Raw genomic sequence first — 56,552 nt, 5'->3', positions numbered from 1 at the left:
GCAGATGGTCGTCGGCCCGATGAGCGACAAGTGGGGACGCCGTCGCCCGCTGCTCATCGGGATGGTCGTCTACATCCTGGCCACCGCCGTGTGCGCGGTCGCCCCCAACGCCGAGTTCCTGATCGCGGCCCGGCTCGTCCAGGGCCTGGCCGGCGCCGCCGGCATCGTCATCGCCCGGGCCGTGGTCCGCGACATGTACGACGGCGTGGCGATGGCCCGCTTCTTCTCCACCCTGATGCTCATATCCGGCGTCGCGCCGGTCGTCGCCCCGCTCCTCGGCGGGCAGATCCTCCGGGTCACCGACTGGCGCGGCGTCTTCGTCGTGCTCACCGTCATCGGGGTGCTGCTCACCCTCGTTGTCTGGCGCAAGCTGCACGAGACCCTGCCGCCGGAGCGCCGGCACGCGGGCGGCCTCGGCGCCGCGCTGCACACCATGCGCGGGCTCATCACCGACCGGGTCTTCGCCGGGTACCTGCTGGTCTCCGCCTTCGCCTTCGCCGCGCTCTTCGCGTACATCAGCGCCTCCCCGTTCGTGATCCAGGAGATCTACGGCGCCTCGGCGCAGACCTACAGCATGCTCTTCGGCATCAACTCCATCGGACTGGTCCTGCTCGGCCAGATCAACGGAAAGCTGCTGGTCGGACGGGTCTCGCTGGACAAGGTGCTGGCGGTCGGGCTGGGCCTGATCACCCTCGCCGCCGTCGCGCTGCTGCTGATGTCCACCGGCGTCTTCGGGCCCGTCGGCCTGGTGCCGATGGCCGCCGGGCTGTTCGTGCTGATGGCCTCGATGGGCCTGGTCATGCCGAGCACCAACACCCAGGCGCTGCTGCGCACCTCGCACGCGGCGGGCTCCGCCTCCGCCCTGCTGGGCACCTCCACCTTCCTCATGGGCGCGGTGGCCTCGCCGCTGGTCGGCATCGCGGGTGAGGGGACGGCCGTGCCGATGGCCGTCGTCCAGTGTTCCTGTGCACTTCTGGCGGTCGCGTGCTTCCTGGGACTGTGCCGTCCGTGGCAGCGTAGGGAGGAGTCCACGGAGGACGGCACGCACCGCGAAGGGAACCGGCTCTGAACGCACCCGCACCACTGCGCCACGGCACCCCTGCTCAGGCGGGGCTCGATCCGGCCTGGACCCGGCGGCTCGTCGCGGAGATCCGCGCGCTCCCCGAAGGGCCCGCCCCGTGCTGCGCGGGCGTCGTGGCGGTGGCCGGGCGCGGCCCCGTCGTCGCGGTCGAGGAGGCCGCCGGGTGGGCGCTGCGGTACGGGTCGTACGACGTGGACCGGGGGCGCGGGGTGCCGCTGGCCCGCGAGCGGTGGGAGCCGGTGCGGGCCGGCACGGTCTTCGACCTGGCGTCGCTGTCGAAGCTGTTCACGGCCGTCGCGGTGCTTCAGCGGGTGGAGCGCGGGGCGCTCGGGCTGGACGACCCGGTGGCCCGCCACCTGCCGTCCTTCGCCCCTGCCGTAACGATCCGCCACCTGCTCACCCATACCTCCGGGCTGGCGGCCGAGCTGCCGCTGTACGACGGGCCCCGCACCGGGGACGACCGGTTCGGACCGCTGTGGGCCGAGGCCGCCGGTGCCGTACCGGGGCCGTTCCGCTACTCCGACCTCGGCTTCATCACGCTCCAGCTGCTGCTGGAAGCGGTCGAGGGGGCGCCGCTGGACACCCTCGTCCGGGACGGGATCACCGGCCCGCTCGGCATGATCAGCACCTCGTACGGGCCGCTGGCGCCGGCCGGGGTCGCCGCCACCGAGGCCGAGGCGCTGCTCAAGGCCCGGCGGCCCTCCTGTACGGGCGGTGTGGTGCGCGGCGAGGTGCACGACGAGAACGCCTACGCGTTGGGCGGCGTCGCCGGCCAGGCGGGGCTCTTCGCCACGGCCCAGGATCTTGCGGTGCTCTGCCGGGCGCTGCTCACCGGGGGCGGGCCGGTCCTGCGCCCGGAGACCGTGGACCTGATGCTCACCCCGCCCGGCCTGGGCTTCCGCGTCGCGCAGCCCGGCTTCATGGGCGAGCTGGCGGAGCGCGGCGCGGCGGGGCACACCGGCTTCACCGGCACGAGCCTGGTGCTGGACCGGGCCTCGGACACGTTCTTCGTGCTGCTGACGAACGCGGTGCACCCGCGCCGCGGCGGCGAGCCGGTGCCCCGGGCCCGGCTCGCGACGTATCTGGCGCGGGCGTCCGCGGGCTGACCGCCGGGGCGCTCAGGAGTTGCCGTCCCCGCCCTGCTTGTCGGTCCAGCGGGAGTCGTTCTCCCACTCGGCATTCCGCTCCCGGGCCGTCTCCATCGCGTGCGAGGCCTCCTCGCGGCTCGCGTACGGGCCCATGCGGTCGGCGGCCCGGCATTCCGGGCCCTCCTCGACGGTGCCGTGCTTGAGGCAGTAGTACCACTCACCGGGCTTTCCCGCCGTACCCCGCTTGAACAGTGCCATCCCGGCCTCCTCCGCCTGTGGGCGCCTTGCCTGACGCCATCCTGCCCGATGGCTCGCGGATACACTCGCTGGCATGTCTGGCCAGTCTCTTCTTGTCCCGGGGACCATCTCCCCGCAGCGCCCCGTCCCCGCCTCCATCCCGCGTCCCGAGTACGTCGGCAAGCCCGGGCCCACCCCGTACACGGGCCCCGAGGTGCAGGACGCCGACACCATCGAGCGGATGCGTATCGCGGGCCGGATCGCGGCCCAGGCGATGGAGGAGGCGGCCAAGCTCATCGAGCCGGGTGTGACCACCGACGAACTGGATCGCGTCGCGCACGAGTACATGTGCGACCACGGTGCCTACCCCTCCACGCTCGGCTACCGCGGATTCCCCAAGTCGCTGTGCTCCTCCGTCAACGAGGTCATCTGCCACGGGATCCCGGACTCCACCGTCCTGCAGGACGGCGACATCGTGAACCTCGACGTCACCGCCTTCATCCACGGCGTGCACGGTGACAACAACGCCACCTACCTCTGCGGCAACGTCGACGAGGAGTCCAAGCTCCTGGTCGAGCGGACCCGCGAGTCGCTGAACCGCGCCATCAAGGCCGTGAAGCCGGGCCGGCAGATCAACATCATCGGGCGGGTCATCGAGTCCTACGCCAAGCGCTTCGGCTACGGCGTCGTCCGCGACTTCACGGGCCACGGCGTGAACACGTCCTTCCACTCCGGCCTGATCGTGCCGCACTACGACAGCCCGCACCACACCACCGAGATCAAGACCGGCATGACCTTCACGATCGAGCCGATGCTGACGCTGGGCAGCTACGACTACGACATGTGGGAGGACGGCTGGACGGTCGTCACGAAGGACCGCAAGCGCACCGCGCAGTTCGAGCACACCCTCGTCGTCACGGACAGCGGCGCGGAGATCCTCACGCTGCCCTGAACGGAGATCCACAGGCTTCCCCGAACAAGGGGTCTCCGGGCGCGGACACGGGTAGGCTCTTACCGACAGGCTGTCGGGAACTGATTGACTTAGGTAAGCCTAAGTTGTCACAATCGGTTCCCGGCCGCTACCCATCGGTCCTTGGAGGCCCGCCATGGACGCGCACAGCTCCGCCCTGCCCACGCCCTTCTCGACGCTGATCCGCACGGCGTCGCACGAGGCCCACACCGAGGCGGAGAACTCCTCGTTCATGGGCGACATGCTCGGCGGGCGCCTCGGCGTCACGGCGTACCGGCGCTACACGGAGCAGCTGTGGTTCGTCTACCGCGCCCTGGAGCAGAGCGCCGACGCCCTCGCCGACGACCCGGTCGCGGGTCCCTTCATGCGGCCCGAGCTGACCCGCACCCCCGAGCTGGAGCGCGACCTCGCGCACCTGGCCGGGCCCGGCTGGCGTGATGCCGCCCGGCCGCTGCCGGCCACCGAGGCGTACGCGGCCCGGGTCGCCGAGTGCGCCCGCGACTGGCCGGCCGGCTACGTCGCGCACCACTACACCCGCTACCTCGGCGACCTCTCCGGCGGCCAGATCATCCGCGGTACGGCCGAGAAGACCTGGGGCTTCGCGCGCAAGGGCGACGGCGTCCGGTTCTATGTCTTCGAGGGCATCGGCAACCCGGCCGCCTTCAAGCGCGAGTACCGCGAGCTGCTCGACGCGCTGCCCGTCGACGACCTGGAGAAGCAGCGGGTGGTCGACGAGTGCAAGCGGGCGTTCGCGCTGAACACCGCGGTCTTCCGCGAGCTCGGCGAGGAGTTCGGCGGCGACGGCCGCAGCCCGCTGAGCGCCTGAGCCGCGTGCGGCGCCGTTAGCCGAGCTGCCGTACCTCGCGGAGCGCCACCCGCCCGCCGAGGTCGATCCACCCGCCGGCCGCCGGCCGCGTGACGATCTGTGAGCCGCTGCCCTGGCGTACGTCCAGGGCGCGGCCCAGCGCGTACGTGAGCTGAAGCGCCGCGGCGCCGGTCGCCTCGTCCTCCGCGATCCCGTCCCCGCGGCGCGGAAACCCCCGCGCCCGCACCCGCCCCGCCGCCTCGTCGCTCCACGCCCATGCGTACAGCCATCCCTCGCCCGGCGGTGGCGCGGGCAGCGCGTCCACCTCGGCGGCCGAGGCGTACTCCCGGGGCGTCCGCCCCGTGGCCCACTCCGCGTGGCCGCGCACCCAGGTGAGCTCGTCGTCGTACCGCACCGCCACGTCCCCGGCCGGCGGCCGCAGCACGTCCACGGGCTCCCCGAGGTGCCGCAGCAGCCAGGCCGTGCCGACCAGCGGATGGCCCGCGAACGGCAGCCGCAGCGTGGGCGTGTGGATGTCGACGGTGCCGCGCCCGGCGTCGTCGACGAACACCGTCTCGCTGAACCCCAGCTCCCCGGCGAGCGTCTGCCGCGCCGCCCGCCCGGGCACCGCGCCACCGTCCCGCACCACCCCCAGCGGATTCCCGCCCCCGCCGCCCGGCCCGCAGAACACCCGCACCACATGAAGATCGGTCATGGGCCCATTCAAGAGGGGTCCGAGATCATCGGTGCCATCGACCCTTACCTTGACCGGCGCATTGCCAAGCCATTGCCCCCTGCTGGGAGGCCCGTTATGCCCCCGTTCTCCATGAGAGAGGGATCACTGGACAGCCGGGTTGCGTTCAGGTAAGCCTCGGATAAGTTAGGCGCGCCTTAGTTGAACACCGACGCGCGCCGGACCCGTCCCCCTCGTCCGAGCGCCGTCCGAACCTGCCTGGAGCCCGCATGCGAGCACTCCGCTCCGCCACCGTTGCCGCGATCACCGCGGCCGCCGCCCTCACCGCCGCCGGCTGCGCCGCGAAGAGCGACGTCGCGGCATCCGGGAAAGCCGGTGCCGTGCAGGTGACGGCGTCCGACGACGCGTGCAAGGTGTCCCGCACGAAGCTCCCTGCCGGGCACGTCCAACTCGCCGTCGAGAACAAGGGCAGCAAGGTCACCGAGGTGTACGTCTACGCGCCCGGCGACCGCATCGTCACCGAGCGGGAGAACATCGGCCCCGGCACCAGGGCCGCCATCACCGCCGAGGTGAAGGCCGGTTCGTACGAGATCGCCTGCAAGCCCGGCATGAAGGGCGACGGCATCCGGCAGAAGATCACCGTCACCGGCAAGGGCGCCGCCGCGAAGCGGAACCCGAAGCTGGACGCGGCGGTGGCCGACTACCGCAAGTACGCCCAGCAGCAGGCCGACGAGACGCTGCCCAAGGCGGAGGAGTTCGCCGAGGCGGTCAAGAGCGGCGACCTCGCGGCCGCGAAGAAGGCGTACGCGCCGTCCCGCGTCGGCTGGGAGCGCACCGAGCCGGTCGCGGAGTCCTTCGGCGACATCGACCCCAAGGTCGACGTCCGCGAGGACGGCCTGGAGGATGGCCAGAAGTGGACCGGCTGGCACAAGCTGGAGCAGTCCCTGTGGCAGCAGAAGAAGATCTCCGCGGACGACAAGAAGCTGGCCGACCAGCTGATCAAGGACCTCGAGGACTGGCAGCAGCGGGTCGGCAAGGCCGAGATCACCCCCACCAGCATGGCCAACGGCGCCAAGGAACTGCTGGACGAGGTCTACACCGGCAAGGTCACCGGTGAGGAGGAGCGCTACAGCCACACCGACCTGGTCGACTTCCAGGCCAACGTCGAGGGCGCGCAGAAGGCGTACGAGCTGCTGAAGCCGGTCGCGAAGAAGAACGACCCGGCCCTGGTCAAGGAGCTGGACAAGCAGTTCGAGGCGATCGGGAAGCAGCTGGACGAGTACCGCGAGGGCGACGGCTTCGTCGCCTACGACACCGTCTCCAAGGGCGACCGCAAGGACCTGTCCGACGGCGTGAGCGCGCTGGCCGAGCCGCTGTCGAAGCTCGCCGCCGCCGTGGCCGAGTAGGAGGACCCCATGGCAGCACCGGAATCCGAGGAGATCACCCGGAGCACGGAGGAGGCCCGGGACACGGCCCCGCGCACCCCGTCCCGCCGCGCGCTGCTCGGCTGGGGCGGCGCCGGGCTGGCGCTCGGCGCGGTCACCGCCGGCGGTACGGCCGCGGCGCTGAACACCGGCGACGACCCCGCGCCGGCCGCCGGGAACGCCGTCCCCTTCCACGGCGCCCACCAGGCCGGCATCGCCACCGCCGTCCAGGACCGCCTGCACTTCGCCGCGTTCGACGTCACCACCGACGACCGGGAAGCGCTGGTCGACCTGCTGAAGGAGTGGACGGCCGCCGCCGCGAAGATGACGGCGGGGCGGCCGGTCGGCGAGGGCGCGGTCGGCGGCCTCGCCGAGGCGCCGCCGGACGACACCGGCGAGGCGCTGGACCTCAAGCCGTCCCGCCTCACCCTGACCTTCGGCGTCGGCCCGACGCTCTTCGAGAAGAAGGGCAAGGACCGCTTCGGCCTCAAGGACCGGCGGCCCGAGGCACTGATCGACCTGCCGAAGTTTCCCGGCGACAACCTCGAAGCCGCCCGCAGCGACGGCGACCTGTGCGTCCAGGCCTGCGCCGACGACCCGCAGGTCGCGGTGCACGCCATCCGCAACCTCGCGCGCATCGGCTTCGGCAAGGTCGCGGTGCGCTGGTCGCAGCTCGGCTTCGGCAAGACCTCCTCCACGACGCCGGACGCGCACACGCCGCGCAACATGTTCGGCTTCAAGGACGGCACCCGGAACATCGCGGGCACGGACACCGCCGCGCTCGACAAGCACGTCTGGGTGGGGGAGAAGGACGACCACGGAGCCGGGGCCTGGATGGCGGGCGGCTCGTACCTCGTCGCGCGCCGCATCCGCATGCACATCGAGACCTGGGACCGCACCTCGCTCAAGGAGCAGGAGGACGTCTTCGGCCGCAGCAAGGGCGAGGGCGCCGCCGTCGGCAGGCAGCGGGAGTTCGACGCGCCGCACCTGAAGTCGATGCTGCCGACCGCACACGTACGGCTCGCGCACCCCGACTCCAACAGCGGCACCCGCATCCTGCGCCGCGGCTACTCCTTCACCGACGGCACGGACGGCCTGGGCCGGCTGGACGCGGGGCTGTTCTTCCTCGCGTACCAGCGGGACGTACGGGACGGCTTCGTGCCGCTGCAGACGAACCTGGCGCGCCACGACGCGCTCAACGAATACATCCAGCACGTGGGTTCGGCCGTGTTCGCCGTCCCGCCGGGCGTCCGGGACAAGGACGACTGGTGGGGCCGGACGCTCTTCGCCTGACTTCCGTCGCACACGAGAGGGAACCGACGTGTTCGGCAACTATCTGATCGGCCTGCGCGAGGGGCTGGAAGCCAGCCTCGTCGTCTGCATCCTCATCGCCTACCTGGTCAAGACCGACCGCCGCGACGCGCTGAAGCCCATCTGGCTCGGCATCACGGCCGCCGTCGTCCTGGCCCTCGCCTTCGGCTCCGCGCTGCAATTCGGCTCGCAGACCCTGACGTTCGAGGCGCAGGAGGCGCTCGGCGGCTCGCTGTCGATCATCGCGGTCGGCCTGGTGACGTGGATGGTCTTCTGGATGCGGCGCACCGCGCGGCACCTGAAGGCCGAACTGCACGGCAAGCTCGACGCCGCGCTCGCCATGGGCACGGCGGCGCTCGTCCTCACCGCCTTCCTCGCGGTGGGCCGCGAGGGCCTGGAGACCGCGCTGTTCGTCTGGGCGGCGGTGCAGGCGAGTTCGGACGGTACGCCCAAGCCGCTCATCGGCGTCGTGCTCGGCCTGCTCACCGCCGTACTGCTGGGCTGGCTCTTCTACCGCGGCGCGCTGCGGATCAATCTGGCGAAGTTCTTCACCTGGACCGGCGGCATGCTCGTCGTGGTCGCCGCCGGCGTTCTCGCGTACGGCTTCCACGATCTCCAGGAGGCCCGCTTCGTACCGGGCCTGGGCAACAAGGCGTTCGACATCAGCGCGCAGATCCCCGCGGACAGCTGGTACGGGACCCTGCTCAAGGGCGTCTTCAACTTCCAGCCCGACCCCACGGTCGTCCAGGTCGTCGTCTGGTGCCTCTACCTGATCCCCACGCTCGCCCTCTTCCTCGCCCCCGGCAGGGGAGCGCCGCGCGCCGCGAAGGCCGCCGTTCCGGGCGCCCGTGGCGGGGAGGACCGCGAGCCCGGCGCCGTCGAAGGCTGACGCCGGGCGGAGGTCAGCGGCCGATGGGCCAGGCCGCCGACTCGTGCTCGTGCTCGCCCGCGTACGTGGCGCAGGAGTCGGTCAGCGCCTCCAGGAGGGTCAGCGGGTCCGGCAGCGGGCGCTCCGGGCCGCGCAGCCAGGACACCGGCGGCTGGTCCCCGCCGAGCCGGGAGGGCGGCAGCAGGACGTAGCTGCCGCGGCAGTGCCAGCGCAGGCCCGGATGCTCGTCCATCGTCTCCGGGTGGCAGTCCAGCTCGCACGGCCACCACTCGTCCTCGTCGTCCGGGGTGCCGCGGGTGGCGGTGAAGAACAGCATCCGGCCCTGTCCGTACCCGGCGCCGCTCAGCGCGACCGGGCCGACCTCGACGCCCTCGCCCTCCAGCCGCTCCAGGGCGGCCCGGCCGGCGTCCAGGGGCACGTCCAGCACGTCGTGGGCGATGCCGGTGGCGGTGACGAAATTGGCCTGCGGGTGTTTCCGCAGCCACTGCTGGACCTTCTCGCGGTCGGTCGTGGCGACCGTCTGCCAGCCGAAGGAGATGGGGTGCCGGCCCGGGGTGGGACAGCCGATGCGTTCACAGGAACAGCCGTAGCCGGAGGGGTGCGCCGCCGGGGCCAGCGGGAATCCCGCGTCGGCCGCTGCCAGCAGCAGGTCCTCGCGGCCGCCGCCGGCCGCGGATCCCGTGTCCGTATCGACGCCGTCCGTACCGCTCCTCGGCCGGCGCAGCCACTGGGAGAACCTGCTCTTGCGTTCCATCTATCCCCTCACTTCGAGCGGTGGTCTGGGATCAATGCTGCCACCATCCTCCTCCTGGGGTGACCGGAGCGGAGATTCGGGGTGTACGGGACGCGTTGTAAAGGGGGCGCACCCGGCGCTCAAGAGGGGCGCGGACGGATGCCCGCGAGCGCCGTATCGACAAGGCTGTCGGTGAACGCGTACGTCAGTTCGCCGGTCCGCATCAGCCAGCGCTGTGAGAAAGGACTCAGCACCATCTCCGCCGCGATCCGCAGATCCACCCCGGCCGCGATCTCCCCGGCCTCCTGCGCCACCCGCAGCCGCTCGACGTAGGCCCGCACGCCGGGCTCCAGCAGCCGCTCGACGAAGCGCGCCGAGAGCTGCTCGTCGGCCGCGCCGGCGACCGCCAGCGCGCGGTACGGCGCCTGGAAGGCCGGATCCCGGAACTCGTCCACCGTGGCCCGCAGCACGGCCTTCAGGTCCGCCGCGAGGTCCCCGGTGTCCGGCAGCCCGGCCGCGTGCCCCTCGACGTCCGCCTCCGCGGTGAAGGCGTCCAGCAGCACGTCGGCCTTGGACGGCCACCACCGGTAGATCGTCTGCTTGCCGACGCCCGCCCGGCCGGCGATCCCCTCGATCGTGAGCCGCTGGTACCCGACCTCCCCGACCAGCGACAGCGCGGCATCGAAGATCGCCCGCCGCGAGCGCTCACTGCGGCGCGCGGCGTCCGGGGCCTTCCTGTCCACGCCTACTCCTCACCCGGCACGGTGCCGCCCCACGAGGCGTCCCGTGCCGCGCGGTAGACGGCGCCCTGCCGCTTGGTGACCGTACGCCGCCCCAGCCCCTCGGCCGTGCACACGTCCAGCAGCACCTGCCCCTTGCGCAGCTGCGGCTTCCGCACGATCCGGGCCGCGGCGGGCTCCGCCGCCACGCGGGTCGCCGCGACGTACGCGTACTTCTCGTCCTCGTACGGCAGCGACCCGCCCTTCACCTGCCGGTGCAGCGAGGACCGGTTCACCCGGGCCGAGAAGTGACACCAGTCCTCACCAGGAGTGATGGGACACTCCGCGCTGTGCGGGCACGGCGCCACGACCCGCATCCCCGCCGCCACCAGCTGCTCGCGGGCGGCACGGATACGCGCATACCCGTCCGGGGTCCCCGGCTCGATCAATACGGCCGTACGCGCCTTCGCCGCGGCCGCCACGACCGCCTCCCGGTCCCCGGCGGTCAGCTCGCCGAGCACATACGAAACGGTCACCAGCCCGGTGTCCTCCGGCACCGCCAGCCCGGCGCCGATCACCTGGCGCTGCCACCGGGTCTCCAGCCGCCCCTCGGCCAGCTCCCGGCCGAGCGCGAGGGCCGGCTCGGCCCAGTCCCACACGGTCGTCCGCAGCCCCGGCCAGACATCGGCCGCCGCCCAGGCCGCCGCGCCCGTACCGCCGCCGATGTCGAGATGCGAGCCGGGCACCCAGCCGGGCACCCGCGCCCCGAACTCCACCAGCGCGGCCCGTACGGCCTCGAACGTCGCGGGCATCCGGTACGCGGCATACGCGGCGACGTCCGCCCGGTCCCGCAGCACCGGCGCGTCGGTCGGCGTACGCCCCCGGTAATTGGCGATCAGCCGCTCGACGGCCGCCGAGGCCTGCTTCGCAGGCAGCCCGTCGAGAAGCCCACCCAGGGCCCCGCGCAGTTCTTCGTGCATTTGACGAATTCTACGGGGAGGGCAGGCCCGGCCGACCGCCTCCGGCACTCTGCCGGGACCGGGACCCCAGCGGACGGGTACGCCACATCCGACGGGAGGGGGCGGGCCGCAGCGGGTGGGGTACCGGACGTAAAGCGAAGCAGTCCGGTACCCCACCCGCGGAGGTTCGACCCCGCCACCACCGACGACAGAGGCGCCCCGCACCACCGCAAGCCGGTCACGCACCCCCGCCGGAGGCGATCACCACCGCGCAGGCGGCGGCGCAGTCAGCTGATCCGCGAGCCGGGACAGCCGATCACGGAACCGCCGGTGCCGCCGCGGAGCCGGCAGGCTGTTCTCCCCGGCAGCCGCGCTCACCAGATGCTGCACGGTGTCCAGATCCAGATCGGCGGGCACCGCCGCCAACGGCACGGACAGCGCGTCATGCGCCAGCGCCCCCAGCTCCCGGTCGCCCGAGTCCAGCGCCAGCACCGTCGCACCGTTGCGCCGTGCGTCGTGCACCCGCTCCAGCAGCCCGCCCCCCGGCGGATCCGGCGCCACGACCAGCAGCGTCTCGCCCCGCCGCGCCGTCTCCAGCCGCCCGAGCCCCACCGACAGATGCGCCGGGACCCCCAGCGGCACCCGGTGCCGCACCAGCGTCGGGGAGAGCTCCGGCAGCCCGGACCAGGCGGCCTCGTCGTCCAGGTGCGCCGCCAGGTGCCACGGCTCGTACTCCGCGCTGCCGACCAGCAGCAGCCCGCCACCGTGCGGTGCGACGGACGCCCGCAGCGACCCGGCGAAGCGGCGGGTGGCCTGAATCCACTCGGTCCCGGCGAGCACTTCACGCAGCAGCGCGACACGTACGGCATCCATGCCGGCATCCTGCCGCCGTACGCGCCGCGCCACCGGGCCGTTCGAACACCGTCACCCGTACGAGGCATGCCCGCGCGGGACGGGGCAGCAGGCCCCTACGCCTTCTGCCGGACGTCGCCGGCCGCCCCCGCCCCGGGACCCTCCACCGCCGATTCCACCGCCGACTCCTCCGCCGCCAGGTGGTCGCGTGGGGCTTCCGGGTCGAGGAGGCGGTTGAGGCGGGCCGGTATGTCGAAGCCGACCAGGAGGACGACCAGGACCGTGCCCGCGAAGGTGAGCAGCGCCAGTGAGCTGCCCAGGGAGCGGCCCTCGGCCAGGCTCGCGCCCAGTACCGGCGCCACCGCGCCGCCCAGGGCGCCCACGTTGTACGTGAAGCCCAGGCTCGCGGCCCGGCTCTCGGTCGGGAAGTGGCCCCCGATGTAGCGGGGGAGCAGGCCGGAGATGCCGAAGCTGAGCGCCTGGAGGACGAAGAGCAGGGCGCCGAGGACCAGCAGGCTGTCGCGTGCGGCGAAGACCGGGAAGACGAAGACCAGCGAGGCGAGCAGGGTGAACGCGTACGCCTTCTGCGCCCCGATCCAGTCGCCGACGAACCCCGCCAGCCAGCAGCCCGCCATGGTGCCGAAGCCGGCGAAGAAGAGGACGTTGGTGACCTCGCCGGGGGAGTAGTGCAGCTCGGTCTTCAGGTACGTCGGCAGCAGCGCCTGGATGGGCCAGGTGTAGAGGAAGGCGACGAAGACGGTGATGATCAGGGAGAGGTACAGCAGCCACCCGCGGCGCCCGCCGAGCTGGACCGCGAGCCCGCCGAGGGCGAGCGTCGCGAGCACGGCGAGCACCGGTATCGCGCCCGCGCCCACCGGCGTGAAGACGCCGAAGAGGGCGAGGGTGGCGACGAGTGTGAGCACGGTGTTGACCGTGGCGCGGAGCGGTGTGGAGAAGAGGGGGCGGAAGGGGTTGGGCTTCGTCTCCCGCTCGGCGACCGTCGCGCTCCACTCCTCGGCCTCCGGCAGCGCCCGCCGGACCCACAGGGCGATCAGGATCGGGGCCAGGCCGATGTAGAACATCCAGCGCCAGCCGAGGGCCGGCACGACCCACTTGTAGCACTCGGCGGCCAGCACCGAGCCCATGGAGAAGCCGGAGATCAGGAAGCCGCTGGCCCGCCCGCGTACCCGGGACGGCCAGCTCTCCAGCACGTACGTGGCGCTGGCGCTGTACTCGCCGGCCATGCCCATGCCGATCAGCAGCCGGGCCGCGAAGAGGCTGGTGTAGTCCCAGGCGAAGCCGCACGCGAAGGTGCCGAGGGAGTAGAGCAGGATGCTCGCGACCATCGACGCCTTGCGGCCGAAGCGGTCGCCGAGCGCGCCGAGGGCCGCGCCGCCGAGCCAGCGGGTGATGAAGGCGCCGGAGATCAGGCTCGCGCCCTGCACGGTGCTGAGCTCGAACTCGGCGCTGATCTCCGTCAGCACCAGGGTGATCAGTACGAAGTCGAAGCCGTCGAGGACGTAACCGATCCAGGCGGCGAAGAACGCCTTCCAGCGGGCCGGGGTGACCTCCCGGTACCAGGGCAGGGCCGCGCCCTCGGACGCCGGGCGCGCGGGGCGCGCCGGGCCGGTCATCGGACCGGCTCCAGGCCCGCGGCGGTCAGGTGACGGGCGACCTCGGCGACGGCCTCGGGGCCCAGGGGGAGCTGCGGCGCCGCGGTGGCGGGGTGGCCGATGACGCCGAGCAGATGCAGGGCCGCCTTGAAGGAGCCCAGCGCGGAGGAGCTGCGGCCCATCTCCGCCTCGGGTCCGGCGTCGACCATGCCGAAGAGCGCGACCAGCCGCTCCTGCTCGGCCGCTGCCGCCGCCCAGTCGCCCGCGCGGCAGGCGTCGTAGAGGCGGACGTACGCGGCGGGGTCGACGTTGCCGATGCCCGGGACCACTCCGTCGGCGCCGGCGAGCAGCGCCGCGTCCACGGTGAGCTCGGAGCCGGTGAGGACCGCGAAGCCGGGCGCCGGGCCGGTGCGCCGGCCGTCCCGGCCGCCCAGTTCGACGAGGAGCCGGCGCAGCCCGCCCTCGTCGCCGCTGCTGTCCTTGAGCCCGGCCAGCGTGCCGTCCTCGGCCAGCTCCCGGACGAGCGCGGGGGAGAGCTTGCTGTGCACCGCCACCGGGATGTCGTACGCGAAGAGCGGCAGGTCCACGGTGGCCCGGAGCGCACGGAAGTGCCCGGCGATCTCCTTCGGGTGCGTACGGGTGTAGAAGGGCGCGGTGGCCACCAGCGCGTCGGCGCCCAGGCCCACGGCGGTGCGGGCGTGCTCGACGACCCGGGCTGTGGTGGTGTCGATGACGCCGGCCAGCACCGGCACCCGGCCGTCCGCCGCCTTGAGCACGGCTTCCAGCGCCGTGGCCCGCTGCGCGTCGGTGAGGTAGGCGACCTCGCTGGTGGAGCCGAGGGCGAAGAGACCGTGCACGCCGCCGTCGACCAGGTGCTCCACCAGCCGCCCGAGGGAGCCGGTGTCGACCTCGCCGCGCGGGTCCAGGGGGGTGCAGACCGGCGGTACGACGCCGGTCAGCGGGGTGGGCAGTGCCATGACGGGCTCCAGGCGGTGTGGTGCGGGACCGTCGGCCGCAATCCGGTGACGAACGGGAGAACGGCCGGCGAACAACGGGAACGGCAGGTGATCGGACGTTGGACATGGGATGTCCTATGTCTGGGTCACAATAGACCCGCAGCGAAGGGATCGGTCAAGAGGTCGCGGGGCAGGTCACCCGCCCCGCCGCCGGTCCGGGAGCGGGGTCCGGTCGCGGCCCCCGCGGGGAGACGGAGAGGCAGACACATGGCGCGCGGCACGATGTCCGAGGACGTCCAGGCGCAGATCAAGCGGCTCATCCTGCGGCGGAAGCTGGTGCCCGGCGACCCGCTGCCCACCGAGGCCGAGCTGGTCGACCTGCTCGACGTCAGCCGCAACTCCGTCCGCGAGGCGCTCAAGGCGCTGCAGGCCATGCGCATCGTCGAGATCCGGCACGGCTTCGGCACGTACGTCGGGTCGCTCACCCTCGACCCGCTCGTGGAGGGCATCGCCTTCCGGGCCGCGGTCCGCCACCACCAGGGCGAGGCCAGCCTGTACGAGCTGATGGAGGTCCGGGAGGCGCTGGAGGCCGGGCTGGTCGCGTCGGTCGCGCGCAGCCTGCCCGCCGAGGACCTGGCCGTCCTGCGCGGCCTGGTCGACCGGATGGAGAAGGAGGCGGCGGCCGGCCGGGTGGAGAGCGCCACCGACCGCGCCTTCCATCTCGCGCTGTACCGCTCGCTCGGCAACCACCTGCTCAGCGAGGTGCTGGACGCCTTCTGGGACGCGCTGCGCCGGGTCCGCAAGGACCTGGACGACAGCAGCCAGGACCCCGACGTGACCTGGCGTCAGCACCAGGAGATCGTCACCGCGCTGGAGACGGGCGACGGCGACCGTGCGGTCGAGGCGATGCACCGGCACTTCGACGGCATCCGGGAACGCCTGAAGGGCATCGCGTAACGGGCCTGAGCGCGGTGCGCTCCGCAAAGCCCGCCAAGGCCCGACCCCTTGCGTACAGCCGTGGTTCACCCGCAGTTCCCCTCGATGTGGCATCCGCGCGAGGCGGGCGACACGGGCCATGTCGGGTGCCTTGACGCCCCGTTGGGCGCTCCCTATGGTCGCCGCAAGACAAGGGACGTCCTACGTCTGGTCGTTGCATCCGGCCGTTAGGGGCTGCCGTGGCGTACGAGACTTCGCAACCCTTCCGGGCCGGTACCGGCGGTTACGCCAGTTACCGCATCCCGGCCGTGGTCGTGACCGGGGCCGGCACCCTGCTGGCCTTCGCCGAGGGGCGCGTCGCCTCGGCGTCTGACACCGGCCACATCGACCTCGTCCTCAGACGCTCCGTCGACGGCGGCCGCACCTGGGGCCCGCTGACCGTCGTCGCCGACAACGGCACCGGCACCGCGGGCAACCCGGCCCCCGTCGTCCTGCACAGCGGCCCGCACACCGGCCGCACCGTCCTGGTCCACGTACGCAACGCGGGCACCGCCACCGAGAGCGCCATCCGGCGGGGCGAGGTGTCCGCCGCCGACGGCCGCCGGGTGTGGATTCAGCACAGCGACGACGACGGCGCCACCTGGAGCACCCCGCGCGAGATCACCGCACAGACCAAGCGCGCGGACTGGCGGTGGTACGCCACCACACCCGGGCACGCGCTCCAGCTGCGCCACGGCCCGTACGCCGGCCGGCTGGTCGTCCCCGGCAACCACTCCCTCGCCCCCACCGTGCCCGGCGACACCGGGGCCGAGGGCCGCTACGACGGCGGCCACGCCCTGCTCAGCGACGACTCCGGCGAGAACTGGCGGATCGGCTACACCGACTCCAACCCCAACGGCTACATCAACACCAACGAGACCACCGCGGCGGAACTCCCCGACGGCCGCCTCTACTTCAACGCCCGCAACGACTCCGACGCGCCCGGCACCCGCGTCGACGCCTACTCCGCCGACGGCGGCGCACGCCTGGAGAAGCCCTTCCGGTCCCAGGCCGGCCTCGCGGCGCCCGTCGTCGAGGGCAGCGTGCTCCACCTCGGCACCCCGGACGTGCTGCTCTTCTCGGCCCCGGCCGACCGTGAGTCGCGCGCCCTGATGACCGTACGTGCCAGCCGGGACCGGGGCCTGACCTGGTACGACGCACACACCGTCAGCGGCCTGCCGGCCGCCTACTCCGACCTCGTGCGGATCGATCCCGACACCGTCGGACTGCTCTACGAAACCGGCGACTTCAGCGCCTACTCGACGATCACCTTCCGCCGCATCCCCGTGGAGGAGCTGGCATGAGGACGAACGACACGATCCCTTCGGGCGGCACACGCCGCAGATCCGTGCTCGGCGGCGCGGCGGCCGTGGCCGCCGGCTTCGCGCTGGCAGGGTGCGGAGGCGGCACCGACGACGAGAAGGCGGCGCCCAAGGAGCGCAAGAAGGGCCAGCAGATCACCCTCACCTTCTGGTCCTGGGTCCCCGGCATCGACAAGCCCGTCGACCTGTGGAACAGCAAGAACCCCGAGGTCCAGGTGCAGGTCGAGAAGGTCTCGGCGGTCAACGGCGCCCAGTACGCCAAGATGCACGCCGCCATCAAGGCCGGCAACCCGCCCGACCTCGGCCAGATCGAGTTCCCCGTCGTCCCCAGCTTCCTGCTGGACAACGGGCTGCTGGACCTGACGACCGTGGGCGGCGAGCGGTACAAGAAGCAGTTCGTCGGCTGGCAGTGGCAGCAGTCCGTCTTCGGCAAGGGCGTCTACGCCGTACCCCAGGCCTCCGGCCCCATGGGCCTCTTCGTCCGGCAGGACCTCTTCGACAAGTGGGACATCGAGCCGCCCGCCACCTGGGACGAGTACGAGGCCGCCGCCAAGAAGATTCGCAAGAAGGGCGCCTGGATCGAGACGTTCGCGCCCACCAACGGCAACCGGTTCGCCGGATACGCCTGGCAGGCCGGCGCCAAGTGGTACGCCGCCGACGGCGACACCTGGACCGTCGCCCTCGACGACGAGCCCACCCGCAAGGTCGCCGACTACTGGGAGGGCCTGGTCAGGCAGAAGCTGATCAAGACCATCCCGGACCGCCAGAACGCCTGGTACAAGGACATCCAGACCGGCGCCATCCCGGCCTGGCTCGGCGCCAGCTGGGGCGACGCGCTGCTGGTCGGCAACGCGCCGGACACCAAGGGCAAGTGGCGCGCCGTACCGCTGCCGCAGTGGACGAAGGGCGCGGACGCGCAGGCCAACTGGGGCGGCTCGACCACCGCGGTGTTCGCGGGTGCCACCTATCCCAAGGACGCGCTGGACTTCGCCGTCTGGCTCAACACCGACCCCGAGGCCATCGCGCTGCTCATCGAGGGCGGCTACGGATTCCCCAGCGCGAAGACCGGCTACAAGACGACCGACCTGGACGTGCACAAGGAGTTCTTCGGTGGCCAGGCGTACAGCAAGGTCTTCAAGGAGGCCGGCGACCACGTCGACACCAGCTGGCAGTGGGGCCCCGGCGTCGACACCCTCTACCAGCGGCTGGGCGACGCCTTCACCGAGGCGCTGAGCAGCGGCGACTCCTTCCGCTCGGTGCTGAAGAAGGTCCAGGCGCAGACCGTGGGCGACCTCAAGGGCAAGGGCCTGAAGGTGGAGAGCGGCGGGTGAGACGGCCGACCCGTACGGAAGCCCGCAACGCCCGCGCGGCCGCCGGCTTCCTCGTGCCCTTCCTCGCGCTCTTCCTCCTCTGCTTCATCGCGCCCATCCTGTACGCCGTCCGGCAGAGCCTGCACAAGACCGAGCGCACCGGGCCGCTGGGCCTCGGCGGCGCGGAGCGCGAGGTCTTCACCGGGCTGTCCAACTACGCACAGGCGCTCGCCGACGACCGCTTCCTCTCCGGCTTCGGCCGGGTGCTCCTCTTCGGGGCCGTGCAGATTCCGCTGATGATCGTGCTGGCGACCGTCCTCGCGCTGCTCCTGGAGAGTGCGAGCGCCCGCTGGGTGACGTTCTTCCGCAGCGCGTTCTTCCTGCCGTACGGCGTGCCCGGCGTGATCGCCTCGATCCTCTGGGGCTTTCTGTACGTCCCCGGCATCAGTCCGCTGGTGAAGATGGCCGAAGCGGTCGGCTGGGACGTGGACTTCCTCTCCCGCGGCGCCGTCCTGTGGTCCATCGCCAACATCGTCACCTGGCAGTTCACCGGCTACAACATGCTCGTCCTGATCGCCCAGCTCAAGGCCGTGCCCCAGGAGCTGTACGAGGCGGCACGCATCGACGGGGCCAACGCCCGCCAGGTCGCCCTCCACATCAAGATCCCGCTCATCCGCCCCGCACTCGTCCTGACCTGCGTCTTCTCCATCATCGGCACGCTCCAGCTGTTCGCCGAGCCGATGGTGCTGCGGCCACTGGCCTCGTCGATCGACTCCGGCTACACACCCAACCTGCACGCCTACAGCGAGGCGTTCGTCGGCAACAACCAGCACCTCGCCGCCGCCGAGGCGGTCCTGCTCGCGCTGGTCGCCTGCGCCCTGTCGTTCGGCTTCCTGCGGCTGGTCGGGCAGCGGGGGAAGGGGGACGGCCGGTGACCCCCTCGGCGCTCCGCCACCGCATCATCACCTTCGCCCTGCTGACCGTCTTCGCCGTCTACTTCCTCGTACCGGTCTACTGGCTGGTGGTCTCCGCCACGAAGAGCAGCGGCGACCTCTTCGGCAGCTTCGGCTTCTGGTTCGCGAACCCGCGTCCGCTCCAGTACCTCGGCGATGTGCTGACGTACGACAACGGCATCTACGTCCGCTGGTTCGCCAACTCCCTGCTCTACGCGGGCGTCGGCGCGCTCGCCGCGACGCTGCTGTCCGCCGCGGCAGGCTACGCACTCGCGAAGTTCCCCTTCCCGGGCCGGGAGGCGCTCTTCAACGTCATCCTGGCCGGCGTGCTGATCCCCGGCACGGCGCTCGCCCTGCCGCTGTACTTCCTGTTCAGCGGCTTCGGCATGGCCAACACCTACTGGTCCGTGCTGATCCCCAGCGTGGTCAGCCCGTTCGGCGTCTACCTCTGCCGGATCTACGCGGCCGCCGCGGTGCCCGACTCGCTGCTGGAGGCGGCCCGGATCGACGGCGCGGGGGAGTGGCGCATCTTCTCGGGCCTCGGCCTGCGGCTGATGGTCCCCGCGCTCGTCACCGTCTTCCTGTTCCAGTTCGTGCACATCTGGAACAACTACTTCCTGCCGCTGGTGATGCTCTCCGACTCCGACCTCTACCCGATCCAGCTGGGCCTGACGTCCTGGACCGGCTACGCCGACCGGCAGCCCGAGCTGTACCAGTACACCGTCGGCGGCGCCTTCCTCTCCGTCCTGCCGCTGATGGTCCTGATGACGGTGCTGCAGCGGTACTGGCGCACCGGGCTCACCGAGGGCAGCGTCAAGGCGTGACCCACAGAGCCAAGGCGTGATCAGGCGGGGGACCGTGATCATCGGCACGCCGCGCCCCGCTGCCCGGCGCGGACGGGGCGTGCCAGTATCGCTGTCATGACTACTCCTGACGATGCGCAGTCCACGACTCCCGTGAACGTCGCGACCGAGGCCAAGAAGGCGCTCAAGCGGGACCCCTGGGACCTGCCGGACGTGTCCGGGCTCGTGATCGGCGTACTCGGCGGCACCGGGGACCAGGGCCGGGGGCTGGCGTACCGGTTCGCCAGGGCCGGCCAGAAGGTGATCATCGGTTCGCGCGCCGCCGAGCGGGCGCAGGCGGCGGCGGACGAGCTCGGCCACGGTGTGGAGGGCGCGGCCAACGCGGACTGCGCGCGCCGCGCCGACGTGGTGATCGTGGCCGTGCCGTGGGAGGGCCACGCCAAGACCCTCGAATCGCTCCGCGCCGAGCTGGCCGACAAACTCGTCGTCGACTGCGTCAACCCGCTCGGCTTCGACAAGAAGGGCGCCTACGCGCTGAAGCCGGAGGAGGGCAGCGCCGCCGAGCAGGCCGCCGCGCTGCTCCCGGAGTCCCGGGTGACCGCGGCCTTCCACCACCTCTCGGCCGTGCTCCTGCAGGACCCGGAGATCGCCGAGATCGACACGGACGTGATGGTGCTCGGCGAGAAGCGGGCCGACACCGACGTCGTGCAGGCGCTGGCCGGGCGCATCCCCGGCATGCGCGGCGTCTTCGCCGGCCGGCTCCGCAACGCCCACCAGGTCGAGTCCCTGGTCGCCAACCTCATCTCCGCCAACCGCCGCTACAAGGCACACGCGGGACTGCGGCTCACGGACGTGTAAGGGCAGCGGCGGGCCGGGCCCGGTCCGTACTGCGGGGCGGCGGGCCCGGCCTCCGGGCCGGCCGGGTGCCGGGCCGGAGGAGGACGGAGCGGGGCATGGGGGACACTGGAGGGGACCGCAGTACCGCAGTACCCCGACAGGAGCCCCGTCTCATGCCCGCCCTGCCTCCGTCCGGCCCGGCCCGGCGTCTCGCCGTCTTCGCCCTCGTCGTCTGCGTCCTCGCGGTCGTCGCGGCTGTGGTGTCCTTCGTGGCGGGCAACCTCATCGGCGTCGTGTGGGTCCTGGTGGCCGGTATCTCCAGCAACATGGCGTGGTTCTACCTGCGCCGCGCCAAGATGGAGCGCGCGGCGGCGGAGGAGCAGGCCCAGGCACAGGCGGAGACCCAGGCGCAGGGCTAGGCCCCGGGGCGGGCGGGCGCCCGGCCCCCGGGGCGGGCTCGGCGTCAGGCCCCTCGGCGGGGCTCGCCGGGCTGTCGGCGTCAGAAGACCTGCGGCTCGCCTTGCCAGAAGCGGAAGAACTCCTGCCCGAGGTAGGAGTCCAGGTCCGAGACGCCCAGCGCGCCCAGGATCGCGTGCACCGCCTCGAAGAACACCTGGTTCACCCCCGGCACCCACAGCAGTCCGAACACCGCGATCAGCCCGAACGGCGCGAACGGCTCGACCTGCCGCCGCACGCCGTACGGCAGCCACGGCTCGACCACGCCGTACCCGTCCAGCCCCGGTACCGGCACGAAGTTCAGGATCGCGGCCGTCACCTGCAGCAGCGCCAGGAACGCGAGCGCGTACCGGAACGGCTTCGGCACGCCGTCCATCGCGCCCAGCCAGAAGGGCGCGGTCACGACGGCCGCGAACAGGATGTTCGTCAGCGGGCCCGCCGCCGAGATCAGGCTGTGCCGCCAGCGGCCCCGGATCCGGCCGCGCTCGATGAAGACGGCGCCGCCCGGCAGCCCGATGCCGCCCATGATCACGAAGATCACCGGCAGCACGATGCTGAGCAGCGCGTGCGTGTACTTGAGCGGGTTGAGCGTCAGATAGCCCTTGGCGCCGATCGAGATGTCGCCGCTGTGCAGCGCCGTACGGGCGTGCGCGTACTCGTGCAGGCACAGCGAGACGATCCACCCCGAGACCACGAACAGGAACACGGCGAAGCCGGTGTTCGCGGCCAGCCTCCCCGTCCACACGGCCCAGCCCGAGACCGCCATGACGGCGACGAGCGCGAGGAAGACGGGACTGACGCGCTGATCCGCGCGCCGGACTGCGGTGGTCATCGTGCGGTGCTCCTGAGGGGGGGGAGGTGGGGCGGGGGCGGGTTGTACTCGGAAAACGACGAGCGTGATGCCGGTGGTTCCAGGCAGTCTGGTGCCATGCCCGATCCCGAGTCCGCATCCGCTACGAACGTCCCTCCCCCGAACACCGCCGACGATGCACGTCCCGACGATGCGCGTCCCGACGTGGCCGGCGGCCCCGACGTGCGGCGGGTGTTCTACGAGGACTGGGAGATGGAGTGCTGCGGCACCCCCTTCTCCGTGGGCGACCGGGTCAGCTGGGCGCTGAACCCCACGACGGACCCGATGTGGGACTGGACGGTGAACAACCACGGTCCCGGGCCCGACGGCCCGGACTCGGTCACCGGCCTGGTCCGCTCGATCCAGCTGGTGACCGAGGGCTACCGCCGGCCGGCGGGCTCCCATACCTACGAGCCCGTGCCCGACGAGCGCGACCTGCGCCCGGTCCGTAAGTGCCCCAAGTGGTTCGCCGACGGGCGGGGCGGTGAACCGGACGGCCGTCCCGAACACCGCATGGCGGAGAGCGGCGTCCTGGTGGAGCTGGAGGTACCGCCGCCGGGCGGCCGGGACGGACCCGGCGCGCGGCGGCGGTGAGCGGGAAACGCGTACGGACGGGGGACCAGGGGGCTGACAGGGAATGACGGGGGAGCGGACAACGCTGGGGGAGGGGCGAGGCGCCCGGGCCGTGGACGACAATGGGCCGGTGCGCTACGGAATCCTCGGGACGACCCAGGCACGCCGGGACGACGGCACCGACGTCGCCCTCGGCGGCGCCCGCCTGCGCGCACTCCTCGCCGCCCTCGCGCTGACGCCGGGGCGTCCCCGTACGCCCGACACGCTGATCGCGGACGTCTGGGGCCCGGGGCCGGACGGGTACGCGACGCCGGACGGGGCGGCCGGCGGCGGCCTGCCGAGGGACGCGGGCGCGGCGCTTCAGGCGCTCGTCGGGCGGCTGCGACGGGCCCTCGGCCGCGCGGCGGTCGTCTCCGTGACCGGCGGTTACTACCTGGCGGCCGACCCCGACGACGTCGACCTGCACCGTTTCGAGCGGCTGGCGGGCGAGGGCGAGCGCGCGCTCGCGGACGGCGACCCCCGGAAGGCCGCCGCCCTGCTGGACGACGCGCTGACGCTGTGGCGCGGGCCGGCCCTCGCCGATCTCCCGGACGCGGTCGCGGAGGCGGCCGGGGCCGAGCGGCTGCATCTGGACGCGCGGCGGGCCCGGCTCGCCGCCGACCTCGCGCTCTGCCGCGCGGACGAGGCGCTGCCCGCCCTCACCGCGCTCTGCCACCGGCATCCGCTGGACGAGCCGCTGCACGAGCTGCGGCTGCGCGCCCTGCGCGACACCGGCCGCACGGCCGAGGCCCTGGACGCGTACGCCCACCTCAGCGCCGACCTCGCCGACCGCCTCGGCACCGACCCGTCCCCGTCCCTCCGCGCCCTGCACGCGGAACTCCTTACGGCCCACGATGCGGCGGATGTGGGGAGCACTGCGGGTGCGGCGGACGCGGCGGACGTGGCTGCGTGGCCGGGAGCCGGCCCGGGGCCGCTCGGCGAGCCGCGGTCGGCCGGGGCACCCGGGGACCAGCGGTCCGGGCAGGCTCAGGACCGGCGGTCCGGAGAGGCCCAGGAGCAGCGGTCCGGGCAGGTGCAGGCGCGGCGGGCCGGGAATCTGCGGGCGCGGCTGACGTCGTTCGTCGGGCGGCAGCGGGAGCTGCGGGATCTGCGCGACGACCTGACGGCGCATCGCCTCGTGACGCTGCTCGGGCCCGGCGGGGCCGGGAAGACGCGGCTCTCGCAGGAAGGCGCGGAGGCCGCGGCGGCCGGTGCGCCCGAGGCGTGGCCGGACGGCGTGTGGTTCGCGGAACTGGCCCCCGTCCAGGACCCCGGTACCGTGCCGGAAGCCGTACTCACCGCACTCGGCGCCCGCGAGACCGTCGTACGCGGCAGCGCCGCCGAGGGGCTGCGGGCCGCCGCCGACCCGCTCGCCTTCGACCCGCTCGCGCAGCTCGCCGAGCACTGCGCCGGCCGCCGCATGCTGCTCGTGCTGGACAACTGCGAGCACGTCATCGACGCGGCGGCCCTGCTGGCGGAACGGCTGCTGGCCGAGTGCCCGGACGTGAGCGTGCTGGCCACCAGCCGGGAGCCGCTCGCGGTCCCCGGTGAGCTGGTCCGGCCGGTGGAACCGCTGCCCGACCCCGTCGCGCTGCGCCTGCTCGCCGACCGGGGCGCAGCGGCGCGGCCCGGTTTCCGTATCGAGGACGATCCGGAGGCGTGCGCCGAGATCTGCCGCCGGCTGGACGGCCTGCCGCTGGCCATCGAGCTGGCCGCGGCCCGGCTGCGGTCGCTCTCGCCGCGGCAGCTCGCGGACCGCCTGGACGACCGCTTCCGGTTGCTGACCAGCGGCAGCCGTACGGTACTGCCGCGCCAGCAGACGCTCCGGGCGGTCGTCGACTGGTCCTGGGACCTGCTCGACGCCCCGGAACGCGCCGTCCTCCGCCGTCTCTCCGTCTTCTCCGGCGGCGCGGACCTCACCGCGGCGGAGACCGTCTGCGCGGACACGCGGGCAGCCGACTCGACGCCCCCCACCGCCTCGACGTCCGCCACTGCCCCGGCCGGATCGGCCGGACCGGATGTGCCGGCCGATCCGGCCGGTCCGAACACGCCGACCGGGGTGGCCCGCCCCCACGGCACCGCGTCGCCGCTCGTCGTGCCCGGGGACGTGGCGCCGCTGCTCGGCTCGCTTGTCGACAAGTCGCTCGTGGTGGCAGGCCCCTCGGCGGACGGGGAGATGCGGTACCGGCTGCTGGAGACCGTCGGGGAGTACGCCGGGGAGCGGCTGGACGAGGCGGGGGAGCGGGCCGCGGCCGAGCGGCGGCACCTCGTGGCCTACCGGGAGCTGGCCCGTACGGCCGACCCGCTGTTGCGCGGCCCCCAGCAGCGCCACTGGCTGGACCGGCTGGAGCAGGAACACGACAACCTGCGTACCGCCCTGCGCCGCGCCGTCGCCGCCCGCGACGAGCACGAGGTGCTCTGCCTCGTCCTCGCCCTGCAGTGGTTCTGGACGCTGCGCGACCACCGCGCCGACGCCCGCACCTGGTCCATGGCCGCGGCCGAGCTCGGCCCCAACCCCTTCCTGCCGCCGGCCGTGCCCGCCCCGCCGCTGCCGGACCGCCCCATCGACGCCCCGCCGCCGCTGCCGCCCGAACAGCTCCTGGAGGCGCGCCGGGAGGTCCGGCTCGTCGCACTGGCCGGCCGGGACAGCGACATGGACACGCTGCTGGAGCCCGAGCAGCAGGAGGAGCTGCGCGGGGTCGCCGCGGTCTACCGTGGCGGGCTGCCGCAGACCTGCCGGGTGCCGGGCGTGATGTGGTTCTACGCCGTCATGCTGACGGGCCGGTTCGAGGAACTGACCGAGCTGATCGACGAGACCGTGCGCGGCTGCCGGGAGTTCGGCTACGACTGGGAGCTGGCGTTCGTCCTCCAGCTGCGGGCGAAGATCCAGAACGACCGGCCCGGCGGCCTGCCGCAGGCGGCCCGCGACGTCGACGAAGCGCTGGAGATCTTCCAGAGGATCGGCGACGCCTGGGGCGTGGCCGAGGCCCTGGCCGGCCGCGGCGAGTCCCGCGAGAACCACGGGGAGTACGGCCCGGCCGCCGACGACTACCGCGCCGCGATGCGCTACGCCGCCGACCTCGGCGCGCACGGCCAGCTCCCGCTGCTCAAGGTCCGACTGGGCGGTGTGCTCATCGAGGCCGGCGAGGAGGACACGGGAGAACGGCTGCTGCGCGAGGTACTGGAAGAGGGGCAGCACAGCAACCGCGACGCCGTGCCGTTCGCCCGGATCCAGCTGGCCACCTGGCTGGCGACGGCCGGCCGGACCGCCGAGTCCCGGGAGCATCTGCGGCAGGTGCGCGCGGAGTTCGCCGACCGCGCGACGCCGCAGCTTTTCCTCGGTGTGGTCGAGGGATCGCTGGCGGCGCTGGATGCGGACGAGGGGCGGTACGACGGCGTGCTGGAGGCCGTGCGCGGGGCCGTCGCCATGATGGACGACCGGCTGACCCGGGCCATCGCGCCCGACGCCCTGCTGTCCCAGCTGCTCGTCGCGGCGCGGGCGCTGGCCGTCACCGGCGGGCCCGCCGGAGCGGCGGACGGGGCACGGCTGATCGGCTCGTTCGACGCGCTGCGCGCACCCCGGCCGCACGCGCCGCGCATCACCCGGCACTCCCGCACGGCGGCGGAGGAGGCCGTACGCGCCGTGCTCGGCGAGGCGGACTACGCGTCGGCCCGCGCCGAGGGCGCCGCCCTCACCCTCGACGAGGCCCTCTCGCTCATCTGACCCCGGGGATCCGAACCTCCGGTCTCCGAATCTCCGGGGTCCCGGGCCCGAACCCCGGATTCCGACGGGGGCCCGGGCCCCGAACCCCCGGGCCCCGACGAAGCCTGTCTCCGGCCCCGACGAGGCCCTTTCCCCCTCGGGGTCTTCTCCCGTCAGGTCCTCCAGGTCTTCTCCCGTCAGGTCTTCGAGCGGAACTTCCGTACCGCCAGGGGCATCGTGACGGCCGTGATGGCCACGGCCCAGGCCAGGGTGACCAGCGCCGGGTGGGCGACGGGGCCCTGGCCGCCCAGCAGGCCGCGGGCGGCGTCGGCGAGGTTCGAGAGGGGGTTGACCTTCGTGAACCCCTCCAGCCAGCCGGGCATCGACGCGGTGGGCGCGAAGATCGACGAGCCGAACTGGAGCGGCATCAGCACCAGCATCGCCATGCCCTGCACGGCCTGCGGCGTCTTCACCGTCAGCCCCAGCAGAACGAAGATCCACATCAGCGCCGCGCCGAAGACGGTCGACAGCACGATCGCCGCGACGAACTGCAGCACCGAGCCCCTGATCTCCAGGCCGAGCAGGAAGCCCATGCCCAGGAGGATCGCGGTGGCGATCAGCATCCGGCCGATCTCGACGACGATCTTGGCTATGAGGACCGAGGACCGCGCGATGGGCATCGTGCGGAAGCGGTCCATCACGCCCTTGCGGAAGTCCTCGTTGACGCCCGTGCCGACCGCCATGGCGATGTTCATGCCCATCATCGCCATCATGCCGGGGACCAGGTACTGGACGTACTCCTGCTGATTGCCCTTGCCGGCGATCGCGCCGCCGAAGACGTACACGAACAGCAGGATGAAGATGATCGGCATCAGCAGGACGTCGAACATCGACTCGGGGTCCTGCTTGATCTGCAGGGCGTTGCGGCGCACCAGCGCGCCGATGTGGCGGAGATTGGCCCGCAGGCCGATCCGGCCCTCGTCGGCTCCGGGCTTCGCGGCCGGCGCCGTGATCACTGCGGCGCTCATGCCGCGACCTCCTCGTACTGGGCGTCCGCCGGCTCGGCGGCCGCGTCGGCCTCGGACGTCTTCTGACCGGTGATGGCCAGGAAGACCTCGTCCAGGCTGGGCAGATGGGTGTTGATGCCGGCGAGCGCGAAGCCGCGCTCGCCGAGGACGGTGACCACCGCGGTCAGCTGCTCGTCGCTGACGATCGGGACGTTCACCACGCCGTCCTCGTGGTCCGCCGTGGCCCCCGCCATTCCGTCCAGGCCGGCCTGCGCGATCGCGCCGACCATGCGGTCCAGCTCGTCGCGGACCGCCGGGCGGATCTGCAGCGTGCGCCCGCCGACCTTGGCCTTCAGCTCGTCCACCCGGCCCTCGGCGATCACCCGGCCGCGGTCGACGACGGTCAGCTCGTCGGCGAGCTGCTCGGCCTCTTCCATGTACTGCGTGGTCAGCAGCACCGTGGCGCCGTCGCGGACCATGCGGTTGACCTCGTCCCAGACCTCGTTGCGGGTGCGCGGGTCGAGGCCGGTCGTCGGCTCGTCCAGGTACAGCACGGAGGGCTTGCCGATCATCGAAGCGGCCAGGTCGAGGCGGCGCCGCATGCCGCCGGAGTACTTGCCGGCGGCGCGCTTGGCGGCCTCGGTGAGCGAGAACCGCTCCAGCAGCTCGTCGGTGCGCGCCCGGGCGTCCTTGCGGGAGAGGTCGAGCAGCCGCCCGATCATGTAGAGGTTCTCCCGGCCGGAGAGCTTCTCGTCCACGGAGGCGTACTGGCCCGTCAGGCCGATCGTGCGCCGCAGGGCGCGGGGCTGGCGCACGACGTCGTACCCGGCGACCACGGCCGTGCCGGCGTCCGGCACCAGGAGCGTGGAGAGGCAGCGGACGAGGGTGGTCTTGCCCGCGCCGTTCGGCCCGAGCACGCCCATGACCGTGCCTTCCCGCACGTCCAGGTCCACCCCGTCGACGGCCTTCACCTCGCCGAAGTGCTTTACCAGGCCACGTACTTGGACGGCCGGGCGGCCGCCGGCGGAGTGTGTCTTCTGCGTCATGGGTCCACAGTGGCAGGCACCACTGACAACGCTCCGACAGAGAGCCGACAGCCCTGGTCGGCCGATGTCGGTACGCCTACAGATCACCGACACGGGTGCCGGGAGCCCGGCCCGCCCGCTCGGCGACGGGGCGCCGGCAGAGACTGCCGGCGCCCCTGAAACCGTGCGGGCAAGCCCTCAGTGGAAGTGCCGGCAAGCCCTCAGTGGAAGGTGTGCTCCTCCGCCGGGAAGGTGCCGCCCACGACCTCCTCGGCGAACTCCTTCGCCGCGCCGCCCAGCGCCTTCCGCAGCTCCGCGTACTGCTTCACGAAGCGCGGCACCCGGCCCTTGGTCATCCCGGCCATGTCCGTCCAGACCAGGACCTGCGCGTCGCACTCCAGGCCGGCGCCGATGCCGACGGTGGGGATGTGCAGCGAGCGGGTGACCTCGGCGGCCAGCTCGGCCGGTACGGCCTCCAGCACCACCGAGAAGGCCCCCGCGTCCTGCACGGCCTTGGCGTCCCGGAGCAGCTGCTGGGCCGCCTCCTCGCCGCGGCCCTGCACCGGGTACCCGCCGAAGGCGTTGACCGACTGCGGGGTGAGCCCGATGTGGGCCATCACCGGGATGCCGGCGTCGACCAGCAGCTTGATCTGCTCGGCCGAGCGCTCGCCGCCCTCCAGCTTCACCGCGCCCACCCCGGCCTCCTTGACCAGCCGGGTGGCGTTGCGCAGTGCCTGGACGGGGCCTTCCTGGTACGCACCGAAGGGCAGGTCGGCGACGACGAGGGCGCGCTCCGTGCCGCGTACGACGGCGGCGGACAGCAGCGTCATCTCGTCCATCGTGACCGGGACGGTCGACTCGTACCCGAGGTGGCAGTTGCCCATGGAGTCGCCGACGAGCAGGACGGGGATGCCGGCCTCGTCGAAGACGGAGGCGGTCATCGCGTCGTACGCGGTGAGCATGGGCCACTTGTCGCCGCGGGCCTTGGCGGCGGCGATGTCGCGGACGGTGACGCGGCGGGACCGGGTGCCGCCGTACAGCGACTTGTCCGATGCGGGCTTCGTGGCGGGCTGCGCCGCGGTGCCGGAATTCCGGTCCTGCGCGCCCTGTGCCCCCTGCTTGTCCTGCGCCCGGGCAGGCGAAATCTGCGTCATGACGACGGCTCCTTCAGGTCATCTCGAGGCGCCCTGACGGCGTCCCCGGACTCATTGCCCATGCTGACACGCCGGTGCGGAGTGGTGGAAGAGGACCCGAAGCGAGTGCGTGCCCGATACAACCAACGATACGGAACGGTGCCGTATCGAAAATGGCGTACGCTGGTTCTTATGGCACGTTCATCCGAATCTTCGCCCGGCGGCGGGGCCGCCGGCGCCCCGTCCGGCGCGGGCATACCCGCGACCGCCGCCCGCCAGGTCCCCGAGCACATCCACCGCCGCCGCTGGGCGATCCTCGCGGTGCTGATGCTCAGCCTGCTCATCGTGGTGCTGGACAACTCGATCCTGAACGTGGCGATGAAGACGATCGCCACCCCGGCCCCCACCGGCCTCGGCGCGAGCCAGAGCCAGCTGGAGTGGGCGATCAACTCCTACACGCTGGTCTTCGCGGGCCTGCTGTTCACCGCGGGGCTCCTCGGTGACCGGCTGGGCCGCAAGAAGATCCTGCTGACCGGCCTGGTGATCTTCGGCCTCGGCTCCGTGCTGGCCGCCGTGTCCGGCTCGCCCGGCCAGCTGATCACCTTCCGCGCGGTGATGGGCCTCGGCGGCGCGCTGGTCATGCCGGCGACCCTCGCCGTCCTCATGAACGTCTTCGAGCGCGACGAGCAGCCCAAGGCCATCGGCATCTGGGCCGGCGGCGTCGGCCTCGCCATCGCGATCGGCCCGATCGCCGGCGGCCTGCTCCTCTCGCACTTCTGGTGGGGCTCGGTCTTCCTGGTCAACGTGCCGATCGTGCTGATCGCGCTGGTCGCGATGGTGCTGCTGGTCCCGGACAGCAAGGACCCGCGGCCCGGCCGGCTCGACCCGGTGGGCGTGGTGCTGTCCGTCGTTGGCCTCGTGCTGCTGGTGTACGGCATCATCAAGGGCGGCCAGCTCGCGGACTTCACCGACCCGCAGGTGGTCGGCACGGTCCTCGGCGGCCTGCTCGTCCTGGCCGGCTTCGTGCTCTACGAGAAGCGCATCGACCACCCGTCGATCGACATCGGCCACTTCCGCAAGCCCGCCTTCTCCGCGGCCGTCGCCGCCATCGCGCTGGTCTTCTTCGCGCTGATGGGCGTCACGTTCTTCATGGTCTTCTACATCCAGAGCGTGCGCGGCTTCTCCCCGCTCCAGGCGGGCCTGCTGCTCCTGCCGCTGGCCGCCGCCCAGATGATCTTCGCGCCGCGGGCCCGGCACGTCGTCGACCGCTTCGGCGCCAAGGCCGTCTGCACGGTCGGCATGCTGCTGGTCGCCGTCACGATGTCGGGCTTCGTGCTGATGGGCACCGACACCCCGATCGTCGTGCTGGAGGTGCTCTTCTTCATCCAGGGCACCGGCATGGCGCACATCATGCCGCCGGTCACCGTCTCGATCATGCAGTCCCTGCCGCGCGAGAAGGCCGGCTCCGGCTCGGCGCTGAACAACACGTTCCGGCAGGTCGGCGGCACCCTCGGGGTCGCCGTACTGGGCTCCGTGCTGTCCGCGACGTACCGCAACGACATCGAGGGCACGCTGAACGCCGTACCGGGGCTGCCGGACGCGGCGCGGCACGCGGCGGGCGAGTCCATCGAGGCCACGCTCGGCGTCGCCGACCGGCTGGGGCCCGCGGGACGGCAGCTGGCCGCCGCGGCGAACGACGCGTTCGTGCACGCCATGCACGTCACGGCGCTCGGCTCCGCCGCCGTCGCCGTCCTCGGCGCGCTGGTCGTCGGGCTCTTCCTGCCCGGCAAGGCGGCCGACCGGCCTGCCGGGCCGGCCCAGGAGGCGCCGCGAGAGACTTCTCCCGCGGGGCGGCGGCCGTAACGGCCGGCGGTGCTCCGGGCAGGGCGGTACGAGCGAGAGGCGGACCAGGCGTGACGCGCGGGAAACGGGACGGGACACCGGCCGAGGGGGCACGGCGGCCGCGAGAGACCGCGGCGGAGCCGTCCGCGGACGCCGCCGGGCCGTCCACGGGGAAGCCGTCCGCGCGCGCCGCCGAGACCCGCGCCACGGAGCCCCCCGCCGCGGCCGGGCCCTCAGGGGCCGGGCGGCGGCCCGGGCGGCCGCGGAACGAGGCGCTGGAGTCCACGATCATCGAGAGCGTGCTGGACCTCCTGGAGCGCGACGTCCCGCTCGCCGACCTGTCGATGGAGCGCATCGCCCGGGAGGCGGGCGTGGGCAAGGCGACGGTGTACCGGCGCTGGTCCGGCAAGTCCGGCCTCATGCTCGACGTCATGCGCTCCCTGGAGGAGGAGAACCCCGAGCTGGCGGGCGAGTCGGTACGGGACGACCTGGTCGCGCTGCTGGAGTTCCTGCGCCGCCGCGGCCTGGCCAAGCGCAACTCCGCGCTGATGCGGACGGTGATCACCCAGGTCAAGGCGCAGCCCGAGCTGTGGCGGGAGTACCACGACACGGTCGTCCAGGCCCGCCGGGACGCGCTGCTGGCGGTCCTGCGGCGGGGCATCGCGAGCGGCGAGCTGCGCGGCGACTGCGACATCGACGTCCTCGCCGACCTCTTCGCGGCGCCGATGCTCTCCCGGGCGCTGCTGCACGAGTGGAAGGAACTGCCCGAGGGCCTCGCCGAGCAGATCGTCGACACGGTCCTGGACGGTGTTCGGCCGCGCACCTGAGACCGCGCCGGGCCTGGTCGGGCGACGTTGCGGCCCGTCCGGCGCGGCGTGCAGAATGATCTTCCCGTCGCCCGAATCCGACCGCTCGATGAGCGGTTCATGCTCGTTCTGTCACAGCACCTGTCGGCGCGCATGCCCGCGGAACTCACGGCCGTCCGTGCATCGTCCCCTGAGGGGACAGCACAGGCTGAGCATCGCCTATGGTCAAGGGCACGGAAGCCAGGGGCCAGGCGGGGCGCACGAGCACGGCAGTGAGGGCATCGGGATGACGCAGGCGTACATGTCGGAGGCGGGGCGGGGCGCGGGCCCCGGCGGGACCGGCCGCCGGACGGGCCGCGCGACCGGCTGGTGGCGTCGTGAGGGCATGTGGCGGCGCGGGATCGTGCTGGCCGTGCTCGCCGTACTGCTGGGCCTGCTGATGGTGCTCCACGCCGACGTGCCCAATTCGGTGGGCAACCTCGGCAGCCTGCTGGAGACGTTCCTGCCGTGGGTGGGGCTGGGCATCCCGGTACTGCTCGTCGCGGCCCTGCTGCGGCGCTCGGCGATCGCGCTGGTCGCGCTGGTGCTGCCGGCGGTCGTCTGGGCGAACCTCTTCGCCGGGCAGCTCACCGACAAGTCCGGCGGCGAGGGCAATCTGACGGTCGCCACGCACAACGTCGACGCCGACAACCCCGACCCGGCCGGCACCGCCCGCAAGGTCGCGGCCTCCGGGGCCGACGTGATCGCGCTGGAGGAGCTGACCGGCGAGGCGCTGCCCGAGTACCGGTCGGCGCTGGCCAAGAAGTACCCGTACCGCTCGGTCCAGGGCACGGTCGGCCTGTGGAGCAAGTACCCTCTCTCCGACGCGCGCCCGGTGGACATCAAGATGGGCTGGACGCGGGCCCAGCGCGCCACGGTCACCACGCCCGACGGGGAGCGGATCGCGGTCTACACCGCGCATCTGCCGTCGGTCCGGGTGAAGGTCAAGGCCGGGTTCACCGCGAACCAGCGGGACCGGAGCGCCGCGGCGCTGGGTGAGGCCATCGCGCACGAGCCGCTGTCCAAGGTCGTCCTGCTCGGCGACCTGAACGGCACGATGAACGACCGCTCGCTCGCCCCGGTCACCGCGCAGATGCGGTCGGCGCAGGGTGCGGCGGGCGACGGCTTCGGCTTCAGCTGGCCGGCCGCTTTCCCGATGGCCCGGATCGACCAGATCATGGTCAAGGGCCTGGACCCGGCCTCGGCGTGGACGCTGGCGTCGACCGGCAGTGACCATCTGCCGCTGGCGGCGTCCTTCAAGATCTGAGGCGGTCCGTCAAGAACTGAGCCGCCGGGGCGCGGGAGCGTACGGCGGCCGCACGGCACCGATGCGGTGGGGCGGGGTCACGGAGGTGGCCCCGCCCCCACCGCGTTTCCCTCATTTTCCCCTCTTCCGGGGTCAGGACTTGTCGCTGTAACGCTCTGTTCGCGTGCGGGAATGAATCGCCTGCGACACTTTGTTCCGGAAGAGAACTTAAGGCTGTCCCTGTCTCGCGCGCGCCACTGCGGGCGCGCCACCCCCTTGATCCTGAAAGGTCACTCATGCCCTTGGCTCTGCTCGCGCTCGCGATCTCGGCCTTCGGTATCGGCACCACCGAGTTCGTGATGATGGGCCTGCTGCCCAATGTCGCGAACGACCTGGGCACCTCCGTGCCCACCGCCGGCTACCTCGTCTCCGCCTACGCTCTCGGCGTCGTCATCGGCGCCCCGCTGCTGACCGCACTCGGCTCGCGCATCCCACGCAAGCGGATGCTGCTGCTCATGATGGCGGTCTTCACGGCCGGCAACCTCGCGTCCGCGCTCGCCCCGAACTTCGGCCTGCTCATCGCGGGCCGGCTGCTGGCGGGGCTGCCGCACGGCGCGTTCTTCGGCGTCGGCGCGGTCGTCGCGGCCCGGCTGGTGCGGGAGGGCCGCCAGGCCCGCGCGGTCGCCACGATGTTCCTCGGTCTGACCGTCGCCAACATCGTCGGCGTGCCCGCCGCGACCCTGCTCGGCCAGCACCTCGGCTGGCGCGCGACCTTCCTGGTCGTCGCCGCCATCGGCCTGATCGCCATGGCCGCGCTGGCCAAGCTCGTCCCGTACGTACCGCGTGACGAGCAGAGCGGTGTGAAGCACGAACTGCGCGCCCTCGGCAACCGCCAGGTGCTGCTCGGCCTGCTCACCGCCGTCTTCGGCTTCGCCGGCGTGTTCGCCGTCTACAGCTACCTCGCGTCGATGATGACCAAGGTCACCGGCTTCAGCGAGGGGACCGTGCCCGTCGTGCTGGCCCTCTTCGGCATCGGCATGACCCTCGGCGCGCTGGCCGCGGGCCCGCTGACGGACCGGGCGCTGCGCCCGACCCTGTACGGCTCGCTCGCGGCCCTCGCCGTCGCGCTCGTCGCCTTCCACTTCACCGTTCACGTGCAGTGGGCGGCCCTGGTCACCGTCGTGGTGCTGGGCGCGGTCGGCTTCATGACCACCACACCCCTCCAGATGCTGGTGATGAACAAGGCCGAGCACGCCCCGACGCTCGCCTCCGCCTCCAACCACTCCGCGTTCAACCTCGCGAACGCGGGCGGTGCCTGGCTCGGCGGCGTCGCCATCGCCGCGCACTGGGGCTGGACCTCCCCGACCCTGGTCGGCGCGGTCCTGGCGGTCGTCGGCCTCGCCATCGCGGTGACGGCCGGCCTGCTGGACCGCACCCCGACCCGCTCCCGCATCGTCGCCGCCAGCGACGACAAGGTCCGGCACGAGCCCGCCCGGCTCGGCTGAACCGCCCGGTTCCGACGGCCGGCCCGGCGCCCGCGCGGCGCCCGGCCGGCCGTTGCCGTTTCCGGCGGCCGGATCGCGGCCCGGGCCTCGGCGCGTACGCCCTCGGGCAGGTCCGGGGGCTGTCCCGTGGTCCAGACCGCCTCGACGGCCATCCGGGAGATCCGCCAGCCGGTGTCCGTGCGGCGCAGCCGCGCCTCGTAGCGGCCGCCCACGGTGAACAGGGGGTCGGCGCCGGGCCCGCGCCGCTTCAGGGTGGCCGGGTGGTGGACGTGGGTCATCAGCGCGTTCCAGGACGCGGTGACCTCTCCCGTCGCGGGGTCGGTGGCGAGCAGGAGATCGCTGGAGACGTGCTGGGTACGTGCGAACCGCCCGATCGCCTCCTCGGTGTGGCGCACCGCGGCCGCGCCCTCGGCGGGGCCGATGGGCGTCACGACGCCGATGTCCTCCGTGAGGTACGCGTCGGCCCAGCCCGCGTCGAACTCGCGGGCGTCCAGTGCGCGGAAGAAGCCGCTGACGAGCAGGGAGATCTCGGTGTGATCCGGTGTCGTGGTCATGATCCGAGCCTGCTCCCTCAAGCAAGGTTGAGGTCAAGCCCGGCCGGGCGTCAGCGGGAGACCGGCTCCCCGCCCTCCCGCCACCGGCTGGTCACCGGCAGCCGGCGGTCCTTGCCGAACCCCTTGGCGGAGATCTTCGTACCCGGCGGGTACTGGCGGCGCTTGTACTCGGCGGCGTCGACCAGCCGGAGGACGCGGGTGACCAGCTCCGGGTCGTAACCGCGGGCGAGGATCTCGGCGTGACCGAGGTCGCGGTCGACGTACAGGTCCAGGATCGCGTCGAGGGTGGGGTAGTCGGGCAGCGAGTCGGTGTCGACCTGGCCGGGCCGCAGCTCCGCGCTGGGCGGCTTGGTGATCGAGTGCTCCGGGATGGGCGGTGTCTCGCCCCGTTCCGCCGCCGACCGGTTGCGCCACTTCGCGAGCTGGAACACGACCGTCTTGTAGACGTCCTTGATCGGGCCGTACGCCCCCACGGAGTCGCCGTACAGGGTCGAATAGCCGCAGGCCAGCTCGGACTTGTTGCCGGGGGCCAGCACGAGGTGGCCCTCCTGGTTGGAGATCGCCATCAGCGTCGTGCCGCGGATGCGCGACTGGAGGTTCTCCTCGGCCAGGCCGGTGAGCGCCAGGGACTCCATGTACGCGTCGAACATGGGCCCGATGGGGACCGTGCGGTAGTGCAGGCCGGTACGGCGGGCCAGTTCGGCGGCGTCGTCCCTGGAGTGGCCGGAGGAGTAGCGGGACGGCATGGAGACGCCGTACACGTTCGCCGCGCCCAGGGCGTCGACGGCGACGGCCGCGACCAGCGCCGAGTCGATGCCGCCGGAGAGGCCGATCACCACGCTGCGGAAGCCGTTCTTGGTGATGTAGGCGCGCAGGCCCATGACCAGCGCGCCGTAGATCTCCTCGGCGGCGTCCAGGCGCGGTGCCGGGGCCGGCACCGGCAGCGGCTCGTACGGCGGCAGCGGCTCGGCGGAGAGCGTGACGTGCTCGATGCGGAGACCGTCGTCGACGACGCCGGACGGCGGCCGGTCCGCGGCGGCCGGCAGGTCGAGATCGAGGAGCAGGCACTCCTCGGCGAACTGCCGGGCCCGGGTCAGCACCTCGCCGTGCGCGTCGACCACGATCGAGTCGCCGTCGAACACCAGGTCGTCCTGGCCGCCGGTCATCGCCAGGTACGCCGTCGTGCAGCCGGCCTCCTGGGCGCGCTTGCGCACCAGCTCCAGCCGGGTGTCGTCCTTGTCCCGCTCGTAGGGGGAGGCGTTGACGGAGAGCAGCAGGCCCGCGCCCGCCGTACGGGTCGCCGGGACCCGGCCGCCGTCCTGCCACAGGTCCTCGCAGATGGCGAGGGCGATGTCGACGCCGTCCACCCGGACGAGGGGGAGCGTGTCGCCGGGCACGAAGTACCGGTACTCGTCGAAGACGCCGTAGTTCGGCAGATGGTGCTTGGCGAAGGTGAGCACCACCCGGCCGCGGTGCAGCACGGCGGCGGCGTTCTGCGGGGCGCCGGCCGGGCGTCCGTACCGCGGCTCGGCGTGCTCGCGGCGGTCCAGGTAGCCGGTGACGACGACCGTCTCGCCGAGGCCCTCGTCGGCGAGGCGCGCGGCGAGGGCGCGCAGCGCGTCGCGGCTCGCGGCCACGAAGGAGGGGCGCAGCGCGAGGTCCTCCACGGGGTAGCCGGTCAGCGCCATCTCGGGGAACGCGGCAAGGCGCGCGCCGCGTCCGGCCGCCTCCCGGGTCCGGCGCACGATCGTTTCGGCGTTCCGGGCGAGGTCGCCCACCCAGAAGTCGGCCTGGTGCAGAGCGAGACGGAGTCGAGGCACGCGGCCGAGTGTAGGCGGCGGGACGACGCGCGGTGCGGCGTGCGCGTTTCGGGAGCGTTGCCGTTCCGGGACGGGCCCCCGGCGGGTGCCGGAGGCCCGATTCCCGTGCGGGAGGCGCTGCTTCCCGGCGCTACTTCCGGTAGCCGAGGACGGTCATCATCCCGGACTCCGAGTGGTAGACGTTGTGGCAGTGGATCATCCACAGGCCGGGGTTGTCGGCGTCGAAGACGGCGTGCACGGTCTTTCCGGGCAGCACGATCGCGGTGTCCTTGCGCGGGCCGCTGCCGCCGCCCAGCGCGAAGGTGTGGCCGTGCAGGTGCATCGGGTGCCACATCGTCGTCGTGTTGCGGAAGGAGAGCCGTACGCGCTCCCCCGAGCGGACCGGATAGCGCTGGTCGGGGTCGTACGGCCGGCCGTTGAGCGCCCAGTCGTACTTCGCCATCGAGCCGGTGAGGTCGAACGTCACGGTGCGGTCCGGCCTGCGCGACCGCAGCCGCACGGCGGGATCCGCCGTCAGCCGGTCCGCGGTGAGCAGCTTGCCGGACAGCTCGGCCGGGCGTACGGCGGCGTCGGGCGCCGCGCCGCCGCCGGTGCGCAGCACGGCGAGACCGGCACGCTTCTTGCCCTCGGCGACCGCGGTGAGCGGGAAGGCGCCGTCCTTGACCGTGACCAGCACGTCGTAGCGCTCGCCCATGCCCAGCAGCAGTGCGTCGGTGTCCCGGTGGCGCACGGGGAAACCGTCGGTGTGGGTGACGGTCATCGCGTGGCCGCCGAGCGCGACGCGGAAGGCGGTGTCGCCGCCCGCGTTGATCAGGCGGATCCGGATCCGGTCGCCCGGCCGGGCCCGGAACGTCTCGGGGTCCGTCGGCGTACGGCCGTTGACCAGGTAGTACGGGTACGCCACATCGCCCGCGTCGCCGCCGAGCAGCGTGCTGGTGGCGCCCATCATCATCCGGGAGGGGCCGCCCGAAGCCGGCTTCGCCGCGGCCGTCATCGACATGTTCGACATGTCGTGGCCCATGTCGCCGTGGTCCGTGCCGCCGTGGTCCATGCCGCCGTCCCCGTGGTCCATGCCGCCGTCGCCGTGGTCCATGCCGCCCATGCCCTTGCGGAGTTCGGCCAGTACGGCGTCCGGGGTGGAGCCGTCCACCCCGTCGACCCAGTCGTCCAGGACGACCACCCACTCCTTGTCGTACTTCAGCGGCTCCTTGGGATCCTCGACGATCAGCGGGGCGTACAGGCCCCGGTCCTGCTGGGTGCCGGAGTGCGGGTGGAACCAGTACGTACCGGGGTGGGCCGCGGTGAAGCGGTACGTGAACGACGCGCCCGGCTTGACGGCGCGCTGGGTGAGGTCGGGGACCCCGTCCATGTCGTTGCGGAGGGCGAGGCCGTGCCAGTGCATCGACGTGGCCTGCGGAAGGTGGTTGGCCAGGGTGAGGGCGAGGGTGTCGCCCGCGGTGACCCGGACCTCCTTGCCGGGCAGCGCGTCGCCGTAGGCCCAGCTGCGGACCGTGCGGCCGCCGAGGTCGAGGCGGGTGGCGGCGGCGGTGAGGGCGACCTCCCGGACGGTGCCGCCCTTGGTGGCCCGGGCCTTCTCGGCCGCGCCGACCTCGGCGCCGTCGGGGGAGACGAAGCCGCCGGGGCCCTCGGGGCGGCTGACGGTCCGGCCGGCGTGGTCCTGGCCCGATGTGCCGGCGGAGCCGGACGAGCAGGCGGCGAGCAGGCTGCCGCCGGCGGCGGCGATGCCCGCGCCGAGGACGGCGCGGCGGGTGTGCGTACGCATGGGAACACCTCGTGATGTGGTGCGGGTGAAGGAGCAGGGCACGCGGACCGCTGACGGGTACGGCGGGATGCCGGTACGCGTCGGCGGCCGGGCGCTGCTACACGCGCAGCACGGCGAGACGGGCGAGGCGTTTCTGCCGGGGGAGCGGCGGCGGGATCGGCCACAGGGCACGCAGCAGGCGGGCCAGGGCGGCGGCGGAGAGCCCGGGACGCCGGCGCCGGACGAGCAGCCCGGCGGCGGCCAGCAGCGCGAGCGACCAGACCGAGAGCACGGCCAGGCAGACCGAGCCGGGGTCCATGCCGTGCGGACCGGGCGCGGCGGCGTGCCGATGTCCGTCGTGCGGCGGGGCCTGCGCCACCGGGGCGTGGGCTGCCGGGGCATGGTCCGAGGGGGCGTGCGCCACAGCGGCGTGGCCCGCCGGGGCGGCGGCCGTGGTCCGCGCCGCGGTACCGTGCCCCTCGCCCGGCATCGGGTGCCCAAAGGTGTGCATGGTGACGATGCCGGCCACCAGCGCCGCGAACAGCAGCAGCCGGCCGCACCACGCGGCGGCCTTCCACTGTGCGCGCATCGGGTCTCCCACGGGGGCAGGCGTACGGTCGAGGGTTACCGCAGCACCTTACCCCCGCGGGGTATCAGGGACGCGCCCGGGGTTCAGCTCTGCTGCGCCTTGTCGTACAGGTTCTTCGCGTCGTTGCCGAAGTACGGCCCGAACATCGTGTTGGGCAGGAAGGTGTAGCCGAAACTGTTCACCGAGGTCTGCAGGCCGGTACCGGTCGCCTCGTTGAACGACTCGAACCACGGACCGCCGCTGGAGCCGCCGGTCATGTTGCAGGGCAGCGCGTGGTCCTTGGTGAGCAGCATGTCCTTGGTGCTGTTGCCGCTGCAGTAGATGAGCTTGCTGCCGTCGTACGGGTCGGCCGCCGGGTAGCCGAACGCGTACATCTTCTTGTTGTAGCCGGAGTTGAAGGAGACGCCCTGGCCGCCGACGGTGTCCGTGAGCCGCTTGCCGCTCAGCGGGGCGACGACCGCGGCGCCGACGTCGTAGTTGATGTCCTCGCTCGCCGTCCACTGCGGTGTGGAGAGGGTCTTGGTCGCGGCCCACTCGCCGTACGGGGCAGCGCCGTCCTTGTAGCCGGGCACGAAGATCCAGTTGGTGTGCCAGGCGCCGTCCAGCTTCACGCAGTGCCCTGCGGTGAGCACCGTACTGCCGTTCTGGCTGGTCACCGCGTCACCGGAGCACGAGGCTTTACGGCCCTGGTAGGTGAAGAAGACCCGGCCGGTCGTCTTCACGACCTGGCCGCCGCCGGTCCACGGGGCGCCAATCTGCGGGAAGGCCTTCAGCCCGGGCAGCGACGGGAGCGGCAGGGACGGGAGTGGCAGGGTGGGCCGGACGGCCGCCGCCCTGCCGCGCGGCACCGCGTCCGTGGTGGCGCGGGACGCCGCTGCGGAGAGCTGCTGCCGGGCCCGCGGCAGCAGGTCCAGTGGCTTCGCGGCGCGCATACGGGTGGCGGTCCAGTAGGCGGCCGCCTTCTTCGCGTCGTGCTTCTTCGCCGCGGGCTGCTTCGCGTCCTGGGCGGACGCGGCCGGTGCGGCGCCGGGCCGGTCGGCGGCCACGGCCGGTGCCGCGAGCGCCGTGGCGCCGAGCGTGCTGGCGGCGAGCAGTGCTGTAACGGTTCTGCGGGCCGTTCGGGCGGACGTGCGGGAGCGGTGGCGCCGGGCGGTGCCGGCGCGCAGGTCGGTGTGTCTCACGCGTACCCCCTGGTGCGATGGCCGCGCGGGTGCCGCGGGCCACGACGTACGGGCCGCCGGCCGGCGGCCCGGAGCGGAGCGGGCGGTGCGGATGTACGACGCCGTGCAGAGGCCGTGCAGAGGCAGCGTCCCACCGCCCCGGCTTCGCTGTCAGGAGCGCGTCAAGGGTTTGGCCGGAACGGCGGGGGAACCACGAAACCCCGTGCGTCCCCCGGGCCTGCCCGAAGGGGCCGCGACAACGTAATGTGACGGTAACCCCCGCACGCGATACTGGCGTGCCGCGCCCCGCTCCGGGGCAAGGGCGTGGACAGGCCGTTCGACCTGCAAGGATTGGTGAACATGGACAAGCAGCAGGAGTTCGTGCTCCGCACGCTGGAGGAGCGCGACATCCGCTTCGTACGGCTGTGGTTCACCGATGTGCTCGGTTTCCTGAAGTCGGTCGCGGTGGCCCCCGCTGAGCTGGAACAGGCCTTCGACGAGGGCATCGGTTTCGACGGCTCGGCCATTGAGGGCTTCGCCCGGGTCTACGAGTCCGACATGATCGCCAAGCCGGACCCCGGCACCTTCCAGATCCTGCCGTGGCGCGCCGAGGCCCCCGGCACCGCCCGGATGTTCTGCGACATCCTGATGCCGGACGGTTCCCCGTCGTACGCCGACCCGCGCTACGTCCTCAAGCGGATCCTGGCCAAGACCTCCGACCTGGGGTTCACCTTCTACACCCACCCCGAGATCGAGTTCTTCCTGCTGAAGGACAAGCCGGTGGACGGCGGCCGGCCCACCCCCGCCGACTCCTCCGGCTACTTCGACCACACCCCGCAGAACGTCGGCATGGACTTCCGGCGCCAGGCGATCACGATGCTGGAGTCGATGGGCATCTCGGTGGAGTTCAGCCACCACGAGGGCGCCCCGGGCCAGCAGGAGATCGACCTCCGCTACGCCGACGCGCTCTCGACCGCCGACAACATCATGACCTTCCGGCTCGTCATGAAGCAGGTCGCGCTGGAGCAGGGCGTGCAGGCGACGTTCATGCCGAAGCCGTTCTCGGAGTTCCCCGGCTCCGGCATGCACACCCACCTCTCGCTCTTCGAGGGCGACCGCAACGCCTTCCACGAGTCGGGCGCCGAGTACCAGCTCTCCAAGGTCGGCCGGTCCTTCATCGCGGGCCTGCTGCGGCACGCCGCGGAGACCTCCGCGATCACCAACCAGTGGGTGAATTCCTACAAGCGGATCTGGGGCGGCGCCAACCGCCCGGCGGGCGCCGGCGGCGAGGCGCCCTCGTACATCTGCTGGGGTCACAACAACCGCTCGGCACTGATCCGGGTCCCCATGTACAAGCCCGGCAAGATGGGCTCGACGCGGGTCGAGGTGCGCTCCATCGACTCCGGCGCCAACCCGTACCTGACGTACGCGGTGCTGCTGGCCGCCGGACTCAAGGGCATCGAAGAGGGGTACGAACTCCCCGCGGGCGCCGACGACGACGTGTGGGCTCTGTCGGATGCCGAGCGGCGCGCGATGGGCATCGAGCCGCTGCCGCAGAACCTCGGCGAGGCCATCTCCCTCATGGAGCGCAGCGAACTGCTCGCGGAGACCCTCGGCGAGCACGTCTTCGACTTCTTCCTCCGCAACAAGAAGCAGGAGTGGGAGGAGTACCGCTCGGAGGTCACGGCCTTCGAGCTGCGCAAGATGCTGCCGGTGCTCTAACGGCGCAGGCACGGCACGCTTATCTGAAAAACCGATCCGGCAGGTTCTCCGAGAGGCAACCGCCCGATGGCACTTCCCGCTCCGCAGGGACGGCGGAGCAGCACGTTCACCCGGCTGCTGCGGCACGGTTTCACCGATCCGCAGGCAGCCGGGAAGCTGCTGGACGCCCCCGAACTGTCTTCCGTCCGGTCCGACTCGGTGCTGCTCGAAGCGCTCGGGACCACCGCCGATCCGGACCAGGCGCTCAGAGGACTGGTCCGGCTGGTCGAGGCGCAGCCGGAGGGGGACCAGCAGCGGCTGCTGTCCACCCTGGTCACCGCCAAGCCGCTGCGGGACCGGCTGCTGGGCGTGCTGGGCGCCTCCGAGGCGCTGGCCGACCACCTCGTCCGGCACCCGGGGGACTGGGAGACGCTGGCCACGTACGAGTCGGTGGACCTGCACCCCACCACGCCGGAGTTCGAGCAGGCGCTCGCCGAGGGCATCTGGGGCGAGCGGGGCGCCAGGCTCTCCCGCGAGGACGCGCTGCGGGCCGCGTACCGCCGGGCGCTGGTGGGCATCGCGGCGCGTGACGTGTGCGGCACGACGGACGTGGCGCAGACCGCGGCGGAGCTGGCGGACCTGGCCACCGCCACCCTCCGGGCCGCGCTGGAGATCGCCTCCGAGGAGCAGCCCGGGGATGCGGCCGTCAGCCGGCTCGCCGTCATCGGCATGGGCAAGTGCGGCGGCCACGAGCTGAACTACGTCTCCGACGTGGACGTCATCTTCGTCGCCGAGCCCAAGGACGGCGTCGAGGAGCACGACGCGCTGCAGGCCGCCACCCGGCTCGCCGCCCGCATGATGCGGGTCTGCTCCGACGTCACCCCCGAGGGCACGATCTGGCCCGTCGACGCCAACCTCCGCCCCGAGGGCCGCAACGGCCCCCTCGTGCGCACCCTCAGCAGCCACCTCGCGTACTACCAGCGCTGGGCCAAGACCTGGGAGTTCCAGGCCCTGCTGAAGGCCCGCACGGTGGCCGGCGACCCGCAGCTGGGGCAGGAGTACGTCGACGCCGTCACCCCGCTGGTCTGGCAGGCCGCCGAGCGCGAGAACTTCATCACCGACGTCCGCCACATGCGCCGCCGGGTCGTCGCCAACATCCCCGCGGGCCAGGTCGACCGCGAGCTCAAGCTCGGCCCCGGCGGCCTGCGGGACGTGGAATTCGCCGTGCAGCTGCTGCAGTTGGTGCACGGCCGCAGCGACGCCACGCTCCGCAGCGCCACCACCCTCGACGCGCTGAAGGCGCTCGCCGCCGGCGGATACGTCGGCCGCCAGGACGCCACCGCGCTGGACGCGGCCTACCGCTTCCTGCGCACCCTGGAGCACCGCATCCAGCTGCACAAGATGCGCCGTACGCACCTGATGCCGGAGGAGGAGCCGGACCTGCGCCGGCTCGCCCGCTCGCTCGGCATGCGCACCGAGCCGGTCGACACCCTCCGCAAGGAGTGGCGGTGGCACGCCCGCGAGGTGCGCCGGCTGCACGAGAAGCTGTTCTACCGCCCGCTGCTGGACGCCGTCGCCGTGCTGGAACCGGGCGAGATCCGGCTCTCCGCGAAGGCCGCGGGGCAGCGCCTGGAGGCACTGGGCTACGAGGACCCGGTCGCCGCGCTGCGCCACCTGGAGGCGCTGGCCTCCGGCGTCACCCGCAAGGCCGCCATCCAGCGGACCCTGCTGCCGGTGCTGCTGGGCTGGTTCGCCGACTCCGCCGACCCGGACGCCGGACTGCTCGGCTTCCGCAAGGTCTCCGACGCGCTCGGCAAGACCCCCTGGTACCTCCGGCTGCTGCGCGACGAGGGCGCGGCGGCCGAGAACCTCGCCCGGGTGCTGTCCGCCGGCCGCCTCGCCCCCGACCTGCTGCTGCGCGCCCCCGAAGCGGTCGCGCTGCTCGGCGCGACCGACGGGCTCCAGCCGCGCGGCCGGGCCGCGCTGGAACAGGAGATCCTGGCCGCCGTCGGCCGCGCGGACGGCGCGGAGCAGGCGGTGGCGGCGGCCCGCGGGGTGCGCCGCCGCGAGCTGTTCCGTACCGCGGCCGCCGACCTGATCGGCGCGTACGGCACGGAGGCCAGCCCGGCCGAGGAGGACCACGGGCAGGCGGTGGACGCCGTGGGCTCGGCGCTGTCCGACCTGAACGCCGCGACGATCGCGGGCGCCCTGCGGGCCGCGGTGCGCGAACAGTGGGGCGACACCCTGCCGACCCGCTTCGCGGTGATCGGCATGGGCCGCTTCGGCGGCCACGAGCTGAACTACGGCTCGGACGCGGACGTGCTGTTCGTGCACGAGCCGCGCGAGGGCGCCGACGAGCAGGAGGCCGCCAAGGCCGCGTTCGCGGTGGCCAACGAGATGCGCCGGCTGCTCCAGCTGCCCTCCTCCGACCCGCCGCTGATGATCGACGCGGACCTGCGCCCGGAGGGCAAGACGGGCCCGCTGGTCCGCACGCTCGCCTCGTACGCCGCGTACTACCGGCGCTGGTCGCTGGTCTGGGAGTCGCAGGCGCTGCTGCGGGCCGAGCCCGTCGCGGGCGACGCCGGGGTCGGGCAGCGCTTCATCGAGCTGGTGGACCCGCTCCGCTACCCGCGCGAGGGGCTGGGCGAGGACGCGGTGCGCGAGATCCGCCGGCTCAAGGCCCGGATGGAGTCCGAGCGGCTGCCGCGCGGCGCCGACCCGACGATGCACACCAAGCTGGGGCGCGGCGGCCTGAGCGACGTGGAGTGGACCGTCCAGCTGCTCCAGATGCGGCACGGCCACGAGCTGCCGGAGCTGCGCACCACCCGGACCCGGGTGGCGCTGGCCGCGGCGCGCGCCGCCGGGCTGATCGGCGAGGAGGACGCGCGGACGCTGGACGAGGCATGGGTGCTGGCCACCCGCGTACGGAACGCGGTGATGCTGGTACGCGGCCGGCCCGGCGACACGTTTCCGGGCGATGCCCGGGAGCTGGCGGCGGTGGGGCGCTACCTCGGGTACGAGGAGGGGCACGTCGGGGAGATGCTGGACGACTACCGGCGGTGCACGCGGCGGGCGCGCGGCGTGGTCGAGGAGCTGTTCTACGGCGGCTGAGCCCCGGCCCGGTCAGCCGGCGTCGAGGAGGCTCCGGCAGTGCGCCAGGAAGCCGGCCAGGGTCAGGTCGAACGCCCGGTCCGCCCTGGCCGCGCCCGTGGCGGCCTGCGCCGCGGCCAGCCGGGGCGCCTCGGTGCCCTCGCTGACCTCCCACATCGTGTCCGGCGCCGACATGTCCAGGGCCGAGCCCAGCACGATGTTGTCCAGGCCGGTGATCATCGGCAGGACGAGGGACGGGGCGAAGCCCGCCGCCAGCAGCAGTCCGGCCACGGACTCGTACTGTGCGAGCACCCGCGGCGCGCGCACCGGTGAGGTCATGAGCATCGGGATGGCACGCGGATGGGCGGCGAACGCCGCGCGGTAGGAGCGTGCCCACTGCTCCAGGGCCGCGTCCCAGGGCACGCCGTCCAGCGTGCCGGCGTCGATCGCGTCGGTGACCCGCTCCCGCAGCAGTTCGATCACGCCGGCCCGGCCGTCCACATGGTGATACACCGAGGCGGTCTGCACGCCGAGCCTGCGGGCCATCTCCGGCACGCTGAAGTCGCCCTTCTCGTCGACGAGTTCGAGCGCCGTCGCACCGATGCGTTCCCGGTCCAGCAGGGCCTTCCGCGGCCGCCCCATCTTCTGATCTCCCGCCCGTGAGGTCTTCCGGAATCGTACGGCGGCGACTACATTGCCGAAACCGAAAGGCTTTAGGTTTTTTCGCCCGCGGTCGAGCTGCCGTCCCACCCGTGTTCGTGCCGGACCGCTTCACCCCTCTCCCGCAGCAGAAGGGCAAGAGAGCGCATGGCCGTAGAGTCCGGAGCCCGTGACGGGGCGCCGCAGCACACCGCACCACCACCCGGCGAGGGCGCCCCCGCCCTGCGCACGGGCACCCTCGGCGTCGCCGACATCGCCTTCTTCGTGGTCTCCGCCGCGGCCCCGCTCACCGTCATGGCCGGCGTCGCGCCGCTCGCCATCGGCATCGGCGGCATCGGCGCCCCGGTGGGCTACCTCCTCGCCGGCGCCACCCTCGCCCTCTTCGCGGTCGGCTTCACCGCGATGACCCGGCACGTCCGGCACGGCGGCGGCTTCTACGCGTTCATCACCCGCGGCCTGGGCCGCCCGGCCGGCTTCGGCGCCGCCACGCTGGCCCTGCTCGCCTACAACGGCATGCAGATCGGCGTGTACGGCCTGCTCGCCACCGGCACCCAGGACGCGCTGGAGGCACTGTGGGGCATCCACGTGCCCTGGCCGCCGATCGCGCTCGGCGGCGTCTTCGTCATCTGGTACCTGGGCTACCGCTCCATCGACTTCGGCGCCAAGGTCCTCGGCGTCCTGCTGGTCGCCGAGACCGGCATCCTCGTACTGCTGGCCGGCGGGGTGCTGCTGGACGGCGGCGCGGACGGTCTCGCCCTGGACTCCTTCACGCCCGGCCATGTCCTCGTGCCCGGCACCGGCGCCGTCCTGGCCTTCGCCTTCGCCGCCTTCACCGGCTTCGAGTCCACCGCCATCTACCGCCGGGAGGCCCGCAACCCCGGCCGCACCATCCCGCGCGCCACCTACATCGCCGTCGGCTTCCTCGGCCTCTTCTACGCGTTCAGCGTCTGGATCGTCATCCAGGCCTTCGGCAGCACGAAGGTGCTGAAGGCGGTCGCCACCGACCCGGCGGGCCTCTTCTTCACCGCCACCACGCACTACGTCGGGGCCTGGGCCGCCGACCTGATGCACCTCTTCATCGTCACCAGCATCCTCGCCTCCCAGTTGGCCTTCCACAACGCGATCAACCGCTACGGACTCTCGCTCTCCCAGGAGGGCGTGCTGCCGCCCTTCCTGGGCCGGGTGCACGCCAAGCACCGCTCCCCGTACATCGCCGGAGCGCTGCAGAGCGCCCTCGCGCTGCTGGTCGTCGCGGGCTTCGCGCTCGCCGGCGCCGACCCGTACCAGCAGCTCCTGCTGTGGATGAACACCCCCGGCATGCTGGGCCTGTTGACGCTCCAGGCGCTCACCGCCGTGGCGGTGCCCTTCTTCTTCCGCCGCATCCGGCACACCGAGGGCCGCTGGCGCACCCGGGTCGCGCCGGCCGCCGCGACCGTGCTGATGGCGGGCGCGCTCTGGCTGGTCGTCGCGAAGATCGGGCTGATGACCGCGGCGCCCCTCGCCACCAACACCGCGCTGGTCCTCACCGTCCCCGCCGCCTTCGCGGTCGGCGTGCTGCTCGCCTTCCGGATCCGCCGCAGCCGCCCCCGGGTGTACGAAGAGTTCGCCGCCGAACCGCCCGGCTGACGGCCGCCGCCCGTACCGACCCCGCACCACCGCCCTTCCGTAAGGAGAACCGTCGTGTCCCAGCCCCTCCCCGCCGCCGACACCGTCCTGACCGGCGCCCGCGTCCGTACGCTCGATCCGGAACGGCCCTGGGCATCCGCCGTCGCGGTCAAGGACGGCCTGATCACGGCCGTCGGCGAGGAGCACGACGTACGGGACTGGCGCGGCGCGCACGCCGAGGTGATCGACCTGGCCGGGGCCACCCTCACCCCCGGCCTGGTCGACGGGCACAGCCACCCCGTCTGGGGCGTGGAGATGTCCGCCGGGCTCGACCTCTCCGGCTGCCGCGACCTGGACGGGCTGCGGGACGCGCTGTCCGCAGCGGCGCGCGCGGCCGGCCGCGGCGACTGGGTCCTGGCGTGGGGCCTGGACCACAACGTCTTCGGCGGCCGGCCCGTGCACCGCGAGCTGATCGAGCCCGCGCTCGGCGGGGTGCCCGCCTTCATCCGCCTGTACGACGGGCACTCCGCGCTGGCCAGCGGGCCCGCGCTGGCCGCCGCGGGGATCGACGGTCCGCGCGCGTTCGACCAGCGGGCCGAGGTCGTCTGCGACGCGGACGGGCGGCCCACGGGGCACCTCGTCGAGCACGCCGCGATGGACCTGATGGGCCCCGTGCTGCCCCGCCCGACGGCGGCCGAGCGGCGCGCCCGGCTGCTCACCCTGCTGCGCGGGATGGCCGCGACCGGCCTGACCGGCGCGCACGTCATGGACCTGGAGGGCACGGACGTACTGGACCTGCTCACCGGCATCGAGGCCGACGGCGACCTCCCCGTACGGCTGCGGATCGCCCCCTGGTGCATGCCGGGCGCGGACACCGAGGCCCTGGACGAGCTGATCGCCCTTCAGAAGCGGGCCGGGCGGCACTGGCGGGTGGGCGGCGTGAAGTTCTTCATGGACGGCACCGTCGAGGGCGGCACCGCCTGGCTGGAACACGCCGACTGCCACGGCCAGGGCACCGAGGCCTTCTGGCCGGATCCCGCCACGTACACCCGCGCCGTCCATCACCTCGCCCGGGCCGGCGTACGCACCGCCACGCACGCCATCGGCGACGCCGCGGTCCGGCACGTGCTGGACACCGTCGAGGCGATGGCCGACCCGGGACAGCGCGGGCGGCACCGCATCGAGCACATCGAGACCGTGCCGGACGCGCAGCTGCCGCGGTTCGCCGCGCTCGGGGTGGCCGCCTCCATGCAGCCCACCCACACCGCGTACACCCGTGCCGACCACACCGACGAGTGGTCCAAGCGGGTGGGCGAGGAGCGGGCCGGCCGGGCGTGGCGGTGCCGGGACCTGCGGGACGCGGGCGCCGTGCTGGTCCTCGGCTCCGACTGGCCGATCGCGCACTACGACCCGCGGGGCGTGCTCGCCACCGCCCGGCTGCGCCGCCCCGCCGGCGCGCCGGACACCGCGCCGGTCACCGTCGAGCAGGCGCTGACAGGGGAGATGGCCCTGGAGGGCTGCACGTCGCACGCGGCGCTCGCGGTGGGCGAGGAGGCGTACGCGGGCCGTATCGCGCCCGGTTTCCGGGCCGACCTCACGGCGCTGGGGGCGGACCCGGTGACGGCACCGGCCGACGAGGTGGGGGAGGCGCCGGTCGCCCTGACGATGACCGGCGGGCACGTCGTCCACCGCGCCTGACGTGGGCCCCGGCCGCGCGCCGGGATGCCCTCACGCCCCGGACGGGCTCGGTTCCGACGGACGGGTCGGGGCCGGGCCCGGACGGGGCAGCCGGGCGAGGGACGTGCCGTACCAGAGGCGGGCGACCGTGAAGGCGAAGGCCAGGCAGAGCACGCCGCCCACCGCGTCCAGCCAGAAGTGGTTGGCGGTGGAGATGATCACCACCAGGGTCAGCACCGGATACAGGACGCCCAGCACCCGCACCCAGGTGGCCCGCGCCAGCAACGCGATGGTGACGCCGCACCACAGGGACCAGCCGATGTGCATCGAGGGCATCGCCGCGTACTGGTTGGACATGCTCGCCAGGTTGCCCGAGGCCATCGAGCCCCACGTGTCGTGCACCAGCACGGTGTCGATGAAACCGCCGCCCGGCATCAGGCGGGGCGGCGCGAGGGGGAAGAAGTAGTAGCCGAGCAGGGCCACCGCTGTGGTGAGGAAGAGGACCAGCCGGGAGGCGGCGTAGCGGCCGGGGTACCGGCGGTAGAGCCAGACCAGGACGCCGACGGTCACGATGAAGTGGAGCGTGGCGTAGTAGTAGTTCATCGCCACGATCAGCCACGTCACGGCGTTCATCGCGTGGTTGACGGTCTGTTCGACCGCGATGCCGATGCTGTGCTCGGTGCGCCACACCCAGTCGGCGTTTCTCAGCGCCTCGGCCTTCTGCTCGGGCACGGCGTTGCGGATCAGGGAGTACGTCCAGTAGCTGACCGCGATCAGCAGGATCTCGAACCAGAGTCGAGGTCTGGCCACGCCGCGCACCCGGGCCGCGGCCACCCGTCCGCGCGCCGGTACGGTGCGCTGCGACGGTGCCGCCGGTGTGCTTCTCCGGCCCTCCAGAATCCTCGCCTTGGCATCACCCATAGTGCGACAGTTTGCCAGAAAGCGGGATAGACCGGATCATCCCGGAGTCGGGTCCTGGACAGCCCGTCTCGCCCTGGAGTGGGAGGGTATACCCCCGCTCGCGTCGGGGCCGGTGCGCCGCGCCGAGGCCGTCGAACCCCGCACCACCAACTCCGGATGGAAGACGAACTCGCTCCGCAGCGGCGCCCGCGAGGACTCCTGCGGCCCCTCCGGCAGGTCGGCGCCGACCTCCTCCAGCAGGGCCCGCACCGCCGCCTGCCCCATGGCCTGGACCGGCTGCCGGATGGTGGTCAGCGGCGGGTCGGTGAACGCGATGAGCGGGGAGTCGTCGTACCCGACCACCGACACGTCGTCCGGCACTTCGAGGCCGCGCTGCCGGGCCGCCCGGATCGCGCCGAGCGCCATCATGTCGCTCGCGCAGACCACCGCCGTGCAGCCGCGCTCCAGCAGCGCGCCCGCCGCGGCCTGCCCGCCTTCGAGCGTGTAGAGGGAGTGCTGCACCAGCTCACCGGCCTCGGCCGGAGCCATGCCGAGCTGCTCGCGCATGCTGCGCACGAAGCCCTCGATCTTCCGCTGTACGGGCACGAAGCGGCGCGGGCCGACCGCGAGGCCGATGCGGGTGTGGCCGAGCGCCACGAGATGGGTGACCGCGAGGGAGATCGCCACCCCGTCGTCCGGCGAGATGAACGGCGCCTGCACCTTGTCGGAGAAGCCGTTGATCAGAACGAACGGCACGCCCTGGCCGCGCAGCGCCTCGTACCGGCCCGTGTCGGCCGTGGTGTCGGCGTGCAGGCCGGAGACGAAGATGATGCCGGCCACCCCGCGGTCCACCAGCATCTCGGTCAGCTCGTCCTCGGTCGAGCCGCCGGGCGTCTGCGTGGCGAGCACCGGGGTGTACCCCTGGCGGGTCAGGGCCTGGCCGATGACCTGCGCGAACGCCGGGAAGATCGGGTTCTCCAGCTCGGGCGTGATCAGCCCGACCAGCCCGGCGCTGCGCTGCCGCAGGCGTACCGGGCGCTCGTAGCCCAGGACGTCCAGTGCGGCGAGTACGGACTGGCGGGTGGTGGCGGAGACGCCGGGTTTGCCGTTGAGCACCCGGCTGACGGTGGCCTCGCTGACACCCGCCTGTACTGCGATGTCAGCCAGGCGCGCGGTCATGGAAGGCGACCTTACCGGTCGGGATCCGGCTTGCCCACCACGCGCAGGATTCGCCGGGCAGGCGCACCCGGCCGTCCGCGGTGCCGAGCGGCGCGCTGGCGAGCAGCAGTTCGCCCTCGGCCGACACCTCCACCGGCCGGGTACGGGTGTTGAGTACGCAGAGGAACCCGTGCCGGCGCAGCGCGAGCACCCCGTCCGGCGCGTCCAGCCACGTCATCGGGCCGTCGCCGAGGCCCGGCAGGGCCCGCCGCCAGGCGAGCGCGGAGCGGTACATCTCCAGGGTGGAGGCCGGGTCGCCGGTCTGCGCCTCGACGCTCAGCTCCGCCCAGTCCGCAGGCTGCGGCAGCCAGCTCCCGCCGGGCCCGAAGCCGTACGGCGCCTCCGTGCCGGACCAGGGGAGCGGCACCCGGCAGCCGTCGCGGAAGCCGTCCTGGCCGTCGCCGCGGAAGAACGCCGGGTCCTGGCGGACCGCGTCGGGGAGTTCGGTGACCTCGGGCAGCCCCAGCTCCTCGCCCTGGTAGACGTAGGCCGAGCCGGGCAGCGCCAGCATGAGCAGGGCGGCGGCGCGGGCCCGGTCCCGGCCGCCGAGCCGGGTGGCGTGACGGACGACGTCGTGGTTGGAGAGCACCCAGGTGGTGGGCGCGCCGACCAGGGCGGTGGCGGCCAGCGAGTCGTCGATGACGGTACGGAGTGCGGCCGCGTCCCACTCCGCCTGCAGGAAGTGGAAGTTGAACGCCTGGTGCAGCTCGTCGGGGCGTACGTACCGGGCCAGCCGGCGGGCGTCGGGGGCCCAGGCCTCGGCGACGCCGATCCGCTCGGCCGGGAGCGACCCGGGCCGCGCGTCCCGGGAGTAGTCGTCCAGCAGCCGGCGCCAGCGGCGGTGGATGGTGTGCACGCCGTCCTGGTCGAAGAAGGGCAGCACGTCGGTGCCGATGAGGCGGGCCTGCTGCCGGCGGCCGACGTCGGGCAGCCCCGGCGCCTTGACCATGCCGTGCGCGACGTCGATGCGGAAGCCGTCGACGCCGCGGTCCAGCCAGAACCGCAGGATCGCGTCGAACTCCGCGTGCACCTCGGGGCGGTCCCAGTCCAGGTCGGGCTGTTCGGGCGCGAAGAGGTGGAGGTACCAGTCGCCGCGGTCGGTGCGGGTCCAGGCCGGGCCGCCGAAGACCGACTCCCAGTCGTTGGGCGGCAGCTCGCCGTGGGTGCCGCGGCCCGCCCGGAAGACGTACCGCTCGCGGGCGAGGTCCGGGTCGCGGAACCACGGGTGCTGGTCCGAGGTGTGGTTCGGGACGATGTCGACGATGACGCGCAGGCCCAGCTCGTGGGCGGTGTCCAGGAACGCCTGGGCGTCGTCGAGGGTGCCGAACAGCGGGTCGACGGCGCGGTGGTCGGCGACGTCGTAGCCGCCGTCGGCCTGCGGTGACGCGTAGAAGGGCGTCAGCCAGACCGCGTCGGCGCCCAGTTCCTTCACGTAGGGCAGGCGCGCGCGGGCGCCGGGCAGGTCCCCGACGCCGTCCCCGTCGCCGTCCCCGAAGGAGCGCACGTAGATCTGGTAGATGACGGCGTCGCGCCACCAGCCCGTGCCGGGCCGGTCGGGCGCCGGCGGCGCGGTGGGTGCGGGAAAGGTCAGCTCATCGGTCATCGGCCGTCCTTCGGTCGATCGGGCTACAGGAAGATCAACGCCCGGACAGGCCCCGGGGTGACGGGCCGAGGTAACCGGGCTGCAACATCTTCCGGTGTCCTTGCAGAAATTTGCCGCAAGCTCTTTCGGTTTCTTTTCGCCGCTGTTACGTTCCTGACGCCCTCTCGGGCGATTCCCTGTGCATCTCGTGCGTATCTCGGCGTTTTCCAGAAGGAGTTCACATGCGACGTGGCATAGCGGCCACCGCGCTGGTCGCGGGTCTGGCACTGACGGCGACCGCGTGCGGCGGCGACGGCGGCGGCGAGCAGCAGAGCGGGGGTGAGCTGTCGGGCACCGTCACCTTCTGGGACACCTCCAACGACGCGGAGAAGGCCACGTACAAGAAGCTCGCCGAGGGCTTCGAGAAGGAGCACCCCAAGGTCGACGTCAAGTACGTCAACGTGCCCTTCGGCGAGGCCAACGCCAAGTTCAAGAACGCGGCGGGCGGCAACTCCGGCGCCCCCGACGTGATGCGCACCGAGGTCGCCTGGACCGCGGACTTCGCCAACCTCGGCTACCTCGCGCCGCTGGACAACACCCCCGCGCTGGACAAGAACGAGGACTACCTGGAGCAGGCCGCGGGCAGCACCCGCTTCAAGGGCAAGACCTACGCCGCGCCCCAGGTCATCGACACCCTCGGCCTCTTCTACAACAAGAAGCTGCTCAAGGAGGCCGGGGTCGGCGTCCCGAAGACCTTCGACGAGCTGAAGACCGCCGCCAAGAAGATCAAGTCCAAGACCGGCGCCACCGCGCTCTACCTGCGCGGCGACGACCCGTACTGGTTCCTGCCCTACCTCTACGGCGAGGGCGGCGACATGGTCGAGGCCAAGGGCAAGAAGGTCCGCATCGACGACGCCGCCGGCGCCCGCGCCTTCGCGACGCTCAAGGACCTGGTGGACTCCAAGGCGGCCGTCACCGACGCCACCGACGGCCAGGAGAACCAGCTCAAGGCCCTCAAGGACGGCGACGTCGCGATGGCGATCGACGGCCCCTGGGACATCGAGGGCGCGCTGGCCGGCAAGGAGTTCAAGGACCGGGCCAACCTCGGCGTCGCGCCCGTGCCCGGCGGCAGCAAGGCCCAGGGCTCCCCGCAGGGCGGCTGGAACCTCGCCGTCTACGCCGGGTCCGGCAACCTCGACGCCTCCTACGAGTTCGTGAAGTACATGAGCTCCGCCAAGGTCCAGCAGCAGACCACCGAGAAGCTGAGCCTGCTGCCGACCCGTACGTCGGTCTACGACGTGCCGTCCGTGCAGAACAACGAGATGGTGAAGTTCTTCCGGCCCGCCGTCGAGAAGGCCGTCGAGCGCCCCTGGATCGCCGAGGGCAACTCCCTCTTCGAGCCGATCAAGGTCCAGATGAACAAGGTCCTGACCGGCAGCGCCACCCCCGACCAGGCCGCCAAGGCCACCGGCGACGCCTACCGGAAGCTGCTCAAGGACTACAAGTGACCACGCTCGCTCCCACCAAGCCCCAGGGCAAGGCGGCGCCCCCCGCGCCGCCCGGCCGGGTGCGCCGGGCCCTGAGCACCCACTGGTACGCCTGGACCATGGTCGCCCCGGTCGTGATCGTCATCGCGGTCATCATCGGCTACCCGCTGGTCCGCGGCCTGTACCTCTCGCTCACCGACGCCACCGAGGCCAATGTCGCCCGCGACATCGGCATGAACCACATCCCGGCGACGTACAAGTTCGTCGGCCTGGACAACTACACGTCCGTCCTGAGCGACGGCGTCTTCTGGAGCCGGCTCGGCTGGACCGTGACGTGGACCGTCGCCTGCGTCGGCATCACCTTCACGCTCGGCCTGACCCTCGCCAACCTGCTCAACCGCAAGCTGCGGGGCCGTACCTTCTACCGGCTCGCGCTGATCCTGCCCTGGGCGATCCCGGCGTTCATCTCCGTCTTCACCTGGCGGCTGCTCTACAACGAGAAGCACGGCCTGCTCAACAAGCTGCTCCAGGGCGGCGGCATCGACGCGATCCCGTGGCTCAACGACCCCACCTGGGCGAAGCTCTCCGTCATCGCCGTCAACGTCTGGCTCGGCGTGCCGTTCATGCTCGTCGCACTGCTCGGCGGGCTCCAGTCCATCCCCGGTGAGCTGTACGAGGCCGCCGAGATGGACGGCGCCACCGCCTGGCAGCGGTTCCGGCACATCACCGTGCCGTCCCTGCGCTCCGTGTCCAGCACGGTGATCCTGCTCAGCACGATCTGGACCTTCAACATGTTCCCGGTGATCTTCCTGCTGACGCGCGGCGGGCCCGGCGACGCCACCGAGATCCTCGTGACGTACGCCTACCGGCTCTCCTTCGTCGACAGCCCGCGCAACTTCTCCTCCTCCGCCGCCTGGGGCGTACTGATCCTGCTGCTGCTCTCGGCCGTCGCGGTGGTCTACCGCCGCGCGCTGCGCAAGCAGGGAGAGGTGTGGTGACGATGCGCGACAAGAAGCGGAGCCCCCTGGCCTCCACCGGACTGCACGCCACCCTGATCGTGGCCGCCGTGATCGCGGTCTTCCCGCCGCTGTGGCTGCTGGTGACCTCCTTCAAGCCGAAGAACGACGCCTTCACGACCGCGCCGGTCACCCACTTCACCTTCGGCAACTACACCCACGTACTGGCCGAGACCTCGTTCCTGACCTGGTTCGGGAACTCCGTGGTGGTCGTCGGCGTCACCACCGTGCTCGGCGTCTTCCTCGCCGCGACCACCGGCTACGCCGTCAGCCGCTTCCGCTTTCCGGGCATGCGCCCGCTGATGTGGCTGCTGCTGATCACCCAGATGTTCCCGGTGGCCGTGCTGATCGTGCCGCTCTACAACCTGCTGGCGGGCCTGGGCCTGCTCAACCAGCCGGCCGGCCTGGTCGTCACCTACCTCACCATCGCCGTGCCGTTCTGCGCCTGGATGATGAAGGGCTTCTTCGACACCATCCCGGTGGAGATCGACGAATCGGGCCGGGTCGACGGGCTCAACCCCTTCGGCACCTTCTGGCGTCTCGTGCTGCCGCTGGCCCGCCCCGGCCTCGCCGTCACCGGCTTCTACACCTTCGTCACGGCCTGGGCCGAGGTCGCCTACGCGTCGGCCTTCATGACCGGCGAGGAGAACCTCACTCTCGCCGGCGGCCTGCAGACCTTCGTCAGTCAGTACAACAACGACTGGGGGTCGATGACCGCCGCCGCCGTGATCGTCGCGGTGCCCGCCGCACTCGTCTTCGCCTTCGCCCAACGCCACCTCGTCGCCGGACTGACCGCCGGTACGACCAAGGGCTGACCACGACCAAGGGATGACATGACCCAGCAGCACAAGGCCACCGCCACCCCTGCCGCAGCGCCCGCCACCGGCTGGTGGCGCGACGCGGTGATCTACCAGGTGTACCCGCGCAGCTTCGCCGACGGCAACGGCGACGGCATGGGCGACCTGGCCGGCATCCG

48 protein-coding genes and 1 pseudogene (2 of these 49 cut by a window edge) are annotated in these 56,552 nt (G+C 72.7%); 28 read left to right on the top strand and 21 right to left on the bottom strand.

The window, feature by feature from the left end:
- Positions 1 to 1,069 carry the 3' portion of a multidrug effflux MFS transporter gene (locus ABZ840_RS32325; protein WP_361565785.1) on the top strand. It extends 278 nt beyond the left edge of the window, so 1,069 of the gene's 1,347 nt are visible here — the last part of the coding sequence; its start codon lies beyond the left edge, outside the window; its stop codon occupies positions 1,067 to 1,069.
- Between the two features lie 14 nt (positions 1,070 to 1,083).
- Positions 1,084 to 2,187, top strand: coding sequence for a serine hydrolase domain-containing protein (locus tag ABZ840_RS32320; RefSeq protein ID WP_361565868.1), 1,104 nt, complete (start codon positions 1,084 to 1,086; stop codon positions 2,185 to 2,187).
- Between the two features lie 12 nt (positions 2,188 to 2,199).
- Here the strand turns inward: ABZ840_RS32320 and ABZ840_RS32315 are convergent, their stop codons facing one another.
- On the bottom strand, positions 2,200 to 2,427 hold the full coding sequence (locus ABZ840_RS32315; RefSeq protein ID WP_361565783.1) for a hypothetical protein: 228 nt from the start codon (positions 2,425 to 2,427) through the stop codon (positions 2,200 to 2,202).
- Positions 2,428 to 2,500: 73 nt separating this feature from the next.
- Here ABZ840_RS32315 and map point away from each other — a divergent pair, with 73 nt between their 5' ends.
- On the top strand, positions 2,501 to 3,358 hold the full coding sequence (map, locus tag ABZ840_RS32310) for a type I methionyl aminopeptidase (RefSeq protein WP_361565780.1): 858 nt from the start codon (positions 2,501 to 2,503) through the stop codon (positions 3,356 to 3,358).
- A 154-nt stretch (positions 3,359 to 3,512) separates the two neighbouring features.
- Complete coding sequence (locus tag ABZ840_RS32305; RefSeq protein ID WP_361565777.1) at positions 3,513 to 4,202, top strand: biliverdin-producing heme oxygenase; 690 nt, start codon at positions 3,513 to 3,515, stop codon at positions 4,200 to 4,202.
- 16 nt (positions 4,203 to 4,218) lie between these two features.
- Here ABZ840_RS32305 and ABZ840_RS32300 read toward each other — a convergent pair whose 3' ends face one another.
- Positions 4,219 to 4,896, bottom strand: coding sequence for a PhzF family phenazine biosynthesis protein (locus ABZ840_RS32300; RefSeq protein ID WP_361565774.1), 678 nt, complete (start codon positions 4,894 to 4,896; stop codon positions 4,219 to 4,221).
- Between the two features lie 248 nt (positions 4,897 to 5,144).
- Between ABZ840_RS32300 and efeO the strand changes: the two genes are divergently transcribed.
- From efeO to efeU, 3 genes are read left to right on the top strand one after another with little or no spacing between them, the layout of a single operon-like run.
- A complete protein-coding gene (gene efeO, locus ABZ840_RS32295; protein ID WP_361565772.1) occupies positions 5,145 to 6,281 on the top strand; it encodes an iron uptake system protein EfeO in 1,137 nt (378 codons plus the stop codon).
- Positions 6,282 to 6,290: 9 nt separating this feature from the next.
- Positions 6,291 to 7,592 carry an iron uptake transporter deferrochelatase/peroxidase subunit gene (efeB, locus tag ABZ840_RS32290; protein WP_361565769.1) on the top strand — a complete coding sequence of 434 codons (1,302 nt, stop codon included), beginning with the start codon at positions 6,291 to 6,293 and terminating at the stop codon, positions 7,590 to 7,592.
- A gap of 28 nt (positions 7,593 to 7,620) precedes the next feature.
- Positions 7,621 to 8,499 carry an iron uptake transporter permease EfeU gene (gene efeU, locus ABZ840_RS32285; RefSeq protein WP_361565766.1) on the top strand — a complete coding sequence of 293 codons (879 nt, stop codon included), beginning with the start codon at positions 7,621 to 7,623 and terminating at the stop codon, positions 8,497 to 8,499.
- Positions 8,500 to 8,512: 13 nt separating this feature from the next.
- Here efeU and ABZ840_RS32280 read toward each other — a convergent pair whose 3' ends face one another.
- From ABZ840_RS32280 to ABZ840_RS32255, 6 genes are all read right to left on the bottom strand, one after another.
- Positions 8,513 to 9,253 carry a bifunctional DNA primase/polymerase gene (locus ABZ840_RS32280; protein ID WP_361565763.1) on the bottom strand — a complete coding sequence of 247 codons (741 nt, stop codon included), beginning with the start codon at positions 9,251 to 9,253 and terminating at the stop codon, positions 8,513 to 8,515.
- A gap of 119 nt (positions 9,254 to 9,372) precedes the next feature.
- Positions 9,373 to 9,975 carry a TetR/AcrR family transcriptional regulator gene (locus ABZ840_RS32275; protein ID WP_361565760.1) on the bottom strand — a complete coding sequence of 201 codons (603 nt, stop codon included), beginning with the start codon at positions 9,973 to 9,975 and terminating at the stop codon, positions 9,373 to 9,375.
- Positions 9,976 to 9,977: 2 nt separating this feature from the next.
- Entirely contained in the window at positions 9,978 to 10,931 is a 954-nt protein-coding gene (locus ABZ840_RS32270; protein WP_361565757.1) for a small ribosomal subunit Rsm22 family protein, read from the bottom strand.
- Positions 10,932 to 11,171: 240 nt separating this feature from the next.
- Positions 11,172 to 11,783 carry a hypothetical protein gene (locus tag ABZ840_RS32265; protein WP_361565754.1) on the bottom strand — a complete coding sequence of 204 codons (612 nt, stop codon included), beginning with the start codon at positions 11,781 to 11,783 and terminating at the stop codon, positions 11,172 to 11,174.
- 95 nt (positions 11,784 to 11,878) lie between these two features.
- The gene (locus tag ABZ840_RS32260) at positions 11,879 to 13,396 is read right to left on the bottom strand and encodes a sialate:H+ symport family MFS transporter (RefSeq protein ID WP_361565751.1); all 1,518 of its coding nucleotides are present in this window, start codon (positions 13,394 to 13,396) and stop codon (positions 11,879 to 11,881) included.
- The gene (locus ABZ840_RS32255; RefSeq protein WP_361565747.1) at positions 13,393 to 14,352 is read right to left on the bottom strand and encodes a dihydrodipicolinate synthase family protein; all 960 of its coding nucleotides are present in this window, start codon (positions 14,350 to 14,352) and stop codon (positions 13,393 to 13,395) included. The genes ABZ840_RS32260 and ABZ840_RS32255 overlap by 4 nt, the downstream gene beginning before the upstream one ends.
- A gap of 246 nt (positions 14,353 to 14,598) precedes the next feature.
- Between ABZ840_RS32255 and ABZ840_RS32250 the strand changes: the two genes are divergently transcribed.
- From ABZ840_RS32250 to ABZ840_RS32220, 7 genes are all read left to right on the top strand, one after another.
- Positions 14,599 to 15,288: a FadR/GntR family transcriptional regulator gene (locus ABZ840_RS32250; RefSeq protein ID WP_361565744.1), complete on the top strand. Its 690-nt coding sequence runs from the start codon at positions 14,599 to 14,601 to the stop codon at positions 15,286 to 15,288.
- Between the two features lie 218 nt (positions 15,289 to 15,506).
- Positions 15,507 to 16,610: a sialidase family protein gene (locus ABZ840_RS32245; RefSeq protein WP_361565741.1), complete on the top strand. Its 1,104-nt coding sequence runs from the start codon at positions 15,507 to 15,509 to the stop codon at positions 16,608 to 16,610.
- Positions 16,607 to 17,959, top strand: a complete 1,353-nt coding sequence (locus ABZ840_RS32240; protein WP_361565738.1) for a sugar ABC transporter substrate-binding protein — start codon at positions 16,607 to 16,609, stop codon at positions 17,957 to 17,959. The genes ABZ840_RS32245 and ABZ840_RS32240 overlap by 4 nt, the downstream gene beginning before the upstream one ends.
- Positions 17,956 to 18,873: a sugar ABC transporter permease gene (locus ABZ840_RS32235; protein WP_361565735.1), complete on the top strand. Its 918-nt coding sequence runs from the start codon at positions 17,956 to 17,958 to the stop codon at positions 18,871 to 18,873. The genes ABZ840_RS32240 and ABZ840_RS32235 overlap by 4 nt, the downstream gene beginning before the upstream one ends.
- A complete protein-coding gene (locus ABZ840_RS32230; RefSeq protein WP_361565732.1) occupies positions 18,870 to 19,715 on the top strand; it encodes a carbohydrate ABC transporter permease in 846 nt (281 codons plus the stop codon). Before ABZ840_RS32235 ends, ABZ840_RS32230 begins: the two co-directional genes overlap by 4 nt.
- Before the next feature lie 96 nt (positions 19,716 to 19,811).
- A complete protein-coding gene (gene npdG, locus ABZ840_RS32225; RefSeq protein ID WP_361565729.1) occupies positions 19,812 to 20,552 on the top strand; it encodes an NADPH-dependent F420 reductase in 741 nt (246 codons plus the stop codon).
- Between the two features lie 152 nt (positions 20,553 to 20,704).
- Entirely contained in the window at positions 20,705 to 20,950 is a 246-nt protein-coding gene (locus ABZ840_RS32220) for a hypothetical protein (protein WP_361565726.1), read from the top strand.
- 80 nt (positions 20,951 to 21,030) lie between these two features.
- On the opposite strand, the gene ABZ840_RS32215 is transcribed toward ABZ840_RS32220, so the two are convergent.
- Positions 21,031 to 21,819, bottom strand: coding sequence for a site-2 protease family protein (locus tag ABZ840_RS32215; protein ID WP_361565723.1), 789 nt, complete (start codon positions 21,817 to 21,819; stop codon positions 21,031 to 21,033).
- Between the two features lie 96 nt (positions 21,820 to 21,915).
- Here ABZ840_RS32215 and ABZ840_RS32210 point away from each other — a divergent pair, with 96 nt between their 5' ends.
- Positions 21,916 to 22,431, top strand: coding sequence for a DUF6578 domain-containing protein (locus ABZ840_RS32210; protein WP_361565721.1), 516 nt, complete (start codon positions 21,916 to 21,918; stop codon positions 22,429 to 22,431).
- A gap of 109 nt (positions 22,432 to 22,540) precedes the next feature.
- Complete coding sequence (locus tag ABZ840_RS32205; RefSeq protein WP_361565718.1) at positions 22,541 to 26,173, top strand: BTAD domain-containing putative transcriptional regulator; 3,633 nt, start codon at positions 22,541 to 22,543, stop codon at positions 26,171 to 26,173.
- 176 nt (positions 26,174 to 26,349) lie between these two features.
- Here the strand turns inward: ABZ840_RS32205 and ABZ840_RS32200 are convergent, their stop codons facing one another.
- From ABZ840_RS32200 to panB, 3 genes are all read right to left on the bottom strand, one after another.
- Positions 26,350 to 27,180: an ABC transporter permease gene (locus tag ABZ840_RS32200; protein ID WP_361565715.1), complete on the bottom strand. Its 831-nt coding sequence runs from the start codon at positions 27,178 to 27,180 to the stop codon at positions 26,350 to 26,352.
- Positions 27,177 to 28,205 carry an ATP-binding cassette domain-containing protein gene (locus ABZ840_RS32195; RefSeq protein ID WP_361565713.1) on the bottom strand — a complete coding sequence of 343 codons (1,029 nt, stop codon included), beginning with the start codon at positions 28,203 to 28,205 and terminating at the stop codon, positions 27,177 to 27,179. The genes ABZ840_RS32200 and ABZ840_RS32195 overlap by 4 nt, the downstream gene beginning before the upstream one ends.
- 200 nt (positions 28,206 to 28,405) lie before the next feature.
- Positions 28,406 to 29,338, bottom strand: coding sequence for a 3-methyl-2-oxobutanoate hydroxymethyltransferase (panB, locus tag ABZ840_RS32190; RefSeq protein WP_361565710.1), 933 nt, complete (start codon positions 29,336 to 29,338; stop codon positions 28,406 to 28,408).
- Between the two features lie 306 nt (positions 29,339 to 29,644).
- Here panB and ABZ840_RS32185 point away from each other — a divergent pair, with 306 nt between their 5' ends.
- From ABZ840_RS32185 to ABZ840_RS32170, 4 genes are all read left to right on the top strand, one after another.
- A complete protein-coding gene (locus ABZ840_RS32185; RefSeq protein ID WP_361565865.1) occupies positions 29,645 to 31,180 on the top strand; it encodes an MFS transporter in 1,536 nt (511 codons plus the stop codon).
- Positions 31,181 to 31,434: 254 nt separating this feature from the next.
- Positions 31,435 to 31,986 carry a TetR/AcrR family transcriptional regulator gene (locus ABZ840_RS32180; RefSeq protein ID WP_361565862.1) on the top strand — a complete coding sequence of 184 codons (552 nt, stop codon included), beginning with the start codon at positions 31,435 to 31,437 and terminating at the stop codon, positions 31,984 to 31,986.
- A 265-nt stretch (positions 31,987 to 32,251) separates the two neighbouring features.
- Entirely contained in the window at positions 32,252 to 33,271 is a 1,020-nt protein-coding gene (locus tag ABZ840_RS32175; RefSeq protein ID WP_361565707.1) for an endonuclease/exonuclease/phosphatase family protein, read from the top strand.
- A 275-nt stretch (positions 33,272 to 33,546) separates the two neighbouring features.
- Positions 33,547 to 34,755 (top strand): MFS transporter, encoded by a 1,209-nt coding sequence (locus ABZ840_RS32170; RefSeq protein ID WP_361565704.1) that lies wholly within the window; start codon positions 33,547 to 33,549, stop codon positions 34,753 to 34,755.
- A 209-nt stretch (positions 34,756 to 34,964) separates the two neighbouring features.
- Here the strand turns inward: ABZ840_RS32170 and ABZ840_RS32165 are convergent.
- The 5 genes and pseudogenes from ABZ840_RS32165 to ABZ840_RS32145 all read right to left on the bottom strand — a co-directional run.
- Positions 34,965 to 35,309, bottom strand: a pseudogene (locus tag ABZ840_RS32165) (nuclear transport factor 2 family protein); the annotation flags it as partial.
- A 50-nt stretch (positions 35,310 to 35,359) separates the two neighbouring features.
- On the bottom strand, positions 35,360 to 37,129 hold the full coding sequence (locus ABZ840_RS32160; protein WP_361565702.1) for an NAD+ synthase: 1,770 nt from the start codon (positions 37,127 to 37,129) through the stop codon (positions 35,360 to 35,362).
- A gap of 130 nt (positions 37,130 to 37,259) precedes the next feature.
- Complete coding sequence (locus ABZ840_RS32155) at positions 37,260 to 38,912, bottom strand: multicopper oxidase family protein (RefSeq protein WP_361565700.1); 1,653 nt, start codon at positions 38,910 to 38,912, stop codon at positions 37,260 to 37,262.
- A 97-nt stretch (positions 38,913 to 39,009) separates the two neighbouring features.
- A complete protein-coding gene (locus ABZ840_RS32150; protein WP_361565698.1) occupies positions 39,010 to 39,480 on the bottom strand; it encodes a hypothetical protein in 471 nt (156 codons plus the stop codon).
- Between the two features lie 83 nt (positions 39,481 to 39,563).
- Positions 39,564 to 40,526 (bottom strand): peptidase, encoded by a 963-nt coding sequence (locus tag ABZ840_RS32145; RefSeq protein WP_361565859.1) that lies wholly within the window; start codon positions 40,524 to 40,526, stop codon positions 39,564 to 39,566.
- Between the two features lie 474 nt (positions 40,527 to 41,000).
- Here ABZ840_RS32145 and glnA point away from each other — a divergent pair, with 474 nt between their 5' ends.
- Together glnA and ABZ840_RS32135 are read left to right on the top strand one after the other, a co-directional pair.
- The gene (gene glnA, locus ABZ840_RS32140) at positions 41,001 to 42,362 is read left to right on the top strand and encodes a type I glutamate--ammonia ligase (protein WP_030256929.1); all 1,362 of its coding nucleotides are present in this window, start codon (positions 41,001 to 41,003) and stop codon (positions 42,360 to 42,362) included.
- A gap of 66 nt (positions 42,363 to 42,428) precedes the next feature.
- Positions 42,429 to 45,452 (top strand): bifunctional [glutamine synthetase] adenylyltransferase/[glutamine synthetase]-adenylyl-L-tyrosine phosphorylase, encoded by a 3,024-nt coding sequence (locus ABZ840_RS32135; RefSeq protein WP_361565695.1) that lies wholly within the window; start codon positions 42,429 to 42,431, stop codon positions 45,450 to 45,452.
- 12 nt (positions 45,453 to 45,464) lie between these two features.
- Here ABZ840_RS32135 and ABZ840_RS32130 read toward each other — a convergent pair whose 3' ends face one another.
- Positions 45,465 to 46,073 carry a TetR/AcrR family transcriptional regulator C-terminal domain-containing protein gene (locus ABZ840_RS32130; RefSeq protein ID WP_361565692.1) on the bottom strand — a complete coding sequence of 203 codons (609 nt, stop codon included), beginning with the start codon at positions 46,071 to 46,073 and terminating at the stop codon, positions 45,465 to 45,467.
- 165 nt (positions 46,074 to 46,238) lie between these two features.
- On the opposite strand from ABZ840_RS32130, the gene ABZ840_RS32125 reads away from it, so the two are divergent.
- Complete coding sequence (locus tag ABZ840_RS32125; RefSeq protein ID WP_361565690.1) at positions 46,239 to 47,717, top strand: APC family permease; 1,479 nt, start codon at positions 46,239 to 46,241, stop codon at positions 47,715 to 47,717.
- 54 nt (positions 47,718 to 47,771) lie between these two features.
- Positions 47,772 to 49,394 carry an amidohydrolase gene (locus ABZ840_RS32120; RefSeq protein WP_361565687.1) on the top strand — a complete coding sequence of 541 codons (1,623 nt, stop codon included), beginning with the start codon at positions 47,772 to 47,774 and terminating at the stop codon, positions 49,392 to 49,394.
- A gap of 30 nt (positions 49,395 to 49,424) precedes the next feature.
- Here ABZ840_RS32120 and ABZ840_RS32115 read toward each other — a convergent pair whose 3' ends face one another.
- From ABZ840_RS32115 to ABZ840_RS32105, 3 genes are read right to left on the bottom strand one after another with little or no spacing between them, the layout of a single operon-like run.
- Entirely contained in the window at positions 49,425 to 50,294 is an 870-nt protein-coding gene (locus ABZ840_RS32115; protein ID WP_361565685.1) for a phosphatase PAP2 family protein, read from the bottom strand.
- A gap of 36 nt (positions 50,295 to 50,330) precedes the next feature.
- Positions 50,331 to 51,452, bottom strand: a complete 1,122-nt coding sequence (locus tag ABZ840_RS32110; protein ID WP_361565682.1) for a LacI family DNA-binding transcriptional regulator — start codon at positions 51,450 to 51,452, stop codon at positions 50,331 to 50,333.
- Entirely contained in the window at positions 51,433 to 53,094 is a 1,662-nt protein-coding gene (locus tag ABZ840_RS32105; RefSeq protein WP_361565679.1) for a glycoside hydrolase family 13 protein, read from the bottom strand. Before ABZ840_RS32105 ends, ABZ840_RS32110 begins: the two co-directional genes overlap by 20 nt.
- Positions 53,095 to 53,315: 221 nt before the next feature.
- Here ABZ840_RS32105 and ABZ840_RS32100 point away from each other — a divergent pair, with 221 nt between their 5' ends.
- From ABZ840_RS32100 to ABZ840_RS32085, 4 genes are all read left to right on the top strand, one after another.
- A complete protein-coding gene (locus tag ABZ840_RS32100; RefSeq protein ID WP_361565676.1) occupies positions 53,316 to 54,581 on the top strand; it encodes an extracellular solute-binding protein in 1,266 nt (421 codons plus the stop codon).
- Positions 54,582 to 54,679: 98 nt separating this feature from the next.
- Complete coding sequence (locus ABZ840_RS32095; RefSeq protein ID WP_361565857.1) at positions 54,680 to 55,558, top strand: sugar ABC transporter permease; 879 nt, start codon at positions 54,680 to 54,682, stop codon at positions 55,556 to 55,558.
- Between the two features lie 2 nt (positions 55,559 to 55,560).
- Complete coding sequence (locus ABZ840_RS32090) at positions 55,561 to 56,391, top strand: carbohydrate ABC transporter permease (protein ID WP_361565673.1); 831 nt, start codon at positions 55,561 to 55,563, stop codon at positions 56,389 to 56,391.
- An 18-nt stretch (positions 56,392 to 56,409) separates the two neighbouring features.
- Positions 56,410 to 56,552: the 5' end (the start) of an alpha-amylase family glycosyl hydrolase gene (locus ABZ840_RS32085; protein WP_361565671.1), read on the top strand. Its footprint extends 1,474 nt past the window's final position; 143 of the gene's 1,617 nt are visible here — the first part of the coding sequence; the start codon lies at positions 56,410 to 56,412; the stop codon falls past the right edge of the window.

It is taken from the genome of Streptomyces sp. NPDC047117 (assembly GCF_040643545.1).
Classification (GTDB): domain Bacteria; phylum Actinomycetota; class Actinomycetes; order Streptomycetales; family Streptomycetaceae; genus Streptomyces.
Note: the sequence above shows the minus strand (reverse complement) of the source record. Positions and strands in the feature narration are given on the sequence as shown.

What these genes read in the sequence shown, in the direction of transcription:
- ABZ840_RS32210 (WP_361565721.1), top strand. Translation starts at nt 21,916, where the DNA reads ATGCCCGATCCCGAGTCCGCATCCGCTACGAACGTCCCTCCCCCGAAC.
- ABZ840_RS32150 (WP_361565698.1), bottom strand. Translation starts at nt 39,480, where the DNA reads ATGCGCGCACAGTGGAAGGCCGCCGCGTGGTGCGGCCGGCTGCTGCTG.
- ABZ840_RS32135 (WP_361565695.1), top strand. Translation starts at nt 42,429, where the DNA reads ATGGCACTTCCCGCTCCGCAGGGACGGCGGAGCAGCACGTTCACCCGG.
- ABZ840_RS32215 (WP_361565723.1), bottom strand. Translation starts at nt 21,819, where the DNA reads ATGACCACCGCAGTCCGGCGCGCGGATCAGCGCGTCAGTCCCGTCTTC.
- ABZ840_RS32095 (WP_361565857.1), top strand. Translation starts at nt 54,680, where the DNA reads ATGGTCGCCCCGGTCGTGATCGTCATCGCGGTCATCATCGGCTACCCG.
- ABZ840_RS32255 (WP_361565747.1), bottom strand. Translation starts at nt 14,352, where the DNA reads ATGGCACTGCCCACCCCGCTGACCGGCGTCGTACCGCCGGTCTGCACC.
- ABZ840_RS32300 (WP_361565774.1), bottom strand. Translation starts at nt 4,896, where the DNA reads ATGACCGATCTTCATGTGGTGCGGGTGTTCTGCGGGCCGGGCGGCGGG.
- ABZ840_RS32270 (WP_361565757.1), bottom strand. Translation starts at nt 10,931, where the DNA reads ATGCACGAAGAACTGCGCGGGGCCCTGGGTGGGCTTCTCGACGGGCTG.
- ABZ840_RS32260 (WP_361565751.1), bottom strand. Translation starts at nt 13,396, where the DNA reads ATGACCGGCCCGGCGCGCCCCGCGCGCCCGGCGTCCGAGGGCGCGGCC.
- ABZ840_RS32110 (WP_361565682.1), bottom strand. Translation starts at nt 51,452, where the DNA reads ATGACCGCGCGCCTGGCTGACATCGCAGTACAGGCGGGTGTCAGCGAG.
- ABZ840_RS32125 (WP_361565690.1), top strand. Translation starts at nt 46,239, where the DNA reads ATGGCCGTAGAGTCCGGAGCCCGTGACGGGGCGCCGCAGCACACCGCA.
- efeO (WP_361565772.1), top strand. Translation starts at nt 5,145, where the DNA reads ATGCGAGCACTCCGCTCCGCCACCGTTGCCGCGATCACCGCGGCCGCC.
- ABZ840_RS32200 (WP_361565715.1), bottom strand. Translation starts at nt 27,180, where the DNA reads ATGAGCGCCGCAGTGATCACGGCGCCGGCCGCGAAGCCCGGAGCCGAC.
- ABZ840_RS32105 (WP_361565679.1), bottom strand. Translation starts at nt 53,094, where the DNA reads ATGACCGATGAGCTGACCTTTCCCGCACCCACCGCGCCGCCGGCGCCC.
- glnA (WP_030256929.1), top strand. Translation starts at nt 41,001, where the DNA reads ATGGACAAGCAGCAGGAGTTCGTGCTCCGCACGCTGGAGGAGCGCGAC.
- ABZ840_RS32130 (WP_361565692.1), bottom strand. Translation starts at nt 46,073, where the DNA reads ATGGGGCGGCCGCGGAAGGCCCTGCTGGACCGGGAACGCATCGGTGCG.
- ABZ840_RS32265 (WP_361565754.1), bottom strand. Translation starts at nt 11,783, where the DNA reads ATGGATGCCGTACGTGTCGCGCTGCTGCGTGAAGTGCTCGCCGGGACC.
- ABZ840_RS32090 (WP_361565673.1), top strand. Translation starts at nt 55,561, where the DNA reads ATGCGCGACAAGAAGCGGAGCCCCCTGGCCTCCACCGGACTGCACGCC.
- npdG (WP_361565729.1), top strand. Translation starts at nt 19,812, where the DNA reads ATGACTACTCCTGACGATGCGCAGTCCACGACTCCCGTGAACGTCGCG.
- ABZ840_RS32100 (WP_361565676.1), top strand. Translation starts at nt 53,316, where the DNA reads ATGCGACGTGGCATAGCGGCCACCGCGCTGGTCGCGGGTCTGGCACTG.
- ABZ840_RS32280 (WP_361565763.1), bottom strand. Translation starts at nt 9,253, where the DNA reads ATGGAACGCAAGAGCAGGTTCTCCCAGTGGCTGCGCCGGCCGAGGAGC.
- ABZ840_RS32250 (WP_361565744.1), top strand. Translation starts at nt 14,599, where the DNA reads ATGGCGCGCGGCACGATGTCCGAGGACGTCCAGGCGCAGATCAAGCGG.
- map (WP_361565780.1), top strand. Translation starts at nt 2,501, where the DNA reads ATGTCTGGCCAGTCTCTTCTTGTCCCGGGGACCATCTCCCCGCAGCGC.
- ABZ840_RS32195 (WP_361565713.1), bottom strand. Translation starts at nt 28,205, where the DNA reads ATGACGCAGAAGACACACTCCGCCGGCGGCCGCCCGGCCGTCCAAGTA.
- ABZ840_RS32115 (WP_361565685.1), bottom strand. Translation starts at nt 50,294, where the DNA reads ATGGGTGATGCCAAGGCGAGGATTCTGGAGGGCCGGAGAAGCACACCG.
- ABZ840_RS32185 (WP_361565865.1), top strand. Translation starts at nt 29,645, where the DNA reads ATGCTCAGCCTGCTCATCGTGGTGCTGGACAACTCGATCCTGAACGTG.
- ABZ840_RS32170 (WP_361565704.1), top strand. Translation starts at nt 33,547, where the DNA reads ATGCCCTTGGCTCTGCTCGCGCTCGCGATCTCGGCCTTCGGTATCGGC.
- ABZ840_RS32155 (WP_361565700.1), bottom strand. Translation starts at nt 38,912, where the DNA reads ATGCGTACGCACACCCGCCGCGCCGTCCTCGGCGCGGGCATCGCCGCC.
- panB (WP_361565710.1), bottom strand. Translation starts at nt 29,338, where the DNA reads ATGACGCAGATTTCGCCTGCCCGGGCGCAGGACAAGCAGGGGGCACAG.
- ABZ840_RS32175 (WP_361565707.1), top strand. Translation starts at nt 32,252, where the DNA reads ATGACGCAGGCGTACATGTCGGAGGCGGGGCGGGGCGCGGGCCCCGGC.
- ABZ840_RS32240 (WP_361565738.1), top strand. Translation starts at nt 16,607, where the DNA reads ATGAGGACGAACGACACGATCCCTTCGGGCGGCACACGCCGCAGATCC.
- ABZ840_RS32220 (WP_361565726.1), top strand. Translation starts at nt 20,705, where the DNA reads ATGCCCGCCCTGCCTCCGTCCGGCCCGGCCCGGCGTCTCGCCGTCTTC.
- efeB (WP_361565769.1), top strand. Translation starts at nt 6,291, where the DNA reads ATGGCAGCACCGGAATCCGAGGAGATCACCCGGAGCACGGAGGAGGCC.
- ABZ840_RS32305 (WP_361565777.1), top strand. Translation starts at nt 3,513, where the DNA reads ATGGACGCGCACAGCTCCGCCCTGCCCACGCCCTTCTCGACGCTGATC.
- ABZ840_RS32315 (WP_361565783.1), bottom strand. Translation starts at nt 2,427, where the DNA reads ATGGCACTGTTCAAGCGGGGTACGGCGGGAAAGCCCGGTGAGTGGTAC.